Below are 56,299 nucleotides of genomic sequence, written 5' to 3' on the forward strand. Positions count from 1 at the left end.
CCGGGTCGGCGTCGAATGCCAGGACGGTCAGTTGCAGATGCAGCAGGCCGTGCAAGGCATCGGTGGTCTGGTCACCGGCATGCGTAGCTCGTCTATGGCCATCCAGTCGGTGGAAAGCGAAAGCCAAAACATCTCCAAGGTGCTCGGCCTGATCAACGCCGTGGCTGAGCAGACCAACTTGCTGGCGCTGAACGCATCCATCGAGGCGGCCCGCGCTGGCGAGCAAGGGCGAGGCTTCGCCGTAGTGGCCGACGAGGTGCGTAATCTCGCGCATCGATCCAAGGGCCTCACCCAAGACATCGAGGTCATGGTCCAACGTCTGCAGACCCAGGTGAGCTCGGCTGTCGCGGCCATCGCTGCCAATGAACAGGGAGTCACCCAGGCCCGCCAGCAGATCGAACTGACTGCCGACGTCTTCCAGAAAATCACTGTCGATGTCGACGAAATCGCCAGCCATGCCGCCCAGATCGCCTCCGCCACCGAACAGCAGGTATCCCTGGTGGCGGATGTGCAACGCAATGCCCAAGTCCTGCGCGAGCTGGGCCGCACCACTCTGCAGGATTCCCGCGAAGTGGCGGGCCTGACCCAGCAGATGGCCAGCGGTACCCGGGCGCTGCAGCAGACCCTGGCCGCTTTCCACGTCTAATGTGGGGTAGCGCGGGCCGTCAACGGTTCGATGAGGGCGTCAGGGCTCTTCCGGTGACGGCCGCACGTAGCTGGTCAGCACGTGGTCCCGCCAAACGCCATCGATCTGCAGATAGCGTCGGGCCAGGCCTTCGCGCTCGAAGCCAAGGCTGTCGAGCAGATGGGCACTGCGGGCGTTTTCTGGCAAATGGTTGGCCATGATGCGATTCAGGCCCAGTTCCTCGATGACGAAATCCCGCCCCAGCCGTACTGCGCTACGCATCAGCCCGAGCCCCTGCCAGGTCTCGTCCAGGCCATAGCCCAGGTAGCAGGCCTGGAAACCACCGCGAACGATCTGGCTGAAATTCACCGTCCCTATTACCAGCGGGCCCGCCTTGAGGATCAGACGCAGCTCCGTCAGTCCCGGCCCGCCAGCACGATAGGCCGCCACCTGCCCCTGCCACTGGGCGAGGGTGAAGAAGGCGTCGGAACGCCGCGGCATCGACAGTGCCAGGTGCTGGCGGTTGCGTCGGTAGTAATCGGCGACCGCGGCGGGATCGGCCAGAGTCAGGTCGATCAGCTCGACCGCCTCGGTCACGGCGAAGCGCGGGGGATACTGCAGGCGTACGCTCAGGCTGCTCATCGAGGGGTGTCCGGCGGAAGTTCATAGACCCAGGTCGCGCAACGCCCACCCTCGGGCCCTGCGCGATCGTTTTCCAGCACGCGGATACGGCGGAAGCCGACCCGTTCGGCAAGCCGCTGGCTGGGACCGTTGGCGGCCGAGGTGGTGAGATAGAGACCGGCCTTGCCGCGCTGCTCGACGAAATGGCGTAGCGCGGTGCTCATGAAGCCCTGCCCGGCATGCAGGCTATGCATCCAGTAGCCGATCTCGTAGCGCCGCCCGCCATCCAGCGGCGTGAGCCCCAGGCAGCCGAGCAACTCGTCACCCCGCACCAAAAAATAGCGCTTCTCGCCCAGCTCCAGGGTGAAGGCGCCACGCGCGGCGAGCAGGCTGTCGCGCGCCTGGGCGACCGTGGTGTGCTCCCGCGCCCAACCGAGGAAGCGCCGATGCTCGGCATAGCTCCAGTTGAGCGCCTCGGCGAAGGCCGCAGCCAGACGGGGTTGCGGCCAGACCAGCTCGAAGTCGGCCAGGGCGATGCGTGGCGGAAAATTCATGGCGCCGTCCCGACATCCAGCCGCGGCACGGCGGCCAGCAGGCGTTGGGTCATGGCGTGGCGGGGTGCGCGCAGCACCCTTTCGACGCTTTCGAGTTCGACGATGCGCCCGCCCTCCATCACCGCGATGCGGTCGGCCAGGTACTCGACCACGCCGAAGTTGTGGGTGATGAATAGATAGGCCAGGCCCTGCTCCGCCTGCAGCTCAAGCAGCAGGTCGAGGATCTGCGCCTGCACCGAGACGTCCAGCGCCGAGGTGGGTTCGTCGCAGACCAGCACCTGCGGTTCGACGATCAGCGCCCGGGCGATGGCGATGCGCTGGCGCTGGCCGCCGGAGAATTCATGGGGGAAGCGCTGCAGGGTGTCGCCGGGCAAGCCAACCCGCTCCACCAGGGCAGCGGCGCGTCTCTGGCGCTCCTGGGCAGCCAGCTCAGGGCGTAGGGCCAGCAATCCCTGCTCCAGGGTGGCACCGATGCGCATGCGTGGGTCCAGGGAGGCGAAGGGATCCTGGAAGACGATCTGGATCTGGCCGCGCAGTCGCTGCAGGGTACGTCTGTCGGTGCTGAGCAGGTCTTCACCGCCGAGGCGGGCACTACCCTGGATGCGCGGACCATCCAGCAGACGCAGCAGCGCCTTGCCGGTGGTGGTCTTGCCGCAACCGGATTCGCCCAGCAGTGCCAGGGTCTCGCCGGCGTGCAGGTCGAAGTCCACCCCGTCCACCGCCTTGACCCAGTCCCGGGTCCGGCCCCAGGCGCCCCGGCGGATCGGATAGTGCACGGCCAGGTCGCGTACCTCCAGCAACCGCTCGCCCGGCGTACGGGCGGGCAAGGCGCGGGGCTGGCCCGCCAGGGTCTGGCCGCGCTTGGCGAAGGTGGGGATGGCGGCGAACAGCTCGTGGGCATAGGGATGCCGGGGCGCGCTGAAGAACTCCGCCGCCGGGGCGCTCTCGACGATCTCGCCATGGCGCATCAGGGCGACGTGATGGGCCACCTGGCGTACCACCGCCAGGTCGTGGGTGATCAGCAGGATGGCCATGCCCAGCTCGCGCTGGATGTCGGCCAGCAGGGCCAGGATCTGCGCCTGGACGGTGACGTCCAGCGCCGTGGTGGGCTCGTCGGCGATCAGCAGATCGGGCTCGGCGGCCAGTGCCAGGGCGATCATGATGCGTTGCTTCTGGCCGCCGGAGAACTGGAAGGGATAGTCGTCGATCCGCCGCTCCGGCTCGGGGATACCGACCCGGTGCAGCCACTCCACTACCTTGGCGCGAGCGGCGGCGCCGCGCAACGGGGTGTGGGCACGCAGCGTCTCTTCGATCTGCTCGCCGACGCGCATCACCGGATTGAGGCTGGTCGCGGGCTCCTGGAAGATGGTGCCGATGCGCCCGCCTCGTAATTCGCGCAGGCGACGCTCCGGCAGCCGATGCAGATCGGTGCCGGCGAGCAGGGCCACGCCGCGGGCGATGCCCAGCGAAGGCGGCAGCAGGCGCAAGAGCGAGAGCGCGGTGACGCTCTTGCCGCTGCCGGATTCTCCGACCAGGGCGAAGGTCTCGCCGCGCGCCAGGGTCAGGGCCAGGTCCTTGACCGCCTGGCGGGTGCCCTCCTCGCCCTCGACCAGGATTTCCAGGTCACGAATGTCCAGCACGGTGCTCATGGCTGCACCTCGCCTTGGCCAGGGCGGCGTCTGAGCCAGGCGGATCTCAGGCGACGACTGCGTGGATCGAAGGCATCGCGTACGGCATCGGCGAAGAGGTTGGCCGCCAGCACCAGGGCCAGCATGAAGGCGAAGGCGCTCAGCAGATTCCACCAGATCATCGGGCTGCGCGACATCTCGGTACGGGCGTCGTTGATCATGGAGCCGAAGGAATTCATGGTCGGGTCCACGCCGATGCCCAGGTAGGACAGTACCGCCTCATAGAGCACCAGGCTGGAGAATTCCAGGGTCAGGGTGATGAGCACCAGATAGAAGACATTGGGCAACAGGTGTCGGCGAAGGATGGTGAAATGGGAAACGCCGAAGGCCCGCGCCGCCTGCACGTATTCCAGCTCGCGCAGCTTGAGCGCCTCGGCGCGCAACAGCCGGCACAGCCCGGCCCAGCCGGTGAGGCCGAGGATCAGGCAGAGCATGAACAGCCGTAGGTCGGCGCGCGCCGCACCGGTGTCGAAGAACTCGGGGTGGCGGTCGATGAACACCTGCATCATCAGCACGCAGGCCGCCACCAGCAGCACCCCAGGAATGGAGGTCAGGGTGGTGTAGAGATAGGTGATGATGTCATCCACCCGCCCCTTGAAGTAGCCGGCGGCCAGGCCGAAGCCGATGGCGGGCGGCAGCATGGCCAGGGTGGTCAGGCTGCCGATGACGAAGGCGGTGCGGATGCTCTTGAGCGACTGGTAGAGCACGTCGTTGCCAGTGCTGTCGGTACCCAGCACGTGGTAACCGCTGGCCAGGCCGATCACACTGCCGGCCACCAGGCAGACACCCAGCCAGGTCAGCAGGATGGCGCGCCAGGGCGTGGCGGTATGGCCACGGACGATGAGTCCGCAGCGCGCGGCGAAACCGCCTGGTTCGCGCACCCTTGCCGCCGCCAGCGCGGCGGTGGCCAGGGCCAACGCCAGGCCGCCGAGCAACCCGAGGGCCAGCCGCCCGAGCACGTCGCCGCGCCATTGCGTGGAGGGATCGCTCAGCGTCGTACCGGCGTGCTTGAGCCGCGGAAAGTCGCGCAGCGGCTTGCCATCGGGCGACGAGCCCAGGGTTTCCTTGGTGAATTGGTGGGTGGCGAGCGGCGCGGAATAGGTCTTTTCACGCTGGGTGAGCGGGGTATCGGCGAGCAGGCCATCGAGGGCCGAGAGCACCGTGGGCGCATAGATCGGCGCCTGGGCCCCGGGCGCGGCCGGCAGCTGCGGTCGGTAATGCACGGAATCCAGCAGGGCGATGGCGACGAAGCTGGCCAGCACCACGGCGGCGCTCATCGCCGGGGCGTCCTGCAGCACCCGGCGCCAGCTGGCGCGCAAGGCGGGCTGGCGCCGGGCACGCCAGGCATAGAACAGGGTACCGGCCACCAGTAGGTAGAGGGCGAGATCGGTCCAGAGCAAGACGAATTTCGGCATGGCGGCTACTCGAAGCGAACGCGCGGATCGGCGAGGGTGTAGGACAGGTCCGCCAGGATCAGCCCGACGATGTAGAGCACCGAGCCCAGGAACACCATGGTACGGACCACGGCGAAGTCCTGGCCGTTGATGGCGTCGATGGTATAGCTGCCCAGCCCAGGGATGCCGAAGAAGGACTCGGCGATCAGGCTGCCCATGATCAGCAGCGGAATGGCCGAGACCACCCCGGTAAGGATGGGCAGCGCCGCGTTGCGCAAGACATGGCGCAGCAGCACCTGACGCTCCGCCAGGCCCTTGGCCCGGGCGGTGCGCACATAGTCCTTGCCGATCTCCTCGAGGAACAGCGCGCGATAGAAGCGTGCCTGGCTACCGAGGCCGGAAATCACCGCCACCAGTACCGGCAACGCCAGGAAACGCAGCATATTCCAGCCCTCCTCGTAGCCCGAATAGGGCACCAGGCGCAGGATCTTCGCGAACAGCCACTGGCCGGCGATGATGTAGAACAGCGAGGAGATCGACAGCAGCAGCACGCAGAGCACCACGCCCCAGAAATCCAGCCGGGTGGCGCGGAAGAACACCAGCAGCAGGGCGAAGCCGACGCTGGCGACCAAGCCGAGGACGAAGGTCGGCAACGCCAGTGCCAGGCTCGGCCCGGCGCGCTCGACGATCTCCCGGCCGATGTCATGGCCGCTGTCGGAGGTGCCGAAATCGAACCTCAGCAGACTGACCGACCGATCGAAGAAAAGCGTATCGGTAAACCGCTCCGCCCCTTCACGGGTGGTATTAATGAGCAAGGGTTTGTCGTAGCCGTGCTCGGCCTTCCAATCCGCGATGGCTTCGGTGGTGACGTACTTGCCGCCGATGGCCAGACGCGCCATGTCGTCCGGGGTGTTGACGGTGAAGAACAGCACGAAGGTCAGCAGATTCACGCCGATCAGGATCAACACGCCATAGGCCAGGCGTCGCAGCAGATAGCCGATCATGGCCTTTCCTCCCTTGCCTGATCGCCAAAGGCGGTCTGGCGCTCCCGGTGCCGGAGGATGCGCCAGGCCGGCCACACCAGCAGCAGCGCCAGGCCCAAGAGCAGCCACAGCGGCCAGAGCACCGGCTGATTCCACTCCAGCACCTTGCGCTCGCGCAGGGCCGGGTCCAGGCGCAGGTAGCGCAGTTGATCGCGGACCATCTGGGTCGGCTTGGCGTTGTACACCCACTGCTGGTAGGCGCCCGCCGAAAGCGGATTCCAGCCGAACAGCCAGGGCGCGTCCTGTTGCACGAGGGCGACCATGCGCCTGATCAGCGCGAGCTTCTCCGGACCGTCGTCGAGACTCTTCATCTGCTCGAACAGCCGATCGAATTCGGGATTGCTGTAGTTGCTGACATTTTCGCCGCCATGCTTGGCCTTGCCCTGGGGCCCGTAAAAGAGGAAGAGGAAGTTCTCGGCATCGGGATAGTCGGCGTTCCAGCCCCAGAAAAAGATCTGCGCCGCGCCCTTGCGCATCTTGTCCTGGAATCTGTTGTAGTCGGAGCCGCGCAACTCCAGCTGGATGCCCAGCTTGGCGGTCTGCTGGCGCATCCAATCGAACATGGCGCTGTCGCCGCTGGTCTGGGCATCGTATTGCAGGATCAACGGCCGCCCGCTCTGGGCATCGCGACCATCGGGATAGCCGGCTTCGGCGAGCAGCCGCTTGGCTTCTTCGATGGGGCGCCGCTGGGGCTTGCCATCGACCAGGCGATAGACCACGGGATCCAGCCCCGCGGGGGGCGGCTCGTAGCCGAACACCCCGGGTGGCAGCGGCCCCTGGGCGACCAGGCCATTGCCGTTGAGGAAGACGGTGATGTAGCTCTCCCAGTCGAAGGCGATGGACAGCGCCTGGCGCAACTTGCGATTGCGCTCCTGCTGCTCGGGCGTGGCGCCCTGCCCCACCACCGGGTCCAGCCAATTGAAGCCCAGGTACCAGTTGGAGGCTTCCACCGCGGTCGGCAACTTGAGACCGCGCTCGCGATAGAGTTCGGCGGAGTCGGCCGAATCGCCGGCCTTGGTGCGCAGGGCCACGCCATATTCGCCCCGCTCGATCTGCGGGGTGTCGTAGTAGCCCTGGATGAACTTGCCCATCAGCGGCACGGCTTCCTTCTCCAGGCTGAACACCGCCCGGTCGATCAGCGGCATCGGCTTGCCGCAATCGTCCAGCCGGCCCTGCTCGCGATCACTGGGCTCGCCCGCGCAAGGATAGGGATCGGCATGGTAGTTGGGATTGCGCGCCAACACGTGACGCCGATTGGGGATGGATTCCACCAACTGGTAGGGCCCAGTACCCACCGGCCAGCTGTTGAAGGACAGGTCGTGGGCGGCCATGCCCGGCTGGCTGTAGAAACGATCCGCCTCCCAGGGGATGGGCGCGGCGAAGGTCATGGCCAGCCAGTAGTTGAATTGCGGGTACTTGCCGATCACCCGTAGGCGCAGGGTGTGGTCGTCCAGCACCTCGACCCCGGGGAGGTCACCCTGGCGCAGGTCCAGCCACGGCAGCGGCGCGCCCTTGGGCAGACTGGCGCGCAGGGCCTTGTCCTGGGCGCGCAGCTGGTCGCCGAAGGCCTGCATGCCGACCAGATGCTCGGCGAAGATGCCATAGCTGGGCGAGACCAGCCGTGGACTGGCCAGGCGACGCAGGCCATAGGCGTAGTCGGCGGCGGTCAGGGCGCGGGTGCCGGTCTCGGGAAAGTCGGGGATCTGGTAGCGGTCGGCCAGATCTTCGGGTTTGATCGGGAAGTAGCGGTAGTTGCCCTGAGCATCGCGGGCGAAGGCCGGATGGGGCGCGTAGCGGGCATCGCGCCGGATGGGAATGTCGTAGACGCTCTCGGCGATCTTCTCCGGCGGCGCATCGTCCGGCAGGCGCTGGCCCTGGGCGTCCAGGTAATAGGGCGTGACCACCCGCTCGGCGCCCCGCGGGATCAGTTCGTAGGGCCGCTTGAAATAGTGATAGCCATAGAGCGGTTCATAGATGTTGTAGGTGAAATTGGTCTCGTCGCCGGAGTAGGAACTGGCGGGATCGAGGTATTTCGGCGAGCGGGTGGTGAGGGCGGTATAGAGGGTATTCTGGCCCTCGGCCCCGGCGCGGTAGGGGCTGTTGATCGGCGTGTCATCGGGTGAACAGCCACCGAGCAGCGCCAGGGTGAGCAGCGCGAAGAGTTGTCTGGACAGTCTGGGCATCGCGTTCCTGCACCGAAAGAAACCTGGGGCGGTAAAGTAGTCCGCGTAAACGACCTAGTGTGGTGTTTCAGAAGTTCGCGCAAGAAGTGGCGAGTGATTTTTTGGCTTGGGCCAGGCGCCGCGACGAGTCATAGCAGGGCTATGGCGAGGAGTGGCAACGCTGCCCAGGACGAAAAAGCGCCGCCAAAATTGTGCAGTTAACTTTTGGAACACCACACTAGCTTGAGCTATTTTCCCGCGAGGTGCAGCACCCCATGCAATCCCGGAAAGATTTCGACAAGATCGCTCATTGGTCCAGCCTGCAGGCTCCCGACGGCCCCGGCTATCCGGACAATGACGAGCGCTTCTCCCTCGGCGCCGCCTTCGGCCGCCACTTCGGCTTCGCCCGCCTGGGCATCCACCATGAGCTGCTGCCTCCCGGCCGACGCACCTCGCGCCCCCATGCCGAATCCACCGAAGACGAGTTCATCTACGTGATCACGGGCCATCCCACCGCCTGGATCGACGGCCACGCCCATCGTCTCAAACCTGGCGACGGCGTCGGTTTCAAGGCAGGCGACGGCGTCACCCATACCTTCATCAACGAGACCGCGGAGCCGGTGGAATTGCTGGTGGTGGGTGATACGAGCCGCGCGGGCAACCGGTTGCACTATCCGCTGCATCCGGAATTCACCGCCAGCCTGGGCGACAAGCAGTGGCGGGATTATCCAGCGCGAGAGCTGGGGCCGCATCCGGGAGTGGCGACGTCACCTTCAGAGGACGCTGGATGCCCCTGAAGCCGCTGCAGCTCCCCGCGTCCATTCGCGCCAATGCCGGACTCCTCACCCAGCTGCAATTGGCACCCGATACCTGCCTGACCTATCAGGAGCGCTGGGTGGGGATTCGCACGCCAGACTGTCCCGACTACTACTTCGGTAACTACCTGCTGCTGGAGCAGCGTCCCACCGCCGATCAAATAGCCGCCTGGTCAGCCGATTTCGAGGACCTACTTGGCAGCCCGGAGCGCTTGGCCCACCGTGCGTTCGTCTGGCCAGAACCTCAGGCTGAAGGGCCACCAGCGGGCCTGCCTGGCGGCTACGACTATCAGCACCTGGTCTCGATGCGCCTGCCAGCCGATGCCGTACCGCAAGCTCCCGCGCTGCCTGAAGGATTGACGATGCGCCGCCTCGAACAGGCCACCGATTGGCAACAGTGGCGCGAGTTGCAAGCCGACGTCACCCCAGGCAGCGAACAACCCGAGGCCCACCGGCGCTATCTGGACTACCAGGCCCGGCGCTACCGCTCGCTGTGTGACAGCGGTCTGGGCGATTGGTGGGGTGTCTTCGCTGGCGAGGAGCTCCTGGCCTATCTCGGCCTCTATCGCCTCGGTCGACTGGGTCGCTTCCAGGCCGTCACCACCCGCCCGGACTGGCGCCGCCGCGGCCTCTGCCAGGCCCTGCTCGGCACGGTGCTCTGGCAACAGCGCCAGGCGTTGGAGGCCTTCGTGATCGTCGCCGAGGGTGAACATCACGCTCAGCGGCTCTATGCCAAGGCGGGTTTCGTCGTGGAGGGTGGGATAGGTACGTTGCTGCGGACGGGTGCGGGTGGTTAGGTTAGGCGGGTAACGCCTTCGCTCCAAGCGTTAGCGGGATCGCGGCCACGGGCCGCTCCTACAGGGCGTGATGCTCTTGTAGGAGCAACTGTCTTCTCACACCGGTTCTGATCGCCAAGGCGTGCCGTCCCTCAGCATGGCATTGAGCCGTATCAGCAGGACGCGCAAACAGGCGATCAGGGCGACCTTGGCGGGCTTTCCACGCTGAAGCAGCTCTTGGTAGCGGCGGTTGAAATCAGCCTGGTGCCGCACCACCGACCAGGCCGCCATGTACAGCACGCGCCTGATCGCAGAGCGACCGCCCGAGATGCGTCTTATGCCTTTCTTGGCGCCACTGTCGACATTGTAGGGCGCCACGCCCACCAGGGCGGCTATCTGGCGGCGGTCCAGGTGGCCCAACTCTGGTAGGTAAGCCAAGAGATTCGCCACGCTGACCGGACCGATCCCGCTCACACTGGCCAGACGCTGGGCACGGCTGCCGTCCAGTGCCTTGCAGGCCTGGGCGATGGCTTGGTTCAACGAAGCGATCTGTTGGTTGAGGAAGTCCAGGCATTGGCGAATATTGGCCTGTACGGCGGGAAGTGACGCTTTAGCGAGGCGACGCCGGTCGTCGTCACGTTGGGCGACCAAGTGGGTACGACGCTTGACCAGCTCCTGGAGCGCCAAGGCTTGTGCGCTCTGCGGCTGATACGCCGTCCCCTCGATCACCTGGGCCTGATGGGCCAACAGAGCCGCGTCGATCCGGTCGGTCTTGGCCTGGCGACCCATGGCCTGGGCAAAAGCCCGGGCCTGGCGCGGATTGATCCGCACCACGGGTAGGTTTACCGCCGCCAGGTAACGCAACACTCCAGCCTCGTAGCCCCCGGTGGCTTCGAGCAGCACCCGCTGGACCTCATACCCGCTGAGCTCATCGAGCAGCTCGGTCCAGCCTTCGAGGGTATTGGCATAGTCGCGTTGCCGTTTATCCGGCAATACACAAACGGCCAAGATGTCCTTGGACACATCGATTCCTACCTAGGCTGCCTTCATCGTCAGGTCCTCCTATACTGGTGAGGAGAGCGCCTCTGACGAAGGCCCACGCTTGTGCGGTTCGAGGTAGAAGCTCGATCAACTGTTCGGGCTAGGACGTCAGAGGTCAGCAGGGGGCGGGACCGGCTCCTACACGTGCTCGAACACTGCGGCCCTACAGCCTGCCCCCTGCTGCTCTCACCTTCATCCTAACGGCAAGCCAAGACACAAGCGGCCCATGGCCGCGATAGGCAAACGCCAGAGCTCCACAGGAGCGGCCACATCGGCGGACCGCGCTGAGCGACGAATAGAGACTTCACGTGGAAAACGCTGCGCGGTTTTCCACCCTACGCGGAGCGTGCAGGTAGCGCCCCCTCTCCCTTTGGGAGAGGGCCGGGGTGAGGGCCGCCTCCACAAAAAAGCCCCGGCATGGCCAGGGCCTCTTGGAAGCGGAACGCCAAGCGCCTCGCTACCGCCTGGCCTGGGCCGCGCTCACCGCCGCGCGCAGTGCCAGCAGGTAGCTGTCCACGCCGAAACCGGCGATCTGGCCCAGGACGATCTCGGCGAAGACCGAGTGATGGCGAAAGCTTTCCCGCGCATGGATGTTGGACATGTGCAGCTCCACCACCGGTACGGTAAGGATCGCCAAGGCGTCGCGGATGCCATAGCTGTAGTGGGTCCAGGCGCCGGCGTTGATGAGCACGGCGTCCACGCCTTCCTCAAAGCCGCGATGGATGCGCTCGACCATGTCCCCTTCGTGATTGGTCTGGAAGCTTTCCACCGCGACGCCGAGTTCCGCACCCAGGGCGGCCAGCCTGGCGTCGATCTCGGCGAGGGTCACGGTGCCGTACTGCACGGGATCGCGCTTGCCGAACATGTTGTGGTTGATACCGTGCAACATCAGGATCTTCATGGGGCCGCTCACTGCAGAGGAATGGTCAGTTGGTCGATGACTGGCCGGGTCTCGGGGCGCACGCCGCGCCACCAGGCGAAGGCTTCGGCGGCCTGTTCCACCAGCATGCCCACGCCGTCCGCCAGTTGCGCCACGCCCTGCTCCTGCGCCAGGCGCAGAAAGGGCGTTAGGCCCTTGCCATAGGCCAGCTCGTAGGCCAGCCCGGCCTGGGTGAAGACACCGGCCGGCACCGGTGGCAATTCGCCGACCAGGCTGGCCGAGGTGGCGTTGATCACCAAGTCGAAGCGCTCCTCTTCCAGCGCTTCGTAGCGGCTCACGCGCAGCAGTGGATGGCCGATCTCCTGGGCCAGTCCGGCGGCCTTCTGCTCATCGCGATTGACCATCACCAGCTCCGCCGGTCCGGCCGCGAGGAAGGGCAAGAGCGCACCGCGCACGGCACCACCGGCGCCCAGCAGCAGCACCCGCTTGCCGGCCAGGGGCTGGCCGAGGTTGACCTCGATGTCGCGCAGCAGGCCGATGCCGTCGAAGTTCTCCGCCAGCACCCGCTCACCCTCGAACTTCAGCGCATTGGCCGCCTTGGCCAGGCGCGCCCTTTCGCTGGGCTCGGTGGCCAGCTGGAAGGCCTGCAGCTTGAAGGGTGCCGTGACATTCATGCCCCGCCCGCCCTGGGCGCGAAAGCGCTGCACGTCGCCTGCGAAATCCTCCAGCGAGCCTTCGATGGCGCCGTACTCCAGATCCTGGCCGCTGGTCGCGGCGAACAGGCGATGGATCAGGGGCGACTTGGTGTGATTGATCGGGCGGCCGATCACCGCGTACTGGTCGGTCATGCCGGCATTTCCTGGGTGAAGAGCACAGGTGCTGTTTCCCCAGGACTGGGTCTGCCTGGTCAGCGCCGAGCATCCGCGCCTGCGGGACGGCCTCACGGCGGCGGCCTACGCCCGGGAAGGTCATGTGCTGGTCAGCGCGGGGACCGGCCAGAAGCTGCTGGGCGCGGTGGTCGGTAACTCCGACCTCATCGTCACCCTGCCACGCCACATAGGTACCACCCTGGCCACGACCTACGGATTAGAGCTCCACGAGTGTCCGGTGCCCATCGAGGCCTTCGCGGTCAAGCAGCACTGGCATGCCCGCTATCACCAGGACGCCGGCAACCGCTGGTTACGTAGCGTCTTCGTCGAGCTGTTCGGGCGTAGCCGCTGATCTTTTAGGCTTTCTCCAAGCTGAAACGAAGAAGCCCCAGCACGGGGCTGGGGCTTTTGGGCAGGACGCCTGGACGATCAGTTGTCCAGGGCCGGGCGCTGGCCGGCAATGGCGATGCGCTTGGGCTTGGCTTCTTCCGGGATCACCCGTACCAGCTCGATGCTCAGCAGGCCGTGCTTGAGATCGGCGCCCTTCACCTCGATATGGTCGGCGAGGCGGAAGGACAGCTTGAAGGCACGTTGGGCGATGCCCTGGTGCAGGAAGGTCACGCTCTCGGCGCTGTTTTCGCGCCGGCCACCCTTGACGGTGAGGACGCCACGCTCGACTTCGATTTCCAGGTCATCTTCCTGGAGACCGGCGGCGGCGATCACGATGCGATACTGGTCGTCACCGTGCTTCTCGACGTTGTAGGGCGGATAGGAGCTGCCAGCGTCGTTGCGCAGGGCGGATTCGAACAGGTCGTTGAACCGGTCGAAGCCGACGGAATGACGGAACAGCGGGGCCAGGGAAAGTACGTTGCTCATGGTGAATCTCCTGATAGGTTCAGCAAGTTTCGGTATTGCCTGCGGGACCCGACTTCGGCATCCCGCATGAACCTAGATAGGAACCCCCCACAAAATTTCAAGGGCAAATCCCGACGAACGGTAGTACCCCTATTTCTTCTTCGGCTTGCGCTTTTTCTTCTTGCCATTGGCCAGCGGCAACGCCTGCTCGAAGGCCGAGCGCACCTCTTGCAGGCGGCGCTCCTTGAGGTCGTGGATGCGCTTGCCGCGCTCGGTGGTGAAGTCGATGAGGTTGTTGCTGTCGTCGCTCATGGGGCTATCCAACGAAAGGTGAGATTCAGCCGCACCCCGCTGGCCTTGCGGGTCTTGGCGATCTGATGCTGCCAATGATGCTGGGTCGCGCCGGCCATGACCAGCAGGCTGCCATGACCCAGCTCCAGGGAATGGCCGATGCGGCTCGTGCCCTTGCGGCGAAAGTCGAAGCGCCGTGCGGCGCCCAGGTTGAGCGAGGCGATCAGCGGATTGCGGCCAAGACTGGCCTCGTCATCGCTGTGCCAACCCATGGAGTCCTGGCCGTCGCGATAGCGATTGAGCAGCACGCCATTGAACGCCTGGCCGCTGGCCGCCTCGACTTGGGCACGGATGAGCTGCAACAACGGCGTCCAGGGCAAGGCGGCATGATCCAGGCCGGCATAGCCGTAGACCACCCCGGGATCGGCATACCAGGCGACCTGCCGCGGCACCGGGTGCCAGCGGTTGAACACCCGCACCTGTGGCTGGCTCCAGGGCGTTTCGGCTTCTAGCTGCCCTAGCCAGGCGTCGGCGGTTTCCGGCGGCAGCCACTGCGGGTGGAAGTGCAGCTCGGCATCGGCCAGGTTCGGGACCTCGACCATGGGCTAGACCCGCAGATCCACCTGGGCGCCCACCTGCTCGGGCTCTTCCAGCACCTGGGCGCGCTCGGCACCGAGTCCCTGGCGCAGGGCTTCGCGCTGGCGCCGCCGTCGGCGCGCCTCGCGATCCAGGGTGGCTTCGTCTTCCAGCGGGGCATGGGCCGTCTCGGCCGCGGGCTGCACCGGCGCGATCGGGGCGACAGCAGGCCGTACCGGTGCCGGGTCCAGTTGGTTCGGCGGGGTCACGCCAGGGGGCGGAATGACAGGGATCATGACGGGCACCTCGAATTTAGCGGTCTGCGGCAAACAGCAGGTTGGGCTTATGACTCCGCTTTGGCTAAAATAGCCGGCTTTTTGATAGCTGGGGAGAAGCTTCTACATGGCGTCACATCAACCGGGACAACGCTGGATCAGTGACAGCGAGGCCGAACTGGGCCTGGGAACCATCCTGGCCCTGGACGGCCGCCTGCTCACGGTGCTCTATCCAGCCACCGGTGAGACGCGCCAGTATGCCCAGCGCAACGCCCCGCTGACCCGGGTACGCTTCGCGCCGGGCGACGAGGTGACCCATTTCGAGGGCTGGAAGCTCACCGTGCGCGAGGTCTCCGAAGAGGACGGCCTGCTGACCTACCACGGCTTCACCGCCGAGCGCGAGGCGCGCAGCGTGCCGGAGGCCCAGCTTTCGAACTTCATCCAGTTCCGCCTGGCCAGCGACCGCCTGTTCGCCGGGCAGATCGATCCCCTGCCCTGGTTCGGCCTGCGCTATCACACCCACGAGCACCGCAACCGTCTGCTGCAATCCAGCCTCTGGGGCCTGGGCGGCGCGCGTGCCCAGCCGATCCCGCACCAGCTGCACATCGCCCGCAGCGTGGCCGACCGGGTCGCGCCGCGCGTATTGCTGGCCGACGAAGTGGGCCTGGGCAAGACCATCGAAGCCGGCCTGGTGATCCATCGCCAACTGCTCAGCGGTCGTGCCAGCCGGGTGCTGATCCTGGTTCCGGAAAATCTCCAGCACCAGTGGCTGGTGGAGATGCGCCGCCGCTTCAATCTGGAAGTGGCGCTGTTCGACGCCGAGCGCTTCATGGCCAGCGAAGAGGGCAATCCCTTCGAGGACGCCCAGCTCGCCCTGGTCTCCCTGGACTGGCTGGTGCGCGACGAAAAGGCCCAGGATGCCGCCTTCGCCGCCGGCTGGGACCTGCTGGTGGTCGACGAAGCCCACCACCTGGTCTGGCACCCCGAGGGCGCCAGCCGCGAATACAGTCTGGTCGAGCAACTCGGCGAGGTCATCCCCGGCGTGCTGCTGTTGACCGCGACGCCCGAGCAACTGGGCCAGGACAGCCACTTCGCCCGCCTGCGCCTGCTCGATCCCAGCCGCTTCCACGACTTCGCCGCCTTCCAGCAGGAGTCCCAGCACTACCGCCCGGTGGCCGAAGCCGTGCAGGAACTGCTCGACGCCGGCGCCCTGAGCCCGGCCGCCCAGGACGCCATCGGTGGCTTCCTCGGCCAGGAAGGTGAGACCCTGCTAAGCGCGGCGGCCGCCGGTGATGCCGACGCCCGCGCCCGCCTGGTGCGCGAACTACTGGATCGCCACGGCACCGGCCGGGTGCTGTTCCGCAACACCCGCGCCGCGGTCAAGGGCTTCCCCGAGCGCGAGCTGCATGCCCATGCCCTGCCCTTCCCGGATGCCTACCTGGACGAGGGCGTGATGCCCGGCCAGTCGCTGCAGCCGGAAACCGAATTCGCCCCGGAAGACGACAACGACCGCTGGTGGCGCCACGACGGCCGCGTCGAGTGGCTGATCGACACCCTCAAGGCGCTCAAGCCGCACAAGGTGCTGGTCATCTGCGCGCGCATGGAAACCGCCCTGGACCTGGAAGACGCCCTGCGGCTGAAATCCGGCATCCCGGCCACGGTGTTCCACGAGGGCATGAGCATCCTCGAACGCGACCGCGCCGCCGCCTACTTCGCTGACGAGGAATTCGGCGCCCAGGTGCTGATCTGCTCCGAGATCGGCAGTGAAGGCCGCAACTTCCAGTTCGCCCATCACCTGGTGCTGTTCGACCTGCCGGCTCACCCGGACCTGCTGGAGCAGCGCATCGGCCGTCTCGACCGGATCGGCCAGCGCCACACCATCCAGCTGCACGTGCCCTACCTCGAAGGCAGCCGCCAGGAGCGGCAATTCCAGTGGTACCACCAGGCGCTGAACGCCTTCCTGGCCACCTCGCCGACCGGTAGCGCCCTGCAGGCGCGCTTCGCCCGCGAGCTGGAGGAGCAACTGGCCGGTGGCGACGAAGCCGCCTGGCAGGCCCTGCTGGAACAGGGTGCCCAGGCGCGTGCTGCCCTGGAAGCCGAGCTACACAACGGCCGAGACCGCCTGCTGGAACTCAACTCCTCGGGTGCTGGCGCCGGCGAGCAACTGGTCGAGGACATCCTCGAACAGGACGACCAATTCGCCCTGCCGATGTACATGGAAGAGCTGTTCAACGCCTTCGGCATCGACAGCGAAGACCACTCCGACAACGCCCTCATCCTCAAGCCCAGCGAGAAGATGCTCGACGCCGGTTTCCCGCTCGGCGACGACGAGGGCGTGACCATCACCTACGACCGCAACGTGGCCCTGGCCCGCGAAGACATGCAATTCCTGACCTGGGAGCATCCCATGGCCCAGGGCGGCATGGATTTGGTGCTGTCCGGTTCGATGGGCAACACCGCCGTGGCGTTGATCAAGAACAAGGCGCTCAAGCCGGGCACCGTGCTCCTAGAGCTGATCTACGTCAGCGAGGCGGTGGCCCCGCGCGCCCTGCAACTGGGTCGCTACCTGCCGCCGCTGGCGATCCGCTGCCTGCTGGACGCCAACGGCAACGACCTGGCCGCCCGGGTGGCCTTCGAGACGCTGAACGACCAGTTGGAAAGCGTGCCGCGCACCAGCGCCAATAAGTTCGTCCAGGCCCAGCGCGACTCCCTGGCCAAGCTGATCGGCGGTGGTGAAAGCAAGGCCCTGCCGCGCCACGAGGAACGCGTGTCCAAGGCGCGCCAGGCCTATGTCTCGGGCATGGACGAGGAAATCGCCCGCCTGGAAGCCCTGCGCGCGGTCAACTCCAGCGTCCGCCAGGACGAGATCGACCGCCTGCGCCAGCAGCGCGAAGAAGGCCTGACCTACCTGGACAAGGCCTCGCTGCGCCTGGAAGCGATTCGGGTGTTGGTGGCGGGCTAGGTCCGAATCGCGGCCATGGGCCGCTCCTACAAGAGCATCATTACCTGTAGGAGCGGCCCATGGCCACGATTGTTTTAACTGGGAATCACTGTCGGGCTTCGCTGACGCTCAGCCCAACCTACGCGGCTATCACGCCGCCAGGGTAGCGCCGCCGTCCACCACGATGTCCTGCATGGTGATATGGCTGGCCAGGTCCGAGGCCAGGAACAGCACGGTGTTGGCGATCTCGTCGGGCTGGGCGATCTTGCGCAGCGGGATGCCCAGCTTGAAGTCGTCCGGCAGACCGTCTACCAGCCGCTGGTAGCCCTCGGGCGAGCCGAGCATGCCGGCCAGCATCGGAGTCGCCGTGGAACCGGGCGAGACCACGTTGCAACGCACACCCGAGCCCGCCAGTTCCAGGGCCACGCAGTGGCTCAGGGACACCAGCGCTGCCTTGGAGGTGCAGTAGCCGGCCATCTGCAGGCGCGGGACATGGGCGGCGTTGGAGGCGATGTTGACGATGGCGCCCCGGCCCTGGGCCTTGAACAGCGGTACCAACTGGCGGAACAGGTAGAAGGGCCCGGAGACGTTGACGTCCAGCAGCGCCTGCCAATCGTCCAGGCTCAGGCTGTCGCTGGTGCCCAGGCGCAAGACGCCAGCGCCGTTGACCAGCACGTCCAGGCGGCGCTCTTCGGCCAGCAGGGCCTGGCAGACACTCTCCACCTGGGCCGCGTCGGCGACGTCCAGCAGCTGGGTGCGGAAGGGATAGTCGCTCTCGGCGAATTGCCGGTCGAGGCCGATCACCTCGGCGCCCGCTTCCTTGAAGCGCCGCGCCACCTGCAGACCGATGCCCTGCCCCGCGCCGGTTACCCAGACACGCTTGCCAGTGAAATCCAGTTGCGTCATCGGAGACTCCCTAGGCGCGAGCGCGCAGCAGAGCCAGCCAGCCCTGCAGGGTCGGCTGGGCGGCGAGATCGGCGAAGGTCACCGGTAGGCCACGTTTTTGCCATTCGCCCACCAGGGTCATGACCTGTACCGAATCGAGGCCGAAATCGGTGAGGTTGTCGTCCAGCGCCGGCTCCTCGTCGTCGGCGTCCAGCAGCGGCTGGACCTGGGCACGCAGCCAGGCTTCGTCCAAGGCTACCGCGCCGCCGGTGACCTGGGCGGTGCTGAGGGTGCTGCCGCAGCGGGTGGCCACGTAGCGCAGCGCCATGCGGTGCTCGTCTTCGCTGAAGTCGGCCACGGCGTCGCCGATCAGGAAGGCCTGGATGTCCCTCATGAAGGCGTCGGTGCAGGTGGTCAGGCAGCCGATGTGGGCGTAGACGCCGCAGACGAGCAACTGGTCGCGGCGCCACTCGGTCATCAGGTCCTGAAGGTTGGAACGGTGGAAGGCGCTGTAGCGCCATTTGGTCAGCACCACGTCGCCGTCCTTGGGCGCCAGCTCGTCCACCACCTGTTGCAGGGCGGGATCGGCCTGGGTCAGGCCCGGCCCCCACATGTCGTTGAGCAGCGCGCGATCGGCCGGTGGCTGGTCGGTGGGCTGGGCGGTGTAGACCACCGGCACGCCCTGGGCATCGGCCCAGGCGCGCAGGGCGGCGATGTTGGCCACCACCTGGGCGATCAGCGGGCTGCTATCGCCATAGAACTCGACGAAATAGCGCTGCATGTCGTGGATCAGCAGCACGGCGCGGTCGGCTGCGGGTTTCCAGGCGACCTTGTTGGCGGGAAAGCCCTCGGGCTGGGGCAAGGGATAGGAGGCGAGACGGGGGATAGCCATGGGAAACCTTAGGAGCGCTCGGTTGAGGGGGTCTGCAGCTGCTCGCGCAGGCGACGCTTGTCGATCTTGCCGACAGCGGTAAGCGGCAGCTGGTCGAGGAATTGGAAGCGGTCGGGCAGCTTGTAGTCGGCCACGCCCTGCTCGCGCAGATAGCGGCGCAGGGCCACCGGCTTGAGCGCCGGATCGCTGACCACCAGGCAGGCGCAGCTCTTCTCGCCCATCAGCTCATCGGCGATGGCCACCAGGGCCGCGTGGGTGATGCCGGGATGGCGCAGCAGCAAGCCTTCGATCTCCGCGGCAGCGATCTTCTCGCCACCCCGGTTGATCTGGTCCTTCACCCGGCCGACCACCTTGAGATAGCCGGCGGCGTCGCGCTGGACCACGTCGCCGGAGAAATAGAAACCCTCGGCATCGAACACCTGGGCGTTGTGCTCGGGGCTGCGGTAGTAGCCGCGGAAGGTGTAGGGGCCGCGGGTGGACAGCAGGCCGGGCTCGCCATCGGGGACCGGGTTGCCGTCCTCGTCGGTGATGCGCACCTCGTCATCCGGGCTCATGGGGCAGCCCTGGGTGGTGAAGAGTCGCTCGGGGTCGTCATTCAACCGGGTGTAGTTGACCAGCCCCTCGGCCATGCCGAACACCTGCTGCAACTGGCAACCCAGTTCACTGGGCACGCGGCGGGCCTGGGCCTCGGCGAAGCTGGCGCCGCCCACCTGCACCATCCGCAGGCTGGCGAGACGCGCGCGCTGCTCGGGTGCGGCCGCCGCCTGCAGCCAGAGCGCCACTGCCGGCGGCACCAGGGCCACCCAGTCCACCTGATGCCGCTCGATCAGCTCGAAGCAGCGCAGCGGTTCGGGGTCGCGCGCCATGACCACGCAGCCACCGGCGATGAAGACGCCCAGGGCACCGGGCGAGCTGAGGGTGTAGTTGTGCCCGGCCGGCAAGGCGCAGAGAAAGCGCGTGGCCGGACTCAACTGGCAGATTTCCACGCTGCGCCTGAGGCTGTAGTAGTAGTCGTTGTGGGTACGGGGGATCAGCTTGGGGGTACCGGTACTGCCGCCGGAGAGCTGGAAGAAGGCGACCTCGCCACCGGCGGTGGGCGTCAGTTGATAGCCTTCGCGCGGGGTATCCAGGCGCTGTTGCAGGCTGCGCGCGTCGGCACTGCCATCCAGCAGCACCTCGCTCAACCCCGGCGACACCTTGCGCAATTCGTCGAGGAAGGCATCGTCGCGGAACAGGTTGTGCTCGGTGGAGGCGATCAGCAGCCTGGGCTGGATCTGTTGCGCATAGGCCAGCAACTCCAGCTTCTGATGACTGAACAGCGCATTGACCGGGGCGATGCCGGCCTTGAGCAGGGCGAAGAAGACCACATAGAACTCAGCTACGTTGGGCAATTGCACCAGCGCCTTATCGTGGCGGCGCAGACCGGCGGCCTGCAGGTGGGCGGCCAGGCGGCTGGAGCGCTCGTCCAGCTCGGCATAACTCAGTTGCCGTTCGCCGCAGAGGATGGCCGGCGCCTCGGGCAGCGCGGCGCGGCTGCGGGCGAGGATCTCGGTCATCGGCAGATCGAGCCAGTAGCCAAGGGCGCGATAGCGAGCAGCCAGATCCTCCGGCCAGGGGGTGAATTCAACACTCACGACGGTTTCTCCTCGTCGAGCAAACCACAGGCGGCACGCATGGTGCCCAGTTTGGCAGTGACCTCGGCCCACTCCGCCGCCGGATCGGAGGCTTCGACGATGCCAGCACCGGCGAACAGCCGCAGCAGATCACCCTGCACCGTACCGCAGCGGATGGTCACCACCCACTCGCCGTTACCCTGGGCATCGCACCAGCCAACCATGCCGGTGAACAGGCCGCGGTCGAAGGGCTCGATACGCTGGATCAACTGGCGCGCCGCCGCCGTGGGATAGCCGCACACCGCCGGGGTGGGATGCAGGCGACAGGCGAGTTGCAGCGCCGAGGTACGGCTGTCGGCCAGTTCGCCGTCGATGGCGGTGGACAGGTGCCACATGGCGTTGGTGCTGAGCAGCGAGGGCCCCTCGGGTACGTCCAGCCGGCTGCACAGCGGCGCCAGTTGTTGGCGGATGTCCTCGATCACCAGACGGTGCTCGTAGTGATCCTTGCTGGAGTCCAGCAGCTCGCGAGCGACCCTTTCGTCGTCCTGGGGATCGGCGCGGCGCTTGGCCGAACCAGCCAGGGGATTGGTATGGACGCGGGCGCCCTGCTTGCGCACCAGCAACTCGGGACTGACCCCGATCAGCTCACCGCCTTCGGCGGTGGGGATGCGGAACTGGTAGCCGGTGGGATTCTGCCGCGCCAAATTGGCAAGGATGGTCTCCACGTCGGCGGGCTCGGCCAGGCGGATCTCCTGGATGCGCGACAGCACCGCCTTGCTCAGCTCGCCACGGCGGAAGGCGTCGATGGCCTCCTCGACCGCCAGGCAGAAACCCTCGGCGCTGGGCAGATTGCGTACCTCGCGCACCTGGGCGGGCGCGATGGGCGCAGCGGCGACCGGGGCGGGCCGGGCCGTCCAGGCATGTTCCAGCGGCACGTACAGGCAGGAGGCCCTGGTGGTATCGAAGGGAATGGCGCCCATGATCACCGGCTCGGCGATGCCCGCCTGACGGGCGCGAGCGAAGGCCTGCTCCACGACATTCAGGAACAGGCTATCGCTTTGGGCGCCACCACTGGCGGGTGTCTCGACGCGGGCACAGATGCCGCGTCCCTGCAGGACGCGATCACCCGACTGGAACAGGAAGGCTGCCTGTTCCTGACGATCGGCGTCCAACTGCTCGACCTCGCCTGCCCTTTTGCTCGTTATCACTGCCAACCTCTACACGAATGATAATGCTTATCAATAATTTCAAGCTAACTTTTGTGTCTGGAAAAGTCAATTCGTTAGGGACCGAACGGTATCCCTAGAACGCCTCCAACCCTTTGAAATAAAAGGTACATTTACGCCGGGTGGTCCACTCGCCCAGCCTGACTCGGCACCCATCCAGGCAGACGCGCGTCCTTGAGCGGTTGCCCGGAATCTCTTGCTGCGAAGTGAGGCTTCTTTGAAAATGAGAGTGATTATCTTACAACTGGAAGGCGTCCATGTTCAGCTTGTTGTTACCGTTTCGCATTCTCACAGCCTTGGCCCTGGCGACCCTGCTGGTGGGCGGCGTGGCTCAAGCGGCGGACTGGCCGCGCGAAATCACCGGTGACGGCGCAGCCGTGACCCTGCCGGCACCACCGCAGCGTATCGTCTCCACCAGCGTCACCCTCACCGGCTCCCTGCTCGCCATAGGGGCACCTGTGGTGGCCAGTGGCGCCACCTCGCCCAACAACAGATTCGCCGACGACCAGGGTTTCCTGCGCCAGTGGGGCGCGGTCGCCAAGCAGCGTGGCGTGAAGCGGCTATACATCGGCGAAGCCAATGCCGAGGCCGTGGCCGCCGAGGCGCCGGACCTGATTCTGGTCAGCGCCGCGGGTAACGACTCGGCACTGCGCCTGGTCGACCAGTTGAAGGCCATTGCCCCGGTGCTGGTGGTGGGCTACGACAATCGCAGCTGGCAGCAGGTGGTGGAATTGCTCGGCCAGGCCACCGGGCGCGAGGCCGCGGCGAAGAAAGTGGTCGACGACTTCGCCCAGCGTGTGGCCGATCTCAAGGGGCGGCTGCAGCTGCCGCCGCAACCGGTCTCCGCCTTCGTCTACAACCCCGCGACGCGCCAGGCCAATCTCTGGACCGCCGCCTCTTCCCAAGGCCAGCTACTGGAAAGCCTGGGCTTCCAGTTGGCGGAGCTACCGGCCGGGCTGAACACCAGCCACAGCCAAGGCCAGCGCCACGACATCCTCCAACTGGCCGGCGAGAACGTCGCCACCGGCCTCAACGGCCAGACCTTCCTGCTGTTCGCCGCGGACGCCAAGGAAGCCGAGGCGGTGCGCAGCAATCCGCTGCTGGCGCACCTGCCAGCGGTCAAGGACAACCGGGTAGAAGCCCTGGGCGCCGAGACCTTCCGCCTCGATCCCTACAGCGCCAACCTGCTGCTGGATCGTCTGGAAAAGCTGTACGCCAAGCCCTGATCAATCCGTAGCGTGGACAACGGCGAAGCCTTGTCCACCACCCATCACCCCGAGTCCAGTGGAAAACACTGCGCGGTTTTCCACGCTACGCAAAAACGGCACTACCTCATAGTCAAGCACCCAGCCGCTTCGCCCGGCGCAGACCGCTCGCCAGCGCCCAGCACAGCGCGGCCACCAGCATGGCGACCAGACCGAAGACCAACGCCGCCTGGGCCGGCAGCACCAGGCTGGCCAAGCCGCCGAACAGCGCAGCACCGATCGCCTCGCCACCGATGTTCTGCGCGGTCCAGAGCGCATTGATGCGTCCCAGCAGGCGATCCGGGGTTAGTCGCTGGATCAGCGCGTACTGCACCAGGGAATTCAGCGCCCCCAGGTAGCCGAACAGCACCAGGCAAGCCGCCGCCAGCCAGAAGCTCGGCAACAGGGCGAAGACCGCCACGGCCAGGAAGGTGGCCACCGCTGTCATCAACAAGGTTCGCCCCGGTCGCGCCGCCTGGTTCAGCCGACCACTGGTCAGGGCACCGAGCGCGGCACCCAGGGGCGCGGCGGCATAGAGCCAGCCCAGGTGCCCGGTATCCAGGCCCCAGCTGTCCCCCAGCGCCGGATAGAGCACCCGCACCGCATTGGCCATGGTCACCAGGGCACCGACCAGGGCCACGGCGCCGAGCAGCCGGTTCTCGAACAGGAAGGCGAAACCGCCACCGAGCGCCTGCCAGGGCGATTCGCGCGGCTGCTCCGGCGGCGGCAAGGGCGGCAGACGCAAGAGCACCAGCAAGGTGATGAGGGTGCCGAAGGCAGTCAGGCCATAGTTCCAGACCACGCTGCTCTGGGCGATCAGCAGCGTCCCCAGCGGTGGCGCGACGATGGCCGCCAGCCGCACGCTGAGCATATTGAGGGCGCCGGCCTGCACCATGGATTCCCGCCCGACCAGGATCGGCGTAACCGCCAGCAGCGCGGTCACACCCAGGGCACCGAAGAAGCCATCCCACAGCGCCAACAGGTAGATGGCCGTCAGCGACGGCTCGGGCAGGCTGGCATTGATGGCCAGACCGACGAAACCCAGGCCGCAGATGGCGCGCGCCGCCAGGATCAGCCGGCGGCGTTCCAGGCGGTCGGCCAGCACTCCGCCGGTGAGCAGACCGACGAACATGCCGATGCCGGCCATGCTGAGCGCCAGGCCCACCTTGAGGGGTGAGTCGGTCAGCAGTTGGACCTGGATGGGCACCGCCACGGCCAGCAGCCCGAGGGACAGCACGGAGACCAGGCGGGCGATGAACAGGGTGCGAAAGGCGGGATGAGACCTGAGCAGGCCGAAGTCGAGCAGGAAGGACGTCTTGGACATGAATCACCGGAAAAACACAGGAGACGCTATCGAGCCGCCGGGGCAAGGCTGTTAGCATGTAATACAGACTAGCATGTGTTAATACGCCTTGTTCTCATCTACTTCCTTCTCTGTTTGCTGTCACGGATGACCATGCGCCCGCTTTTTCTTCTCGGCTGCGCCGGGCTCTTGCTACTCGGGGTGATGGCCGCGAGCCTTGCCCTGGGCGCCACCGCTATCCCGCTGGCCGAGGTCTGGCAGGCGCTGGGCCACGGCTGCAGCGATCCCGCCTGCCTGATCGTGCGTGAGGCGCGGCTACCGCGGACCCTCGCCGGGCTGCTCGCCGGCGCGGCGCTGGGCGTAGCCGGCACCCTGATGCAGGCGCTGACGCGCAACCCCCTGGCCGATCCCGGCATCCTCGGCGTCAACGCCGGTGCCAGCTTCGCCGTAGTGCTGGGTATCGCCCTGTTCGGTGCCAGCGGTCCCGAGCAGTACCTGGGCTACGCCTTTGGCGGCGCCCTGCTAGCCAGCCTGGTGGTGCTGTTGGCCGGTGTCGCCGGCGGGGGCGGCTTCAATCCCATGCGTCTGGTGCTGGTCGGGGTGGCGCTGGGGGCCATGCTCGAAGGCGTCAGCTCCGGCATCGCCCTGCTCGATCCGCAGGTCTACGATCAACTGAGGTTCTGGCAATTCGGCTCCCTGGACGTGCGCCAGCTCGACCTGCTGCGCAGCGCCAGCCTGCCGGTGCTGGGTGGGGTGATCATCGCCCTGCTACTGGCCCCAGCCCTGAACGCCCTGAGCCTGGGCACCGACCTGGCCGTCGCCCTCGGCACCCGGGTGCGCCAGACCCAGTTGCTCGGCCTGCTGGCCATCACCCTGCTCTGCGGCGCCGCCGCGGCGGCGGTCGGCCCCATCGCCTTCGTCGGCCTCATGGTGCCGCATTTGGGTCGCAGGGCCATCGGCGAGGATCATCGCTGGCTCTTGCCCTTCGTCCTGCTGTTCACCCCCAGCCTGCTGCTGACCGCCGACATCGCCGGCCGGCTGCTGGTGACTGGCGAACTGCGTGTCTCGGTGGTCACCGCCTTCCTCGGCGCTCCCCTGCTGATCTGGCTGGCCCGCCGCCAACGCCAGGGAGCCCGCCCATGAAGCGGTCCGACAGCCTGCGCCTGCTCTGGGTGCTGCTCGCCTTGAGCGGCACAGCCCTGCTGCTGGCGGTGTTCGCCCTGGGTAGCGGCAGCCTGGCCCTGAGCCCGTCCCAGGTGCTGGCTGCCCTGCTGGGCGAGGCGCCGCGGGGTATCGAGCTGGTGGTAACCCAGTGGCGCCTGCCACGGGTGGCCCTCGCCTTGCTGATCGGCGCCGCCCTGGGCTTGAGCGGCGCGTTGTTCCAGTCACTGCTGCGCAATCCCCTCGGCAGTCCGGACATCATGGGCTTCAATACCGGCGCCTACAGCGGGGTGCTGGTGGCCCTGGTGCTGTTCCAGGCCAGCATCCTCTGGAGCACCACCGCCGCCCTGATCGGCGGCCTGGCCAGCGCCGCCCTGGTCTACGTTCTCACCTGGCGCGGCAGCGGTGTGGACACCCTGAGACTGATCATCGTCGGCATCGGCGTACGCGCCCTGCTGATGGCGCTCAACACCTGGCTGATCGTCCACGCCTCCCTGGAGGCCGCCTTCAGCGCCGGCCTGTGGAGCGCCGGCTCGCTCAATGGCCTGACCTGGGCCAAGGCCTGGCCGGCGGTGATCTTCATCCTGCTGGCAGGCGCGGCCAGCCTGGCGCTCAGTCGCCGGCTGTTCCTGCTGGAGATGGGCGACGACACTGCCTGCGCCCTGGGCGTGCAGGTGGAACGCACCCGGTTGTCACTGCTGGGCCTGGGCGTGGTGCTTACCGCTGCCGGCACCGCAGTCGCTGGCCCCATTTCCTTCATCGCCCTGGCCGCGCCACAGATCGCCCGCCGGCTGACCGGCACCCAGCGCCTGGCGCTGCCCGCCGCCGCCCTCACCGGCGCGGTCCTGCTGCTGGGCGCGGATCTCATCGCCCAACGCCTGTTCCTGCCCTATGTCTTGCCGGTAGGCCTGGTCACGGTGAGCCTCGGTGGGCTCTACCTGATCGGCCTGCTCATCTGGGAGTCCCGCCGCTCATGAACGACGCCCCCTCCTCGCGCCTGCGCGCCGAACGCCTGACCCTGGGCTATGGCCGCAAGCCCATCGCCGAGGACCTCTCGCTGACCATTCCCGATGGCGAGCTGACGGTCATCATCGGCCCCAACGGCTGCGGCAAGTCGACCCTGCTGCGCACCCTCAGCCGACTGCTGGCGCCCAGCAGCGGCCAGGTCTGGCTGGATGGCCAGGCGATCCAGAGCTATCGCACCAAGGAAGTCGCGCGCCGATTGGGGCTGCTGCCGCAAAGCTCCCAGGCGCCGGGCGATATCTGCGTCCGCGACCTGGTGGCGCGCGGACGCTATCCGCACCAGTCGCTGTTCGGCGGCGTGCGTGCCGATGACGAGCGCGCGGTGACCCAGGCCATGCAGGCCACCGGCGTCTTCGAACTGGCCGACCGCGCGGTGGACACCCTCTCCGGCGGCCAGCGCCAGCGGGTATGGATCGCCATGGCCCTGGCCCAGGAGACCCCGCTGCTGCTGCTCGACGAGCCCACCACCTGGCTCGACATCACCCACCAGATCGACCTGCTGGAATTGCTGCAAGACCTCAACCGCCAGCAGGGCCACACCCTGGTCATGGTGCTGCACGACCTCAACCACGCCTGCCGCTATGCCACTCACCTGGTGGCCATGCGCGGCGGCCAGGTGCTGGCCAGCGGCCGCCCGCGCGACGTGGTCACCCCTGCGCTGATCAAGGCGGTCTACGACCTCGACTGCCTGATCATCGACGACCCGGTGGCCGGGACACCCATGGTGGTGCCTCTGGCGCGGCGTTCAGGTAGCTAGAGCGCCTTTAGCGCCCGGTTTAGCACCGGCCCGATCTGCGCCAGCTGGGCCGGGGCGATGATGTCGACGTGGGCGCAATCCACCTCATGGGCCTGCAGCCGGGTGATCCAGGGCGCCCAGGTGGCCTTGACGTCCATCCCCGCCGGCAGGGTGCGCCGGGCGACGAACATCAGCGACTCGCCGTCGAAGCGGGCGCTGCGCGCCGTGGCCAGCAGCCGCACCGAGTCGGCGTAGTTGCCTTCGATGGTGGCGAACAGCTCCGCCCCCTCGCCCAGCGCCGGATCAGCCAGGCCCTGCTGAGCCGCCAGGAAGGCCTCGCGCTCGCGATTCACCTCGGCCAGCACCTCCGGGTCCAGCTCGCGCTGGCCCTCGCGCTCCTGCCAGTTCTGCGTCTCCGGCGGATAGGTGTCGAGCAGGCCGAGGAAGGCCACGCTTTCTCCCAGCGCCTGCAACCGCGCCGCCAGCCCCTGGGCCAGGGTGCCGCCCAGGGAATAGCCGAGCAGATGATAGGGTCCGCGAGGCTGCACCTCGCGCAGGGTGCGCAGATGGCGCTGGATGACGGCTTCCAGATCGGCGCCCTGGGCCAAAGGGCCGTCTGGACGCGGCGACTGGATGCCGAGCAGCGACCAGCGCGGATCGAGATGGCGCTGCAGCACGCTGAATTGCCAGGCGAAGCCCGAAGCCGGATGGAAGCAGAATAGCGTCGGTCCTTCGCCCTGGCGCAGGGGCAGCAGGGTCTCGAAACCGGCTCGGGTCTCGCGGGCGCCGTCCCGCTCCAGTTGCTGCGCCAGACGCGCCACGCTGGACGCCACCATAATCTGGCCAATGGATACCGGCCGCGCCAGGCGCCGGCGCAGGTTGGCCGCCAGGGTCATGGCCAGCAGCGAATGGCCGCCGAGGGCGAAGAAATCGTCGTCCGCGCCGACGATGGCGCAGCCGAGCACCTCGGAGAAGGCTGCCGCCAGTTCGCTTTCCAGCCCCGGTGCCAACGGCCGGCTCACCGCGCGAGTGATGCCCTGAGGTGCCGGCAGCGCCTTGCGATCCAGCTTGCCGGTGGCGCCCAGGGGGAATTCTTCCAGCTCCACCAGGGCCACCGGCACCAGATGCGGCGGCAGGCTTTCGCCCAGGCGGGCGCGCAGGCGTTCCAGGTCCAGGGCGGCACCCGGTTGGGCGATCAGATAGCCCACCAATTGGCGGGCATCGCCACCCGCCGTAGTGGCCGCCTCACCCAGCACCCGGGCGTGGGTGACCGCCTGGGCGACGCCCGGCAAGGCCAGCAGGGCGTGATCGATCTCCGCCAGTTCGATGCGCTGGCCGCGGATCTTCACCTGGTCGTCGCTGCGGCCCAGGTATTCGACGACGCCCTCGGGCAGCCAGCGCGCCACGTCGCCGGTGCGATACAGGCGCTCGCCCTGGCCGGCAGGCGCGGCGATGAAGCGCGCGGCGGTCAGCTCCGGGCGGCCCAGGTAACCGTCGGCGAGTTGCACCCCACTCAGATAGAGGTCGCCGGCCACGCCCGGCGGCACCGGCCGCAGGCGCTCGTCGAGGATGTGCAGCCCGGTGTTCCACACCGGCTTGCCGATGGGCACGCTGCTGCCGCTGACAGCCGCCAGGGCGGCGCCATGGGCCGGATGATAGGAGACGTCCACCGCGGCCTCGGTGGGGCCATAGAGATTGTGCAGCGGCGCGCCGACCCGGCGCTCCCAGGTGCGCGCCAGCTCGGTGGGCAAGGCCTCACCGCTGCAGAACACCTGGCGCAGGCTGGCGCAGCGGGCGACCGCTGCCGGCTCGTCCAGGCTGGCGACGAAGGCGGCCAGCATCGAGGGCACGAAATGCACCGTGGTCACCTGCTCACGGGCGAACAACTCTTGCAGGGCCTCGGGATCACGGTGGGCCTCGGGTGGCGCCAAATACAGCCGGGCCCCCACCAGCAGCGGCCAGAAGAATTCCCAGACCGAGACATCGAAGCTGCTCGGCGTCTTCTGCAGCACGGTATCGCCGGCGCCGATCGGATAGCTGTCCTGCATCCACAGCAGGCGATTGACGATGGCCGCGTGCCCCACCACCACGCCCTTGGGTCGACCGGTGGAACCGGAGGTATAGAGCACATAGGCCGGATCGCTGGGCCGCGGTCCCGCGAAGCTCGGCTCTTCCTCCAACCCCGCCAGGGGCGCATCGAGAATCAGCACCCGGTCATCGCCTAGCCCCGGGAAACGTCCGCGTTGGCTGGCATCGGTCACCAGCACCCGTGGGCGGGCATCGTCGAGCATCAGTTGCAGGCGCTCGTCGGGATAGCCGCTGTCCAGCGGCAGGTAGGCGGCGCCCAGCTCCACCGTGGCCAGCAAGGCCAGGGACAGGAACACCGAACGCGGTAGCGCCACCGCCACGATGTCGCCCCGCCCGACCCCTGCTGCGCTCAGGCGCTGGGCCAGGGCCAGGACCTGCTGGCGCATCTCCTGATAGGTAAAGGCGTGCTGCAGATCGGCCAGCGCCGGCGCCGCGGGCGTCCGCGCCGCCTGCTCGGCCAAGAGCGCGGCCAGGGTGGTGGCGGGCAGCGGGCGCTCGGTGGCATTGATGGCGGCCAGCCAGTGCTGGTCAGTGGGTGCCAGGAGATCGGCTTGGCCCAGGGTGAGTCCAGGCTGGGTGGCGAACTGCTGCGCCAGCAGGCCGAAGCGTTCGGCGTGCCCCTGCAGGAGATCGGCGGCGTAGCGCTCGGCATTGCCCAGCAGCTTGATGTCCAGGGCACCGCTCGCCTCTAGATAAAGAGCGATTTCCAGATCGCGCACCGGCCCCGAGGCAAGCTCGTGGGTGATACCGGGCACCCCGGCGAAATCCAGGGCGAAATCGAACAGCTTGAGATTGATCACCGGTCCGGTCAGGGGCTCGGCATCACCTGGCCGGCCCAGGTCGCGGGCGATCTGCTCGGCGTCGTAGCGCTGGTGGCGGCGGATCTTCTTGAGCTCGGCGGCCAGCTCGGCAGCCAGCTCCGGCAGGGTCTGATTCGTGGTGGTCCGTACCCCCAGGGGCAGGACGTTGAGCGTCGCCCCACCGGACTTGAGGGCCACCGAGCCCATGCGTCTCATGAAGATGAAACCGGCACTGAAAGCCGGCTGCCCGCTCAGCCGAGCGAACCAGGTGGCGGCCAGGGCCACGGCGAGATCGGCAGGCGTCACGCCCTGGGCCCTGCCCTGCTCGGCCAGCCGTGCGAAGACCTCGGCGGACACCCGGGTACGGGCTTCGACCACCCGTGGGGTGGGTACCTGTCCGGCAAGGCCGCCCGGTACCAGGGAGGCCGCCGGTGGTAGTGCCGCGCCCCGCTCGCGCCAAAAGATGGCGTCGCGCTCCCGCACCGCCGACTGCTGATAATCCTGGTATTCGCGCACCACCTCGGCGAAGGACACGAAGGGCGAGGCCTCAGCCGTCTCGCCCCGCACCCGGGCGCTGTAGAGCGCGGCAACCCGCTTGGCCAGGGCGGCAAAGCCGTAGCCATCGATCAGCAGATGGTGATAGCGCTGGTACCAGTAGAGGTGGTCATCGCCCAGCTGGTAGATCCGGTTGAGCCACAACGGGCCGCCGCTGGTGGCGCGCAGGTCGCCGTCGAGATCGGCGCGGATAGCCGCCCGCGCGGCGCTTGCCGGATCAGCCGCCGTGCGCAGGTCCAGCCACTCGGGCGCGGCGATCTTGGCGTCGGTATCGATCCACTGCACCAACTCGCCCTCGCGCTCGGCGAAGTTGAGTCTCAGGCTATCCAGCTCACCCAACCCCTGGACGATGGCCGACACCAGCGCCTCGGCCTGGACGGATCCGCGCAGCTCGACCAGGTGGGCCACGGCGAAGGCATTGGCATGGGGCGACAGTTGATCGGCCAGCCAGATGCCGGGCTGGGCAGCGACCAGGGGGAGTTCGACAGCGGCGGAACGGGCAGAGAAGGACACGATAACTCCTGTCAGGAATGCGGGGAGACGGCCGGGCGAATGTCACGCCAGTGGGTCGTCAGCCAGTCGTCGCAGGCGGCACGCGGCGCCGGGCCGAATACCGGTTGCCAACCGGCGGGACAGGCCATGGCTTCCGGCCAGAGGCTGCATTGGCCGCTGGCATTGCGCAGGATCAACAGCGTCTGCGCGGGATCGTCGAAGGGATTGAGAGCGTCCATCGGACCTCCTGACGGAAAGAATTAACGGTCGGGCGCGACCAGGGGTTGCCAGAGGCGGACCAGGCCATCGAGCAATCCGCCACGCCACCATAGGGCGTCATGGCCGCCGTCGATCTCGCGATAGTCGAGTGCATGACCCTGCTCACGCAGACGCTCGACCAGGGCGCGGGAGGCTTCGAGAATCGCCGGCTCGCGCAGCCCGGCCTCGATGAACAGCCGCAGCGGCTGCCCGGTACCCTTCCCGGCCTCCAACGCCTCGAACAGCCGCCCCGGGGTACCGCGTTGCGGCCACCAGAAGGAACCGGACTGGCTCAGGGCACAACCAAAGCGCTCAGGCCAGTGCAGCGCGGCGTAGAGCGCCGCCAGTCCGCCAAAGCTCTGCCCGGCCACGACGGTCGAGGCCGCTGTCAGGGCATGGGGCGCCCAGGCCCTGACCTGCGGCAGCAGCTCTTCCTGCACCGCCAGCCAGAAGTCGGGATTGCAGGGCAGCTCGCTGCCCCGCAAGGCGCGGTCGCTGTTATCGATCAGCAGATAGATCGCCTCCGGCAGCAGCCCCCGCTCGGTGAGCCGTTGCAGTGGCCCCGAGATAGGCATGGCCTGCGCCCAGAACTGCCCATCCAGCAAGATGGCCAAAGGTCGCTCTTCAGGGGTGGTATTACCTGTGGTCAGTACCCAGATGGGGCGACTATTGCCCAGCCGAGCGCTGTCCCAGCGGTATTGCCGAAGATCGCTCGCCCCGGCTTCACGCCCGTCGAGCCCCTCGTCGAATGCCGTCCAAGCCGCTTGCGCCGGCGCGTCCGGCAGATGCACCCCGGAGACCGCCAGGCCCCGTCCGCCCTGCCAGGACCGACGTGGATTGAGCCGGTCGGCCTGGGCCAGGGGAAAGACACTGCGCCACCATAGCCGGATACCCTGCGGATCGACCTTGGCCTCACCTTCGAAAGGCGCAGGCTCCCCGACGGGAATCAGGCAGTAGCTACCCCGCCAGCGACCCGCCAGCTCGGTCTCCCAGGTCCAGACATCGGTGCCCGGCACCCGCGCTAGACTCTGCGGCAGGCCCGGCTGATGGTGATCGGTGACCCCGGTGATATTGAGCCAGACCCGCTGGATGCCGGAGCTCGCCCCGGCGGGATCGCGCCAGAGAAAGGTCAGGCGGTAGCGCCCGGCGGTGGTCGGTTCGATCAGCGGCGTGCCCCGGCAGGCCACGGCCTGCCACCAGGGCTCGCTGCCCACATCGTCACGCTGGAAGAAGGAATCGTTCATCGCATTGCAGTACATCGTCTTGGCAGCTCGTCGGAAGTCACGGGCTCTGGGCTCTGAGACCGCTGTCCGGGCGGAACGCCAGCAGCGCCACCCGGACAGCGCGGCCGTCAGAAGTCGTAGCGCGCCCCGACCATCACACTGCGCGACGGTCCCTGGAAGTTGAAGGTGGAGACCGAACCTACGCGTGACCAATAATCCTTGTCGAGCAGGTTGTTCACGTCGAGGGTCGCGGTGAGCTGCTTGGTGACCGGATAGGCCAGTTTGGCATCGACCGTGGCATAGCCAGGGGCGGAGATGGTGACCCCGGACGTCTGGTTGGTCTGGGAGAAATCGCTCATCGCGGTCACCCCGCCGCCGATGCTCAGGCCGGTCAGCGGGCCGCCTGCCAGGGTGTACTTGGTCCACAGCGAGGCCATGTGCTTGGGCATGGCTTCGAACAGCGTATTACCGTCGCCACTGAGACTCTGGGTATCCATGTAGGTGTAGCCGGCGAGCATTTCCCACTGCTCGGTGAGCTTGCCGCTGACCTCGATCTCGGCGCCCTTCACCCGCGTCTTGCCGGAATCCACTGAATAGCCGGTGATCGCCACGCCATTGGCGGTGAACGGAGTGGACGCCCGATGTTCATCGGTCAACTGGAAGACCGACAGGCGCGCGTTCATATCGCCGTTGAAGTAGCTACCCTTGATGCCGACCTCGTACTGGTCGCCCTCGCGCGGATCGAGGGCCTTGCCCTGGGCATCCAGCTCGCTCTGCGGCTTGTAGACCTTGGAATAGCTGGCATACAGCGAATGGTAATCGTCCAGATCGTAGACGGTACCGGCATAGGGCGTGACGAAGGCATTGTGCTCCTGGCTCTCGCCCGCCTCGGCGCCGCTGGCCAGAGTGGTGGTGTAGGCCTCGCCCTTGTACCAGGAGACGCGCGCCCCGCCGATCAGCGCCAGGCGCTCGATGGGCCGGAAGGTCACCTTGGAGTAGAGGCCGAATTCACGATCCTGGCTGTCGAAGTCGGTCTGATAGACGCGCGCCGGCTTGGCGAAGCGGCTGGGCGAATAGGTGTTCACATTGACCGTGCCCAGCACGCTGTTGCCGTTGCTGTAGTCGGTGTCGTAGTGCTTGTAGTCGGTCCCCACGACGAATTCACTGACCTGCCCCAGCGCCTCGAAGGGCTGGCTGTAGCTGGCATCCAGCGAATAGGCATCCTGCTCGAAATCTCGGGTGGTAGTACGGATGCTGGTGTTGCCGTTGGCCTGCACCGCGCTACCCGTGAAGGCATAGAGATAATCCGCCTCGCGATGCGAAGCCCGTGCGGCGATACGGCCATAGCCGCCATTGTCGAACCTATGGGTCAACTCGAAGATGCCGTCGGTGGTCTGGCCATCGAAGTAGTTCCAGTCGGCGCCGAAGAAGCGCGAATGGCTGAAGTCCAGCAGTTGGCCCTTGGCATTGGTGGGGTAGCCATTGTTGGGCGTGATGTTCTTGACCTGATGGATCAGACCGAAGGAGACCTGGGTGGCATCGGACAGATCGATGTCGAGGTCACCGTAGTAGCTTTCGTTGGTACTGGCGTTGTAGTCCACCTCACCGTTGGTATCGGCACGAGAGGCGACGAAACGACCGCGGACGTTCTTGCTTTGGGTAAGCGGTCCGGCCAGGTCGAGTTCCTGGTAGTTGGTGTCCCAGGAGCCATAGCGCCCGGTGATGTGGCCCTGGAACTCCTCGGTGCCACGCTTGCGCACCATGTTGACGATACCGCCCAGCTCACTGGTGCTGTTGAACAGCCCTGAGGGGCCGCGCATGATCTCGACCCGGTCGAAGGGCGAGAGGATGGGCACGGTACCGAAGATGCTGGTCATGGGCGCCGGCAGGCCATCGATGTTGTACTCGTCGTACTCGTAGCCGCGCGAATAGATGGAGGAACGCCCGCTGTCGTTGGTCAACACCCGCAGCCCAGCGGTGGACTTGGCCAGGTCGTCCAGGGTGTTGAAGTTGCGATCCTTGATGTAGTCGTTGGTGTACGAAGTGATCGACTGGGGAATGTCGCGCAGCGCCGCCGGTGTCTTGGTGCCCACGGTCGCCGAATCCACGGTATAGCCGCCGGTCTGCTCCGAGGGCGCCATGTCATAGAGGCGATTGCCTTCGATGGTCAGAGTGTCCAGCTCCGTGGCGCTCTGCCCGGCTACCGAGGCGGCCAGGGCCGTCAAGGGAAAGGGAATCAGCGCTCCGAGCAGGAGCAGGTGACGAAGCGCCCCACGAGAGGTGCGGATGGGCTGGCAGAGGGTTCCTTGGGTGTTCATGGTGATCCTTGTTACCGAGGCGTTGCAGCCGACGCCATGCACAAGAAGGCTGCAGCTCGCGGCGGCATGCGCGAGGGATCGCACTTTAAATGATAAAAACTCTCATTATCAAATGTTACGTTAAACTTTTGACGGCCAGCCACGTACCCCAGCGGACAGCCAAAGCTGCTGCCTGCGCGAGTGGGAAGCAAATGGCAGGAACGGCGGACCGTCCCGAGCGACGGCGCGGAGTACCCGAGCGCACGGAAGGGTTTCGGTGGCTATTGCCTGAGCAGGCAGAAGGGCAAAGGATCGAGGCGGTTGGCCGTTGGACCGAGAACCGCTCAGAGACCGCTGACGGCGGGCGTCTTGTCCGTCACCTTACCCAGTACCGGGCTGGGCAGGCGGCAGACGATTTCGCCGATGGCGTTCATCCGTGCCAGGCCGCCATCGCCCTTGCAGGCGTGATAGTCGGCCAGGTGTTCGGCGGGCGAATTGCGCAGCGCCTGGTCGAGAACGACCACCAAGGCGATAACGCCCACACCCAGGGCCACGACTTCGAGCGTGGTGCGGGCACGATACCAGGGGATCGGTCGCGAGAGGCTCATGGCGGCTCCAGGGCTAGTGGAAGAAGATAACTTAAGGGTTTCTTACTCTAATCGCCCTGGCGTGAATGTAAACAGCCATTGCTCGGTGGACGAATGACGCCGCCGCCCTCCTCGCCCCAGCGAATAGCCCAGGCTAACGGAGGGCCTTGCGTGGCGGTTCTTCGCCCAGGGTCTTCCCTGCGAAAAAGGCCGGCGCGCGCCAGCGGAACAGCAACATGAGCGCCACCCCCAGCAGGAAGATCACCACCGCGATGACGAAGACCAGCCCGACCCCGCCGATATGGGAGCCGCTGCCGAACTCCGGGGACAGGCTGTCGATCGCCGTCTGCAGGAAGATGATGGCCAGGGCCGCGCCGCCGAGCAGCGGGCAGAGGCCCCGCAAGAGGAAGTGCCTCAAGCTGTCCAGCAGGCTGTGGCGGAAGAACCAGACGCAGGCGAAGGCCGTCAGCGCATAGTAGAAGCAGATCATCATGCCCAGCGCTGTGATGGTATCGGCCAGGACATTGTCGCTGAGCAGCCGCATGCTCACATAGAAGCCACCCGCCGCCAGCCCGGCGCACAGGGTGGCGAATCGCGGAATCTGCGCGGTGCTGACGCGGGCGAAACGCTTGGGCAGCGCCCGATAGTGCCCCATGGCGAACAGGGTGCGCGCCGGGGTGATGAAGGTCGACTGCAGCGACGCCGCCGTGCTGGCAAGCACCGCGACCGACATCAGGATCGCCAGCGGCCCCAATACCGGCCCGGCCAGATGGGCGAAGACATTCTCCTGGATCGCCGGATTACCCAGGCCCAGACCGCCCTCCTCAACCCCGGCGAAGGTCAGGGTCGCGATGGCGGTCAGCAGATACAGCAGCAGGATCAGCAACACCGTACAGGTGGCGGCGCGCCCGGGTACGGCGTGACTGCTGACCGCTTCCTCGGTCACCGTGAGGCAGACGTCCCAGCCCCAGTAGACGAAGATCGACAAGGCGAGGCCAGCCGCGAAGGCGGAGAAGGACTCGATCGCCAGCGGATTGAACCAGTGCCAGTCGAAGGCCGGCACCTGCGCCTGGGTTTCGGCGCTGAAGGCCGCCAGGCAAAAGCCGAGCAATACCAGGATCTGCAAGGCAACCAGCGCGTACTGCACCCCCAGCGTAGTGGTCAGGCCGCGGCAGCAGATCCAGACCGCGAGGGCGATGAACAGGCAGCAGGTCAGGAGGTTGATCCACAACACCGCGCTGAGCTCGGCCAGGTCCGGCTGCCCCAGCAATTGGGCCAGGAACAGATAGAAGAAATCCACCGCGACCCCGGCCAGGTTGGACAGCACTATGGTGGTCGCCGCCACCATGCCCCAACCGCCGATCCAGCCGATGGTGGGCCCGAAGGCCCTGGCCGACCAGGTGACGGAGGTGCCGCTGTCGGGATCGGCGGCGTTGAGTTCACGATAACCGAGGGCCACCAGCAGCATGGGCAGAAAGCCCACCAGGAACACCGCCGGCAACTGGGTACCTACTTCGCGCACGGTCGGCCCCAGGGCCCCGGTCAGGGTGTAGACCGGGGCGATGGTCGAGATCCCCAGGAGCACACAGGCCAGAAAGCCAAGACTGCCTTGGGCAAGCCCCTTGTTGCCTCCAGGCGCCCCGACCACAGTTGCCTGCTCCGTGAACTGCTCGCTCATGACCTGGGCTCCTGTCTTACGCTTTGTCACGGGGGATGGTGGAACAGCGCTTGGCACCGCTCAGCCTGGAACCCGCGGGCTCCTGACTGGCAGCAAGGTCCGGACCTCAGGGCGTGTTCTTGTCGGGCGCCTTGATGTAGCCGGGAACCGCGGAATCCGGCGCTGCCTGGCGCCCCTCACTGGCCGCGGCAGCATTGGCCTGGGAACGATCCTCCTGCGCCTTGGCCTGCTCTTGGGTAGCCCGCTGGACCTTGCCTTCGGCTGCGCTCTCCTGGGCGTTCTGCGAATGGGCCTGGGCGTCCCGCGCATGGTCTTCGGAGGTCTTGTTGCAGGCAGCGAGGGTCGTGGCGACCGCTATCAGGAGCGTAGGGAGGATGAATTTCGACATCGGGTATTCCTTGGACAATGGACAACCGAAAGACCCACGTGAATAGCGGTTGGTTTCGGTTGACTCGTGCGGGCTTTGCGACCCGAGATGTCTGGCACAGGGGCGACAACGTTCAGGCGCCGAGCCAATCAGTCCCCTGTCGCCTCTCCAGCCAGCCAACGACCGTTTGCCGCGTCGTCTTGCCACCCGCGTTCGACAACCCTACTTCAGCCCTCGCAGCAAAACTTTCTCACAACGCCGCATGATCGTTTTGTCGCCAAAGATATATTCACCCCTTCAATTTAATTTTTGAAAACAATGGAATTTCATGAGTCATAGCGTCTCTAGTTCTCATTCAAAACATAGAAACTCTTGATCGAATTATTGAATAGCACGACCAATTAATCAGACAAAAAAGCTACAACCCGCTAGCTAGAGGGATCCAGGCAGCAAAAGTCTTTGACGAAAAAAGTAATAGCAGGGATTCTTGCTAGTGAGTTACAAATCGAATCTTACAAACACGCGGATAGAGAGTGTCTGGTACGACAACTAGGAGACACCCTGCTGTCGAGGAATGATCCAATGCTGATGTCCCCCGATCAAGTCACCCACCATCCTTTGCTTCAATTGCTTTCTGATGACATAAGCGATCGCGAACTGCGTCAGTCGCTACGCGTGGTACGCCAGTACCTGGGGATGGACGTGGCCTTCCTGTCGCGCTTTCGGGACACGGATAGGGTGCTCGAACATGTGGACAGCCCACCGGATTGCCCGCTCCAGCAAGGGCAGATCATCCCGCTGGCGGAGGGTTATTGTCTGGGTGTCGTCAATGGCGAATTGCCGGAGCTGATCACCGACACCTCCCGACTTCCTGCCGCCCAGCGCATTCCGGCGACCACCTCCCTGCCAATCGGCTCGCATCTGAGCGTACCGGTCCAGGTCGAAGGCCGGGTCTATGGCACCCTGTGCTGCCTGGGTTTCGAGCCCAACGACCGGCTGGACGAGCGTGACATCAAGATGCTGCGCGCCTTCGCCGAGATCCTCGCGTTGCGCCTGCACGAGGTGGAGGCCAATCGCTCGGCACAGCGGAACATCATTGAGGAAATAGAAGGCGCCTTGGCCCAAGACGCGCCCCGCATCGTCTTCCAGCCGGTGTTCCGGTTACCCGACCTGACGCTCTACGGGTTCGAGTGCCTGTCACGCTTCGAAGTGACGCCCCAGCGGTCGCCGGATCAATGGTTTCACCGCGCCTCCACCGCCGGCATAGGTATCAAGCTCGAGGAGCACGTTTTGCGCAAGACGTTCGCCTACCAGCGAGACTTCGTCGCGCCCCTGATACTCAACGTCAACGTCTCACCGGAACTCGTCACTTCGGGCCAATTGGAACTGCTGCTCCAGGCCGCGCCGGACTTGTCACGAATAACCCTGGAAATCACCGAGCACGCCATCGTCAAGGACTATGCGGCTCTCGCCAATGCCCTGACTCCGTTACGCCTTCTAGGCGTAAAAGTGGCCGTGGACGATGCTGGCGCCGGCTACTCCAGCATGAGACACATCCTGCAATTGCAGCCGGACATCATCAAACTCGACATGAGCCTTACCCAACACATCCACGAGGATCGTAGTCGACGCGCCCTCGCCCGGGGCCTGGTCAATTTCGCTCACGAGATCGGCTCGCAAGTCGTCGCGGAGGGCGTGGAAGCCGCTGAGGAACTCGTGTGCCTGCGCGATTTGCAGGTGGACTTCGCTCAGGGTTATCACCTGGCGAGGCCCATGGCCGCTGCCGATGCTCTGGCGCTCATCCGCACGGCATAACGATCAGCTCGAGCACGGATCAGGTTAGGCTACCCCGAAGCGGCCCCTGACCTCTCAGCCTGACCAGCCATCTCCTGGGCAAGGGAGAGCGGCCGCGCCCGCCCTGAACAACGTCTCTCAGCAGGGCCCGTCATTGAAAACGGGCGATCAGAACGGCACTGCCCATCATCATGACCGCACTCAACCACCGCCATCCATTGATCACGTGCTGTTCCATCGCGAACAGCCAAAATGGTCGATGAGCAGACTGACGATAAGGTTTGCGATGATGGTGACGGCCTGACGGGTGCCGCCCCTGCGGCCTGCAAGCCCCCCAACTATGACGAAACTGTAAGCCTAGTTCGCTGCATTCATGGGCGTTATCTCGGCGCGGAGCCTTGGGTAAGAAAGCAGGAGCGGATCGCTGGCCCGATGGGGTGTGAGTGACGACTTGGGCACCTGCTCCAAGGCACCGCCGGTTCCCGCTTAGCGGTTCTGCATTGAGGGCCTTGGCACGCTCGAGATCAACACGCTGCGTGCGGATGGATGCCAAAGGCGCTGTACATAGCTTGACCGAGCGCTTGACCAAAGGCGCCTTTGGGCGATGCTGCCTCGCTGAAAGGAATCGAGGTCGTCCCCGAGCCAATGCCTATCTTGCTTGCCGCTTGGAAGGCGAGAGCTGCCACCGCCGGCTCGGCGATCCAGGTTGATCGCCGATTGCGAAAAGACGCGAAGAACTCCAGCGGCTGGCGTGGGACAGGGCGGCTCACGTGGAGCCGCCCGATGTTCGCCAGCGAAGCCAGTCACCTGGCCAGTCCAGGCCTAGAAGATAGCCAGACCGTCCATCACCAACGAATAGATTTCGGTACCGTAGGTGAGCACGCCGAGGGGTATTCCCACCGCCGCCCCTACGATCAAAGCGCAGCCCAGTATCGCCAGGATCGGTATGCCAAACAGACGCTGTGTCAAGACAGGGCCGCGACTTGCCTCCGAGGCAGCTTGCTGCCTGGGCTTTCCCGCAGGAGCGCCGGGGTCGTTCTGGGTCCGCGATGACAGGCCAGGCTGCCGGTGCGCTGGCTTACCCTTCCCCTCCATCTCGATCAGGTTGGCGATATCGGCAAGCGTGCCGCTGTTGCGGGTGATCTGCTCATGAGCAGCGCGGAGCGAATCGGGTTTGGCCGAGCGGCCCGTGGTGCGAGGGGGTCTTCTTGAGGCGGTCATAGATACAGGTAACAGCTGACAAGGCTCTGGAATGGTACAGCTTGCAAAGATACTTATGAATATTAGCTGTCTGGAAGAGCTGATTGCGATGAGCGCAGGCCCCATGGGACTCCTCTCTCGGTAGCACCCTGCGCCAGGGTGTCGAGGGAGAAGCAGAGTCCCCGACGGCAGGAGTGAACGGCCGATGACTTGGACTACCTTCACCTAATCTCGCAGCCGCTCAAGAAAAACCAAGAGCGCTCGGCCTTGATTTTCTGCGCCCTTACCGTCTCGTCGATCATCAATCTATTTGAGCCTGGACTGTGGGGATCCAACACCATTCAAAGCCTCCACCGATCAAGAATGTCATCTGCATTCAGCCCATTGAGACCCTTTCCTTCGCCAGCCAGCTTTAATGATCGATAGAAGATTTAGACGGCGGTAAGTTATCACACTCACCCGCCCCTACTCAGGTCTCTTTGAACCTGCTGCCTCGCCTATCCATACCCTTATGCCTGGAAGTTTTACCCAGCCCAAATCAGCATCATATAGTTTCAAGTGCCAGAATGAAAACTTTAAAACTATTGAGCAAACGCCTGAAACTGCCAGACCTAACAAAACATCTTCACCATCATGCGATACAAAAAAAGTATCACATCATAATGAATTTGGTATATTACAAAAAACAAGACCCTCCATAAAATCAGCGCTTTTAACTTTGCAGGGCAATTGGAATGAACAAGGGGTCTGAAGCAGGGGCAATGGAAGCTGAAACTCGTGCGCGTCAGCCGAACATGCTAATCGCGGCTGTAGCCGGCTTCGTCGGAGGTAACGTCTCCAGCTTTGTCAAATGGGGCACTGAAATTCCTTTTCCGCCGCGGACGCCCGATAGGGCCGTGCCGCCCGCCGAAATGCTTCAGAGCATAGGTATCAATCCCAATCTATTTACTTATCAATATTCCGAACATACGTTAAATTTTGCTGTATCCCTGGTTCACCAAGGCTTTTCGGTTTTCTTCGCCATGCTTTATTGCATGCTCGCCGAACGTTGCCCTCGAATTACCCTGTGGCAGGGTCTGGCATTTGGCCTGGCCATCACCGTGGCCTTCCACGGCATCCTGCTGCCAGCCTTCGATTGGGCACCGCCACTGTGGCGACTGCCCTTTACCGAAATCTTCTCGGAAACGTTCGGCCACCTCCTCTGGATGTGGGTGATCGAAGTTTTCCGAAGAGACTTGGTTAGTCGGTGGAAATAAAATCGATCTTCTCGACCCGGGCCTCAATCAGCGCTCGAAACTGAGACTCGCTATTCTAAGCGACCTCTATCTTGCCAGTGCCGCCTCAATACAAAGGCCTGGCGAGATAGAGTCGTCAACAAGATAAAACAAGCGCAGCAACGCTGCCACTGGAGCAGCCAGGCACGTGGGGGCTCTGCTCCTTATCGGCTACGGCCTCCTTGAAGCAAGTGCCCCCACCCACGACAACCAGATGGGCGTATCCAACAGCGATACGGGCCTTCTGCCCGCCTCCAAGTCGTATTCACGGCTCAAGGTGCCAAAGCACCGATCCGGGGGGCAACCGAGCCCGCAATCGCCACCGACGACTCCAAGGTTTTAGCTCTCAGACGTCCGTGGCCATCCCCCCCTGCGGATTGACGCATCGCTCTGGACTTCAACTACCGTCTGGAACGCGACTTTCAGGGAGCTTTCCAAACCCTGCCAAGGTCCTATCGATACGAATTAGCCAGCAGCAGAGATTGGCCTATGAAAAAAACCACTTCGGCAGGTGCCGCCTTGCTCAGCGCCCTGCTCGCAACCCAACAGGCTCAGGCGACCGCGGGTGTGCATGTCGTGCCCCATGATTCACCGGAACACACTTCCAGCAATGGAAAAACGCAGCCCCCTATCGGCTACGCCACGGTATGGGCCGACGAAACAGGCGCCACGCACATCAGCCATTGCCGCCTAGAGGGCTTGGAGTTCAAAAGCTATGCGCCGCCTGCTCCTCCGCAATGGATCGGCGTCTCGCCCGACCACATCGAAAGCATTGCCTACGCGGTATTGCCGCCCGGTTACGTCGGCCCTTGGCATCATGCACCAGGTCCTCAGTGGGTGATCACCTTGCAAGGACAATGGTCGGTGGAAACCACGGATGGCAGCGTCCTGGTTCAAGGCCCAGGGGAGATGCAATTCAATGCCGACAGTACCTCCAAGCCACGCCCTGGCGATGATCGCGTTGGCCATTTGACGCGCACCGTGGGTAACGAGCCTAACGTTCAGCTGATTATCAAGCTCAAGCCCGACGCAGATAAGCAACAGGTACAGGGCCCCTGTGCTCATTGACTCCTGAAGGTACTGCGATGGCCAAGCGTGCAACGTTTCGTCGTGAGGTTGTCCTTTTGACCGGGGCTCTCACCCTATCGACTGGGGTATCAAGCGCCGACGCCTCGGGACCGGTACGTGTCCAGGCCTTGTCTCCTGTCTTCACCCGCCTGGTGGATTCAGTGCCTACCGTCGACATCATCGAGACCCAGGCTCATTGGGCGGAAGGCCCTCTGTGCCTGCCTAATGGCGACCTGATCTGGAGCGACGTCGAAGGCAATAGCGTGATGCGCTGGGCCGCAGGTGGAACTCCACAGGTATGGCTGGAACCCTCCGATCACCAGAATGGGCATGCGCTCGACCTCCAGGGTCGGGTAGTGGCTGCCAGCCATGGCAAGCGAGCTATCGTACGCAGGGAAGACGACGGCAAGTGGAAGGTAGTGGTAGATAGCTATCAAGGCGAACCCTTGAACAGTCCCAATGACCTGGTGGTCGCCTCTGACGGCGCGATCTGGTTCAGCGATCCAGAATTTGGGATAAAGAATCCCAAGCAAGGCTACGGCGGCACGCCTCGCCAAGGCGGGGATTTCCTCTATAGGTACGACCCGGCAAGCCGGAACCTGAAACGCCTGGATGTCCCAGGGCTGAAATCTCCGAACGGCCTAGCCTTTTCCCCTGATGAAAAGTTTCTCTACGTTGCCGATTCGCAGCTCGCTCACGACTTTGACAATCCGCAGCTTGCTCATCAGATCCTGCGCTACACCGTCGAGGGTGACAGCCTCAGCGGTGAGCAGGTCTTCGCGAAAGTTACCCCAGGTATCCCGGATGGGCTCAAGGTAGATAGTCTGGGAAACGTCTGGAGTTCCAGTCGAGAAGGTGTTCAGGTGTTCTCCCCGAGTGGCTCGCTGTTGGGCAAACTACTGATTGATGCGAAGGACACGGGCAATCTCGCCTTCTGCACGCAGGGCAGTCATAACTGGCTCAATGTAACAGCGGCGAATTTGGTTTTACGGATTTCGGTCAAGGTGGGTGGAGCCGGCGTGGCTGTGGTGTCGAGCCCTAAGTAAAACCCATGGAGTTCTCGCGTTGTCATGATCTGAGATCCTGACGCAAGTTTTCATCCCGCCCCTATCCTGATACCAAATCCGGCGCGGTGAGACAGCGCCCTGTATTGCTCGATATCCGGAAAAGCAGACTGATAACGCCGCTGGGGGCGGAACCGGAGCGATAACGAGTTCGATGGGCATGGCAAGGCGAGCCGCCCCTGTCCGATAGCTTTCGTACCGTCACTAATTGGCGAGCTTCGCTGTCCATTGACTATCAGTCGTCATTGCCGATCGGAGCTTTCCATGTGTGGCCGCTTCGCCCAGTACCGTACCACGCTCGACTATCTTGAGGCCCTGCGTGCGGACGTTGCGGACTTCCAGACGGGTCTTGAGACCCGGCCTCTCGGCCGCTACAACGTCGCGCCAGGCAGCCGCGTCCTGCTGCTGAATCGTCAGGACGATGGCCTGCACCTGGACCCGGTCATGTGGGGCTACCTGCCCTTCTGGGCGCAGCAGGCCAAGCGGCCAGCCATGATCAACGCCCGCGTCGAGACGGCGGCGACGAGCAAGATGTTTCGGGGCATCTGGCGCAACGGACGCGCGCTGGTGATCGCGGACGGCTGGTACGAATGGAAGAAGGATCCGGAGAACCCGAAGCGCAAGCAGCCCTATTTCATCCGGTTGAAATCTGCGGAGCCTATGTTCTTCGCTGCCATCGGCCAGTTCCGGCCGGCGACCCAGGGGCCCCGCGAGGATGATGGCTTCGTCATCATCACCGCGGCCGCCGACGCCGGCATGATCGACATCCATGACCGTCGGCCCCTGGTTTTACCACCAGACGTCGCCCGCGAATGGATCGACCCAGAGCTTTCCGAAGATCGTGCCGCCCAAATCGGCCGCGAGGCAGCGACGCCCGTGGACGCTTTCGAGTGGTACCCCGTGAGCAAGGCCGTGGGCAGCGTGAAAAACGACGGGCCCGACCTTCTGACCCTGATCGACAATCCCCTACTGTGAGCACAATGTCCAACGTCACCCCAGAGCGCGACCTGTCCTACTGCACGCTAGCCCTTCTCCTGACCGCCCGTATTCACGGCACCAATGAAGCGGTACGCGCCACCGCGAGACGCTGCGTCAAGCAGCTGCCGAAGCGTCAGCGGGACTTCTTGCTCGACGTGATCCAAAGTCGCCAGCCCTTGCAGATGGTTCGTAGCATCGCCCGCAAGCTGGAATGACGGTCACGGCTCACGATCATCGTCAGATGACCCTGGGCCGCGCTACCTTGATCGGTGCCTCGGCGAATGGCGACCTGAGGCAATGAAGTACTTGGGCCGCGCTTGCCAGCTCCCTCGAGCATCGGCCGGGCGGTGCTTGATCGCTCAAACGCAGCCCTGCCTTCACGCATCGAGCCGCGAAGGCCTTCAGCGTGCCAAGTTTTCCTCAGGCCGGTCTGTCTTGTGGGCGACCGGCACGCGAAGCCAAGGCAGAGACGACGACGCCCAGAATGACCAGACCGAGTCCGGAGAGAAACAACGGGGAAACCGTCGCGCCAAAAGCCAGGCAGGAAAACAGGGTTCCTACGAGGGGTACCCCGAGGGTGAAGTTCGACATGCCGAACGTCGAGATCCTTCTTCCGTATTCCGCAGAGATCACGAAGCACGCCGAGGTCGCGATCGGGCCGATGAAGAACAGTTCTTCAGCGAGCTTCCTATCCAATACGATGGCTGCCGGCGAACCTTCGCTGACATAGGCGGCAATCGCCAAGGGGATGGTGGCCAACAGCATCTGCCAGGGCGCTAGTACCAGGGCAGGCGTCACCCAGCGGTGACGCTTCACATGGAGAATGACGATCGCCCAGCTCAACGCGGCGAGCAGCAGAAATCCCGCGCCCAACAGGGTGTCCTGCTGTGCCCAGTCGAGCTCGCCAGGCGCGCAGACCGCGGCCACCCCGGACATTCCCACCAAGAGCCCGGTGATCTGCAGCCGCGAGGGAATTTCCCGGAAGATCACCAGGGCGACGACCACACACCACAGCGGTGTGGTGTAGGCGAGGAGCACGGCCCTGCTGGTGTCGACATGTACCATCGCCACCATGCCCAAGCCCGTGAAGGCCATCATCTGCAACAAGCCCACGCTGGCGATGATAGGCAGGTCCTGCCGCGTCGGCAGCCTGAGTTGCCCTCGGGCAACCAGATAGGCGAACAGACATACCGCGGCACTGGCGAATCGAATGGTCGCCAACCAGAGCGGAGGCACGCTTTGCAGTGCCAGCTTGGTCACCGGCCAGCTACTTCCCCACAGCAGCACCATCACCCCCAGGCAAAGGTAGGTGGAAGACATCCCGAGATGCCTGGTGCGAACTTTAAACCCTTGCTGAATTGAAGCGCTCATGGTGCCACCCTGTTGCGATCGAATTACGCAGGGCCATGATATTTTCCGGCAAGCGGAAAAAAGCACCTATCTCTTCCCCTTAGAATTGAAATATCGGTAACCTCAACCGATAAAATCCAATCTTTAGGAAATTTTAACCATGGGTCGAACGAAGCTAGACGATGCCAGCCTGCGCATCCTCGATGCCCTCCAAGCCAATGCGGAGCTGAGCAATGCCGAGCTTGCCGACCTGGTAGGCCTTTCGGCTTCACCCTGTTGGCGACGCGTGGCGGACATGAAAGAGAACGGCGTGCTACGAGGCGCCGTGACCCTGGTCGATCCAGCCGCCCTCGGACTGGCCATCAACGTCTTCGTGCATGTGTCGCTCAAGCTGCAGGACAAGCAATCCCTGGAGGTTTTCACCAATGCCATCAAGGAGCGTCCAGAGGTGATGGAGTGCTACCTGATGAGTGGCGAGGCCGACTTCATGCTGCGGGTGGTGAGCGAGGATCTGACGAAATATCAGACGCTCTTGCTCGACTGCCTGACGACGATACCCGTCGTCGCCAGCATCAGGTCGAGCTTTGCGCTGAGCCAGGTGAAATACACGACCGCCCTGCCCACGAACCATCTGAGAAGACGCACGGCTGGCGGCAATAACTGAAAGTATCGATTCGTCTTCACCCGGTTGCTTAGGTGCAGTCCTTGCACCAGCAGGGGCTCGGTGTGCCTCTGCTAACGCACCTTAGCCAGATCGCACCACATATGTACCTTCGAGACGAAGGACTCCCTGACGGCAACTGCCAGGGGTTCTATGCCAAAGGTGATGAAACCCGCCTGCTCATACAGCGCCTGAGCGGCACGGTTGCCCTCGGTGACCGTTAGCTGAACGACCCTCAGCGCGGGATCCCCTTTCGCCTGCGCCAGCAGTTCGGCCACCAGCCTCCGGCCAATACCGAGACGCCTGTGACGATCAGGAACATACATGCCGAACAGGGTCGCTTTGTGGCGCGCTTTTTCGCGCGTTTCAAGGCTGAGGCCCGCAACGCCCAGCAGGGCCGTCCCGTCCGTAGCCCCCCAGACGAACTCCTTGGCTTGGGGATCTTCCGAAAGGCGCCTTTCCCACCAACTGAGCGGTAGCCCTTCCCTCTCCTGCCGACTGGACGTAAAGGCGTCCGGATGGACCTCATAGGCTTCCAGCATCAGCTGCCTATAGGCGCGAGCGAAACCAGCCCCTAACCGCTGAATGTCCATCAGTGTCCTCCCTTGAAGACGTGGTCGATCAAACTCGCTGCTCCGGCTCTGTACGAAAAATTGTCAAGCGAAGGTGGGATGAGGCGAAAGATGCAGATTACGCAGCAGTGCGGTGCCTTCTCAAGCCATCCACCCGAAACGGAAAGTGACGCCGGACGGATAGCTATGCCTTGGCACTTGCAGACTCCGGGCTCTGGTGATTTTATGTAGAGAGTCACTCAATTTTGACTATATCTCTACACATGAAATGGCTAGCCCTCATCCTTTCATTGCCCACTGAGAACGCCACTGCGCGACAACGGGTTTGGCGCGCCTTGAAAGCCTCGGGAGCGGCCGTTCTGCGGGATGGCGTCTATCTCATGCCACCGCGTGAGGAATGCCAGGCAACTCTGGATGGACTCGCAGCGGAGGTGTCCGGGGCTGGCGGTTCCGCCTATGTGCTACGCGTTGAAGACCCCGAGTCTGCCAATTTCAGGGCTATGTTTGATCGCGCCGAAGACTATGCGACGTTACTGGCGGATCTCAGCCGAGCACGGGCGGCGCTGAGCACCGACACCGTTCAGGAGGTCATCAAGCAAGCACGCAAACTGCGTAAAGCCTTCGCCACGCTGGCGGCAATCGATTTCTTTCCGGGTGAAGCCCAGCAGCAAATGGATCAGGGCCTGCAGGAGTTGGAACTCGCCTGCGCCCGCGCGCTTTCTCCTGACGAGCCCCATGCCAGGGAGAGCGTGATCAACCCGCTGTCCCCATCGGACTACCGCGGACGCACCTGGGCCACCCGCCAGCGCCCCTGGGTGGATCGGCTCGCCAGTGCCTGGCTGATACGTCGCTTCATCGACCCAGAGGCGAAGGTGCTGTGGCTGGCTACCCCTGCGGATTGCCCGGCCGAGGCCCTGGGCTTCGATTTCGACGGCGCCACGTTCAGCCATGTCGGCAGCCTGGTCACCTTCGAAGTTCTGGCGGCCAGCTTCGGGCTCACCCAGCCCGCCATCGTTCGCCTGGGGTCGCTAGTGCATTACCTGGACGTCGGCGGCATACGGCCGACGGAAGCAGCGGGCATCGAAAGCGTGTTAACCGGGCTGCGCGCAACCCTACTCGATGATGACCAACTACTCGCTGCCGCTTCCGCACTGTTCGACGGCTTACTGGCTAGTTTTGCCCAAGAGGTACTGTCGACATGACCCAGGCAGCCGCGCAGAAAACGGATGTCCCATTACAGGCACCCCAGCCCATTGGCTTCTGGGAAGCCTTCGTCTTCTGGCTGAAGCTGGGCTTCGTCAGCTTCGGCGGCCCGGCTGGCCAGATCGCCATCATGCACCAGGAGTTGGTGGAGCGACGGCGCTGGATCTCCGAGCGGCGTTTCCTGCATGCCTTGAATTACTGCATGTTGTTGCCCGGCCCGGAAGCTCAGCAACTGGCTACCTACATCGGTTGGTTGATGCACCGCACCTGGGGAGGCGTCATCGCTGGTGGACTGTTCGTCTTGCCGTCGCTATTCATCCTGATCGCCCTGTCCTGGGTCTATATCGCCTTCGGCGAAGTACCGGTGGTGGCCGGACTGTTCTACGGCATCAAGCCTGCGGTAACGGCAATCGTGGTACATGCGGCTCACCGGATAGGCTCGAGAGCTTTGAAGAACAATGGATTATGGGCAATCGCCGCTGCCGCCTTCGTCGCGATCTTCGCCCTGAATGTTCCCTTCCCCTTGATCGTCCTGGGAGCCGCCGTGATCGGCTATCTGGGCGGGCGCTTGGCACCGCAAACCTTCAGCGTCGGTGGAGGGCATGGGGTGGCCAAGGCCTCCTTCGGCCCCGCCTTGATCGACGACGACACCCCGCCGCCGGCGCATGCCCGCTTTCATTGGCCCCGCTTGCTCCTGCTGATAGCGGCGGGCGCGGTGCTGTGGACGTTACCCATGGGCCTTCTGACAGCCCTATTCGGCTGGAACGGTACCCTTACCCAAATGGGCTGGTTCTTCACCAAGGCGGCACTGCTGACCTTTGGCGGTGCCTATGCCGTATTGCCCTACGTGTACCAAGGCGCCGTCACCCACTATGGCTGGCTGACCCCGACGCAAATGATCGATGGCCTGGCGCTAGGTGAGACCACGCCTGGGCCGCTGATCATGGTCGTAGCCTTCGTCGGTTTCGTGGGTGGCTACGTACAGGCGATTTTCGGAGCCGACCAGGCCTTTCTGGCGGGCGCCGTGGCCGCCAGCTTGGTCACCTGGTTCACCTTCCTGCCCTCCTTCCTGTTCATCCTGGCGGGAGGCCCGCTCGTGGAATCCACCCACAACGCCTTGAAGTTCACCGCGCCCCTGACGGCCATCACGGCGGCCGTGGTCGGTGTCATCCTCAACCTGGCGCTGTTCTTTGGCTATCACGTGCTCTGGCCACAGGGCTTCGCCGGCTACTTCGACTGGCCATCGGCCCTGATCGCCCTGGCCGCAGCCATCGCCTTGTTTCGCTTCAAGCGGGGAGTCATCCAGGTAATGGCTGCCTGTGCGATCACCGGTCTAGTCATTCATCTGTTGAAGAACTAATCGGAAAAGCGTCGAAGCGAGCCCGGCAAGTACAGGCCCTTCCTGCCACAGCTCCCTACGCCTTGGACACCCAACCAAGACCGGCAATAGCGCATTACCAACCACCCGGTTAGCGCAAATTACTCGGGGCACGGGTAGCCGGGATCTGTGCCTTACAAGAGCTGGCATGGGCAAGATCACGCAGAGAAGCACGACAGATGAAGCCTAGGCTCGGTACGAAAAATGCCTTCGCTCGGCGCTTTTCGTACCGAACCTAGTGCAGGGAGAGGCGTCGTGCTATCGCCGTCACTTCACCGTGAAGCGATAGTGAAGCACCCGATCAGGACGCTTACTTCCCGGACCGACATAACCAAGCTCGAGCGACGCCGGTCCGGACTGACCTGGCATAACATGAATAACGGTAACTTCCGGTGCGCCAACGACGCCTGCGGGTGCCTTGGGATCAGGAACTGTATCTATGGGCTGCTGCACCTTGACGTTTCGTGCCCGCAATACTTCCCACTGATAGCCAGTGCTCGGATTGCTCGGCAATCTGATCGTCACGAGCCGATGGGCAAGCACTTGTCGAACATGACCGGCGTCACCCTCCGAGAAAACCCTTTCAGCGCTGTGCTCAGCCGTAGAATGACTTGCGGTGCCTTTCTGCTCCCCTCCTGCCACTGCGACTGTTGAAACAGAGCCAATTACGGTAATCAGCGCAACGCTAACAAGGGCTCTCAAGTTACTCATAATGTTCCCTCTAACTATCCGTTTCTTCATCAAAGCCTTAGGTTCTGTACGAAAAATGCCTACGCATCGGTGATGCTTCGTTGAAAAAGGCCTGGGTCGCCAGCCCGGTCGGAATGCTCATTTACCACTCGTAAACTCGAGCGCGAGTCCGATCCGCTTCCTCAGCCTTTTTCGCGGGGCCGCCTAGGCCTCGCCTGACCTTCGCTCGGCGACTTTTCGTACAGAACCTAAGCCAAGATCTACCTGCCAACTAGCGCTTGATGGGTAATCAATGTCTTCGTGAGCATCAAGTGGATACCTTCACGCACAAATTCAATTGGCCATGCAGATACTTTCTGCTACTAGCAATGATTGCTTTCTGCGTCGGCGCAGCTGCGTAGTCGCCGAAACTGTAACCGCCCAATGCTGAACAGATCATGACACTGGCGCAGTCGGAAAGCGCTATTTCCACCCTCCATCCCGACCGGCAATTGACTTCGCAACCAACCTTTCAAGCAAGTCTGGATTTAGCAACGCCTATAAAGTCTTGCTTTTGCACCCATAGATGGCGGTAGCAGCCCTGACTCCAATGAAGATGCCGCACCACTGGGACATACGTTCGCAACAGCGCTGACGCATCAAGCTGTTCGCACTATTCACGTTGCCAAAGTCCTTCTGAATTACTCCAGTAGAGTAACCATGATGGAGTACATCGAGACCAACCACCTTTCATGAGCAGTACTCTGGAAGAACGTGTCAACAAGGTTCAACAGTGAAACTCAGCCCGCTTCTTCACCGGCGAGACGTGGGTGTCCAAATGGATCAGGAAGTGGCGAGACTAGGTATGACAGCGGGCCTGAGAGGAACTAGATACAGTTTGGCTATCATCCGAGGGCGGGGCCGGATTCCGCCACAGACGGCTGCCTGAGCTGCGCTAAACGCAAAAACCCTCCTTTCGGAGGGTTTCTGGTGAAGATGGTGGGTCGTGTGGGATTCGAACCTACGACCAATTGGTTAAAAGCCAACTGCTCTACCACTGAGCTAACGACCCGTTAGTGGGCGCCATTCTAGCGATTTTTTCAGGAGAATCAACACCCTAGATAAAAAAATTACTGATAGCGGGTAGGGTCGGAGATTCCTGCTGCCTTGAAGCCTTCGGCGCGCAGGCGGCAGCTGTCACAACGACCGCAGGCTTCCCCTTCAGCGTTGGCCTGGTAGCAGGAGACAGTCAGGCCGTAGTCGACACCCAGCTGCGTACCGGTCTCGACGATCTGGGCCTTGGACATGAACTGCAACGGCGCCTCGATCTTGAAGGTGTCCCCTTCCACCCCGGCCTTGGTGGCCAGGTTCGCCAGGCGCTCGAAGGCCTCGACGAATTCCGGTCGGCAATCCGGGTAACCGGAGTAGTCCACCGCATTCACGCCGATGAACAGATGACGGGCACCCAAGACCTCAGCCCAGCCCAGGGCGAGGGACAGGAATACGGTATTGCGTGCCGGCACATAGGTAACCGGAATGCCCTCTCCCGGTGTTTCCGGTACGGCGATGTCCAGATCGGTGAGCGCCGAGCCACCGATGCCGTTGAGATCGAGGCCTATGACCTTGTGTTCGATGACCCCGAGTTGACGGGCGACCCGAACGGCGGCCTGCAACTCGGCTCTATGACGCTGACCGTAGTCGAAGCTCATGGTGTAGCAAGCGAAGCCCTGGGCCTTGGCCAGGGCGACGACGGTGGCGGAGTCTAGGCCGCCGGAAAGAAGGATGACCGCTTTAGGCTGACTCATGCTCAATGTCCCGGCTCGTCGTTCCACAGAATCTTGTGTAGTTGCAACTGGAAGCGTACCGGCAGATTGTCTGCCACGATCCATTCGGCGAGTTCTCGCGGGACGACCTGACCGTGGCTGGGCGAAAACAACACCTCGCCCGCACGCTGCTCCAGGCGGTACTCGATCAGCTTGGAAACCGCCCAGTCGTAATCCTCACGCGAGCAGATGACGAATTTGACCTGGTCGTTGGACGTCAGGTGGTCCAGGTTGGCGTACAGGTTGCGCCCCATCTCCCCCGAGCCCGGCGTCTTGAGATCGACGACCTTGCTGACCCGCGTGTCCACGCCACTGACATCCAGGGCGCCACTGGTTTCCAGCGACACCTCGTAGCCGGCGTCACACAGGCGTTCGAGCAGCGTGAGGCAATTGGGTTGAGCCAGCGGCTCCCCCCCGGTCACGCAGATATGGCGCGGACGATAGCTGGCAACCTGTTCCAGGATGGCATCGAGGTGATGGATCTCGCCACCGGTGAAGGCATAGGCGGTGTCGCAATACTGGCAACGCAAGGGGCAGCCGGTCAGACGAACGAAAACGGTAGGGAGACCGGCAGTGCGAGCTTCGCCCTGCAGCGAATAGAAGATTTCGGTAAGGCGTAAGGTATCTTTTTGCATAGAAGCCACGGGCGTGACGGCTAAACAGGCCATCCGCCTCCGTTGCGGTAGAGGAAAGAAAAAAAGCCTGCGCTAGGGCAGGCTTTTCAGATCCCGCTGCGCCAGCTGCGCAGCGGATGTTCCCGGGTATTGGCTGATGACCTGCTGGTACATGCCCTTGGCCCGATCGGTACGGCCGAGCTTCTGCTCGACCCCAGCCAGTTTATACAGCGAATCCGGCACCTTGTTGCTGGTGGGATAGGCTTGACTGACACGGGCAAAGGCTTGACCTGCTGCCTGCAGATCACCCTTGGCCAAATTCACTTCACCCAACCAATATTGGGCATTGCCCGCATACTGGCTGTTGGGATACTTGCGCAGGAAGGCGTTGAACGCCTGGCTGGCCTTGTCGAAGTCCTTGGACTTGATCAGGTCGAAGGCAGCTTCGTAGTAGAGCTTTTCCTTCGCCGGATCGGCCGGCTCGCTACTGGCGGCCGGTGCATTGGCGGCAGCAGGGGGCGTCGGCGTGCTGTTGGCGGCGATAGCACCACCCTGGGCCTGAGAGGAGCCACCAGCGGCCCCGGCACCTGCGTTGGCAGGCGCGGAAGAAAGCTGGGAAATGCGACCGTCCAGATCCTGGTAACGATCCAATCCTTCCTGCTTGAGCTGGCGGATTTCGTTTTCCTGAACCTCAAGCTGGCCCCGCAGGCGAGAGATATCGTCCTGCATCTGTTGCAACTGACTGAACAGTTGACCCATGCCGGAAACGGGGGCCCCGTTTCCGGCACCGGCCGCGCCTGCGCCACCATAGCCCTGCCCAGCGGACTGGGCAGCTCCATAGCTACTATCCTGGACGGGAACCTGAGCCCCGGCGACAACCGGTACACCGAGGGTCAGGGCGATCAAGAACTGCAAGCGCTTGGACATCTTTAATTACTTCACCAGCACGACGCGACGGTTCTGTGCCCAGCAGGATTCATCATGCTGTACGCAGACCGGGTTGGTCTTGCCGTAGGAAACGACTTCCAGCTGAGCCGGGGAGACGCCCTGCAGCACCAGGTAACGCTGAACGGCCTGAGCACGACGCTCACCCAGAGCCATGTTGTATTCGGCAGTGCCGCGCTCGTCGGTGTAGCCGTTCAGGACAACACGCTGGCCGCTGGACTTGAGATCCTTGGCATGGACGTCCAGGGCACGCATGGCTTCCGGCTTCAGGTCGGAGCTGTCGTAGTTGAAGTAGAAGGTGGTGATGGCGCGCAGAGCGGCTTCGTCACCCATGCTGCCGTCGACAGCACCAGCGTTGGCACCGTAACCAGCGTTCGGATCAACAGCACCGGCGCCAGCGCCAGCACCTTCACCAGAGGCGTCGCCGCCCTTGGAGGAACAACCAACGGCAACGGCCATGGCCAGAGCCAGCGCGGCAAACTTGCCGAATTTCAGCATTTCCATCATGTAACTCCTAAAAGAACCGCAATATGGTGTTTCTAAGGACTTTTCTAATTAGCCGTCAGTTCAGGTAAGAGGACCACGAAGGCTCACTTGCATCACCTTGGGCGGTAGGAATGGGGATCCGAACGCGGCCGTTGATGGAGACAAGCATAAGGACACCTCGGTCCTGCTGGCGGGTGGCGTAGATTATCATGGTGCCATTGGGCGCAATAGTGGGCGAATCATTGAGCGTGCCGCCGGACAGCACCCGAACCGAACCACGCTGCAGATCCTGGGCACCGATCTGGAAGTTGGTGAAACCTTCCTGGCGATGGACCATGACCAGGGTTTTCTCGTCGGCCGACAGTTTCGGGTTGGCGTTGTAGTTACCCACGAAGGTCACCCGCTCGGCGCCCCCCCCATTGACATTCATCTTGTAGATCTGCGGCTTGCCGGAGCGGTCGGAGGTGAAATAGATGGACTGCCCATCCTTGCCCCAGAACGGCTCGGTGTCGATGGCGGAGTCATTGGTAACTCGACGCAGCGCCCGGCTACCCAGATCCATGACATAGATCTCCGGGTTACCGTCCTTGGACAGCACCAGAGCCAGGCGGTTGCCGTCCGGCGAGAAGGCCGGCGCACCATTGAGGCCTTCGAAGTTGGTCAGCTGTTCGCGACGACCGGTATCGATGTATTGCAGGAAGATACGCGGACGCTTTTGCTCGAAGGACACGTAGGCGATGCGCTTGCCGTCCGGCGAGAAGCGCGGCGACAGGATCGGCTCACGGGATTGCAGCAGGGTCACGGCACGAGCGCCGTCATAGTCGGCCCGTTGCAGGGTATAGCGGGTGTTGTTCGGACCGAACCGCTCGGTGGTCACATAGAGGATGCGCGTGGAGAAAGCGCCCTTCACGCCGGTCAGCTTTTCATAGGCCTGATCGGAGATGAAGTGGGCCATGTCGCGCAACTGATCGGTGCTGCCGCCGACATTGCCGGTCATGACCTGCTGTTCGGTGGCAACGTTGAACAGGGCGTACTGAGCCTGCAGCTTGCCGCCGTTCGGGACGATGTTGCCGACCAGTACGTAACTGGCGCCCAGGGCTTTCCAGTCACGGAAGATGACTTCGCTGGCCTGGGTCGGCTGGCTCAACATGTTCTGCCGCGGAATGGGTGCGAATACCCCTGAGTTGCGCAGGTCATCGCCAACGATGCTGGCAATGTCGTCCGGCAGGGGCTGACCACCCTGCCATCCGAACGGCACGACGGCGATCGGTATGGCGCGATCGCTACCGCTGGAGATCACCAGCGGATCGGCCGCCTGGGCGGAGCCCACCACCAGGACGAGGCCCAGCAGGATGTAACGGATCAGGGTGTTCACAGACTCAGGTC

At 64.3% G+C, this 56,299-nt stretch carries 51 protein-coding genes, 1 tRNA gene and 1 pseudogene (2 of these 53 running past the window's edge); 18 read left to right on the forward strand and 35 right to left on the reverse strand.

Going from position 1 to position 56,299, the window contains the following annotated elements; all coding sequences use genetic code 11:
- Positions 1-646, forward strand: partial view of a methyl-accepting chemotaxis protein gene (locus tag CCZ28_RS25070; protein WP_437179211.1) — the 3' portion only. The gene continues 89 nt to the left of window position 1, outside the view; the window shows 646 of its 735 coding nt (coding positions 90-735); its start codon lies beyond the left edge, outside the window; it ends in the stop codon at positions 644-646.
- A gap of 39 nt (positions 647-685) precedes the next feature.
- Here the strand turns inward: CCZ28_RS25070 and CCZ28_RS07360 are convergent, their stop codons facing one another.
- Genes CCZ28_RS07360 through CCZ28_RS07385 form a run of 6 tightly spaced genes read right to left on the reverse strand, consistent with a single transcriptional unit; the run spans position 686 to position 8,108 of the window.
- Positions 686-1,267 (reverse strand): GNAT family N-acetyltransferase, encoded by a 582-nt coding sequence (locus CCZ28_RS07360; protein WP_140217230.1) that lies wholly within the window; start codon positions 1,265-1,267, stop codon positions 686-688.
- Positions 1,264-1,800, reverse strand: coding sequence for a GNAT family N-acetyltransferase (locus CCZ28_RS07365; RefSeq protein WP_140217233.1), 537 nt, complete (start codon positions 1,798-1,800; stop codon positions 1,264-1,266). Before CCZ28_RS07365 ends, CCZ28_RS07360 begins: the two co-directional genes overlap by 4 nt.
- Positions 1,797-3,449, reverse strand: coding sequence for an ABC transporter ATP-binding protein (locus CCZ28_RS07370; RefSeq protein WP_140217235.1), 1,653 nt, complete (start codon positions 3,447-3,449; stop codon positions 1,797-1,799). The genes CCZ28_RS07365 and CCZ28_RS07370 overlap by 4 nt, the downstream gene beginning before the upstream one ends.
- Positions 3,446-4,903 (reverse strand): ABC transporter permease, encoded by a 1,458-nt coding sequence (locus tag CCZ28_RS07375; RefSeq protein ID WP_140217237.1) that lies wholly within the window; start codon positions 4,901-4,903, stop codon positions 3,446-3,448. The genes CCZ28_RS07370 and CCZ28_RS07375 overlap by 4 nt, the downstream gene beginning before the upstream one ends.
- 5 nt (positions 4,904-4,908) lie before the next feature.
- On the reverse strand, positions 4,909-5,886 hold the full coding sequence (locus tag CCZ28_RS07380; protein ID WP_140217239.1) for an ABC transporter permease: 978 nt from the start codon (positions 5,884-5,886) through the stop codon (positions 4,909-4,911).
- Positions 5,883-8,108: an ABC transporter substrate-binding protein gene (locus tag CCZ28_RS07385; RefSeq protein ID WP_140217241.1), complete on the reverse strand. Its 2,226-nt coding sequence runs from the start codon at positions 8,106-8,108 to the stop codon at positions 5,883-5,885. The genes CCZ28_RS07380 and CCZ28_RS07385 overlap by 4 nt, the downstream gene beginning before the upstream one ends.
- Before the next feature lie 254 nt (positions 8,109-8,362).
- On the opposite strand from CCZ28_RS07385, the gene CCZ28_RS07390 reads away from it, so the two are divergent.
- Both CCZ28_RS07390 and CCZ28_RS07395 read left to right on the forward strand, forming a co-directional pair.
- Complete coding sequence (locus CCZ28_RS07390; RefSeq protein WP_140217243.1) at positions 8,363-8,884, forward strand: cupin domain-containing protein; 522 nt, start codon at positions 8,363-8,365, stop codon at positions 8,882-8,884.
- Positions 8,875-9,699 carry a GNAT family N-acetyltransferase gene (locus CCZ28_RS07395; protein WP_140217245.1) on the forward strand — a complete coding sequence of 275 codons (825 nt, stop codon included), beginning with the start codon at positions 8,875-8,877 and terminating at the stop codon, positions 9,697-9,699. Before CCZ28_RS07390 ends, CCZ28_RS07395 begins: the two co-directional genes overlap by 10 nt.
- Positions 9,700-9,795: 96 nt before the next feature.
- Here the strand turns inward: CCZ28_RS07395 and CCZ28_RS07400 are convergent, their stop codons facing one another.
- The 3 genes from CCZ28_RS07400 to aroE all read right to left on the reverse strand — a co-directional run bounded on the left by CCZ28_RS07400 (position 9,796) and on the right by aroE (position 12,447).
- Complete coding sequence (locus CCZ28_RS07400) at positions 9,796-10,701, reverse strand: IS110 family transposase (RefSeq protein WP_240795247.1); 906 nt, start codon at positions 10,699-10,701, stop codon at positions 9,796-9,798.
- A gap of 475 nt (positions 10,702-11,176) precedes the next feature.
- Positions 11,177-11,620 (reverse strand): type II 3-dehydroquinate dehydratase, encoded by a 444-nt coding sequence (gene aroQ, locus CCZ28_RS07405; protein ID WP_140217247.1) that lies wholly within the window; start codon positions 11,618-11,620, stop codon positions 11,177-11,179.
- A gap of 8 nt (positions 11,621-11,628) precedes the next feature.
- Positions 11,629-12,447 carry a shikimate dehydrogenase gene (aroE, locus tag CCZ28_RS07410; RefSeq protein WP_140217249.1) on the reverse strand — a complete coding sequence of 273 codons (819 nt, stop codon included), beginning with the start codon at positions 12,445-12,447 and terminating at the stop codon, positions 11,629-11,631.
- A gap of 25 nt (positions 12,448-12,472) precedes the next feature.
- On the opposite strand from aroE, the pseudogene CCZ28_RS07415 reads away from it, so the two are divergent.
- Positions 12,473-12,820 (forward strand): annotated as a pseudogene (locus tag CCZ28_RS07415) (LysR family transcriptional regulator); the annotation flags it as partial.
- 77 nt (positions 12,821-12,897) lie between these two features.
- Here CCZ28_RS07415 and CCZ28_RS07420 read toward each other — a convergent pair.
- From CCZ28_RS07420 to CCZ28_RS07430, 4 genes are all read right to left on the reverse strand, one after another.
- Entirely contained in the window at positions 12,898-13,344 is a 447-nt protein-coding gene (locus tag CCZ28_RS07420; protein WP_007160292.1) for an Hsp20 family protein, read from the reverse strand.
- Positions 13,345-13,473: 129 nt separating this feature from the next.
- The gene (locus CCZ28_RS24415; protein ID WP_167509221.1) at positions 13,474-13,635 is read right to left on the reverse strand and encodes a hypothetical protein; all 162 of its coding nucleotides are present in this window, start codon (positions 13,633-13,635) and stop codon (positions 13,474-13,476) included.
- The gene (locus tag CCZ28_RS07425; RefSeq protein WP_140217251.1) at positions 13,632-14,216 is read right to left on the reverse strand and encodes an alpha-ketoglutarate-dependent dioxygenase AlkB family protein; all 585 of its coding nucleotides are present in this window, start codon (positions 14,214-14,216) and stop codon (positions 13,632-13,634) included. The genes CCZ28_RS24415 and CCZ28_RS07425 overlap by 4 nt, the downstream gene beginning before the upstream one ends.
- 3 nt (positions 14,217-14,219) lie before the next feature.
- Positions 14,220-14,486, reverse strand: a complete 267-nt coding sequence (locus tag CCZ28_RS07430) for a hypothetical protein (RefSeq protein WP_140217253.1) — start codon at positions 14,484-14,486, stop codon at positions 14,220-14,222.
- Between the two features lie 106 nt (positions 14,487-14,592).
- Here CCZ28_RS07430 and rapA point away from each other — a divergent pair, with 106 nt between their 5' ends.
- Positions 14,593-17,427: an RNA polymerase-associated protein RapA gene (gene rapA, locus CCZ28_RS07435; protein WP_140217255.1), complete on the forward strand. Its 2,835-nt coding sequence runs from the start codon at positions 14,593-14,595 to the stop codon at positions 17,425-17,427.
- Between the two features lie 129 nt (positions 17,428-17,556).
- Here the strand turns inward: rapA and dhbA are convergent, their stop codons facing one another.
- The 4 genes from dhbA to CCZ28_RS07455 are packed head-to-tail and all read right to left on the reverse strand — an operon-like array spanning position 17,557 to position 21,968.
- A complete protein-coding gene (gene dhbA / locus CCZ28_RS07440; RefSeq protein WP_140217264.1) occupies positions 17,557-18,312 on the reverse strand; it encodes a 2,3-dihydro-2,3-dihydroxybenzoate dehydrogenase in 756 nt (251 codons plus the stop codon).
- 10 nt (positions 18,313-18,322) lie between these two features.
- Positions 18,323-19,183 carry an isochorismatase family protein gene (locus CCZ28_RS07445; RefSeq protein WP_140217265.1) on the reverse strand — a complete coding sequence of 287 codons (861 nt, stop codon included), beginning with the start codon at positions 19,181-19,183 and terminating at the stop codon, positions 18,323-18,325.
- 8 nt (positions 19,184-19,191) lie between these two features.
- Entirely contained in the window at positions 19,192-20,817 is a 1,626-nt protein-coding gene (locus CCZ28_RS07450; RefSeq protein ID WP_140217266.1) for a (2,3-dihydroxybenzoyl)adenylate synthase, read from the reverse strand.
- Complete coding sequence (locus CCZ28_RS07455) at positions 20,814-21,968, reverse strand: isochorismate synthase (RefSeq protein ID WP_140217267.1); 1,155 nt, start codon at positions 21,966-21,968, stop codon at positions 20,814-20,816. The genes CCZ28_RS07450 and CCZ28_RS07455 overlap by 4 nt, the downstream gene beginning before the upstream one ends.
- A 311-nt stretch (positions 21,969-22,279) precedes the next feature.
- On the opposite strand from CCZ28_RS07455, the gene fepB reads away from it, so the two are divergent.
- Positions 22,280-23,248, forward strand: coding sequence for a Fe2+-enterobactin ABC transporter substrate-binding protein (gene fepB, locus CCZ28_RS07460; protein WP_140217268.1), 969 nt, complete (start codon positions 22,280-22,282; stop codon positions 23,246-23,248).
- 112 nt (positions 23,249-23,360) lie between these two features.
- On the opposite strand, the gene entS is transcribed toward fepB, so the two are convergent.
- Positions 23,361-24,590, reverse strand: a complete 1,230-nt coding sequence (gene entS / locus CCZ28_RS07465) for an enterobactin transporter EntS (RefSeq protein WP_140217269.1) — start codon at positions 24,588-24,590, stop codon at positions 23,361-23,363.
- A 126-nt stretch (positions 24,591-24,716) separates the two neighbouring features.
- Here entS and fepD point away from each other — a divergent pair, with 126 nt between their 5' ends.
- From fepD to CCZ28_RS07480, 3 genes are read left to right on the forward strand one after another with little or no spacing between them, the layout of a single operon-like run.
- Positions 24,717-25,712: a Fe(3+)-siderophore ABC transporter permease gene (gene fepD / locus CCZ28_RS07470; protein WP_140217270.1), complete on the forward strand. Its 996-nt coding sequence runs from the start codon at positions 24,717-24,719 to the stop codon at positions 25,710-25,712.
- The gene (gene fepG, locus CCZ28_RS07475) at positions 25,709-26,707 is read left to right on the forward strand and encodes an iron-enterobactin ABC transporter permease (RefSeq protein WP_140217271.1); all 999 of its coding nucleotides are present in this window, start codon (positions 25,709-25,711) and stop codon (positions 26,705-26,707) included. Before fepD ends, fepG begins: the two co-directional genes overlap by 4 nt.
- Positions 26,704-27,510, forward strand: a complete 807-nt coding sequence (locus tag CCZ28_RS07480; protein WP_140217272.1) for an ATP-binding cassette domain-containing protein — start codon at positions 26,704-26,706, stop codon at positions 27,508-27,510. The genes fepG and CCZ28_RS07480 overlap by 4 nt, the downstream gene beginning before the upstream one ends.
- On the opposite strand, the gene CCZ28_RS07485 is transcribed toward CCZ28_RS07480, so the two are convergent.
- The 7 genes from CCZ28_RS07485 to CCZ28_RS07515 form a co-directional block, all read right to left on the reverse strand.
- Entirely contained in the window at positions 27,507-31,445 is a 3,939-nt protein-coding gene (locus CCZ28_RS07485; protein WP_140217273.1) for an enterobactin synthase subunit F, read from the reverse strand. The two genes, CCZ28_RS07480 and CCZ28_RS07485, sit on opposite strands and share 4 nt — an antisense overlap.
- Before the next feature lie 11 nt (positions 31,446-31,456).
- Positions 31,457-31,663 carry an MbtH family protein gene (locus CCZ28_RS07490; RefSeq protein ID WP_058793746.1) on the reverse strand — a complete coding sequence of 69 codons (207 nt, stop codon included), beginning with the start codon at positions 31,661-31,663 and terminating at the stop codon, positions 31,457-31,459.
- 21 nt (positions 31,664-31,684) lie between these two features.
- Entirely contained in the window at positions 31,685-32,926 is a 1,242-nt protein-coding gene (gene fes, locus CCZ28_RS07495; protein ID WP_140217274.1) for an enterochelin esterase, read from the reverse strand.
- 107 nt (positions 32,927-33,033) lie between these two features.
- Positions 33,034-35,223, reverse strand: a complete 2,190-nt coding sequence (locus CCZ28_RS07500) for a TonB-dependent siderophore receptor (protein WP_140217275.1) — start codon at positions 35,221-35,223, stop codon at positions 33,034-33,036.
- Between the two features lie 323 nt (positions 35,224-35,546).
- The gene (locus tag CCZ28_RS07505; protein WP_140217276.1) at positions 35,547-35,810 is read right to left on the reverse strand and encodes a hypothetical protein; all 264 of its coding nucleotides are present in this window, start codon (positions 35,808-35,810) and stop codon (positions 35,547-35,549) included.
- A 133-nt stretch (positions 35,811-35,943) separates the two neighbouring features.
- Complete coding sequence (locus CCZ28_RS07510) at positions 35,944-37,467, reverse strand: APC family permease (RefSeq protein WP_140217277.1); 1,524 nt, start codon at positions 37,465-37,467, stop codon at positions 35,944-35,946.
- A gap of 106 nt (positions 37,468-37,573) precedes the next feature.
- A complete protein-coding gene (locus CCZ28_RS07515) occupies positions 37,574-37,855 on the reverse strand; it encodes a hypothetical protein (RefSeq protein WP_140217278.1) in 282 nt (93 codons plus the stop codon).
- Positions 37,856-38,416: 561 nt separating this feature from the next.
- On the opposite strand from CCZ28_RS07515, the gene CCZ28_RS07520 reads away from it, so the two are divergent.
- From CCZ28_RS07520 to CCZ28_RS07550, 6 genes are all read left to right on the forward strand, one after another.
- Positions 38,417-39,649, forward strand: coding sequence for a sensor domain-containing phosphodiesterase (locus tag CCZ28_RS07520; protein ID WP_205894645.1), 1,233 nt, complete (start codon positions 38,417-38,419; stop codon positions 39,647-39,649).
- Positions 39,650-41,622: 1,973 nt separating this feature from the next.
- A complete protein-coding gene (locus CCZ28_RS07530; protein ID WP_140221301.1) occupies positions 41,623-42,084 on the forward strand; it encodes a YagU family protein in 462 nt (153 codons plus the stop codon).
- A 507-nt stretch (positions 42,085-42,591) separates the two neighbouring features.
- A complete protein-coding gene (locus CCZ28_RS07535; RefSeq protein WP_140217279.1) occupies positions 42,592-43,170 on the forward strand; it encodes a hypothetical protein in 579 nt (192 codons plus the stop codon).
- Positions 43,171-43,187: 17 nt separating this feature from the next.
- Positions 43,188-44,216: an SMP-30/gluconolactonase/LRE family protein gene (locus tag CCZ28_RS07540; RefSeq protein WP_140217280.1), complete on the forward strand. Its 1,029-nt coding sequence runs from the start codon at positions 43,188-43,190 to the stop codon at positions 44,214-44,216.
- A gap of 282 nt (positions 44,217-44,498) precedes the next feature.
- Positions 44,499-45,209 (forward strand): SOS response-associated peptidase family protein, encoded by a 711-nt coding sequence (locus tag CCZ28_RS07545; RefSeq protein WP_140217281.1) that lies wholly within the window; start codon positions 44,499-44,501, stop codon positions 45,207-45,209.
- Positions 45,210-45,214: 5 nt separating this feature from the next.
- A complete protein-coding gene (locus tag CCZ28_RS07550; protein ID WP_140217282.1) occupies positions 45,215-45,427 on the forward strand; it encodes a DUF7740 domain-containing protein in 213 nt (70 codons plus the stop codon).
- Between the two features lie 205 nt (positions 45,428-45,632).
- Here CCZ28_RS07550 and CCZ28_RS07555 read toward each other — a convergent pair whose 3' ends face one another.
- On the reverse strand, positions 45,633-46,532 hold the full coding sequence (locus CCZ28_RS07555) for a DMT family transporter (protein ID WP_240795249.1): 900 nt from the start codon (positions 46,530-46,532) through the stop codon (positions 45,633-45,635).
- 190 nt (positions 46,533-46,722) lie between these two features.
- Here CCZ28_RS07555 and CCZ28_RS07560 point away from each other — a divergent pair, with 190 nt between their 5' ends.
- A complete protein-coding gene (locus CCZ28_RS07560) occupies positions 46,723-47,226 on the forward strand; it encodes an Lrp/AsnC family transcriptional regulator (protein ID WP_140217284.1) in 504 nt (167 codons plus the stop codon).
- Between the two features lie 71 nt (positions 47,227-47,297).
- Here CCZ28_RS07560 and CCZ28_RS07565 read toward each other — a convergent pair whose 3' ends face one another.
- Positions 47,298-47,816 (reverse strand): GNAT family N-acetyltransferase, encoded by a 519-nt coding sequence (locus CCZ28_RS07565; RefSeq protein ID WP_140217285.1) that lies wholly within the window; start codon positions 47,814-47,816, stop codon positions 47,298-47,300.
- Between the two features lie 242 nt (positions 47,817-48,058).
- Here CCZ28_RS07565 and CCZ28_RS07570 point away from each other — a divergent pair, with 242 nt between their 5' ends.
- Positions 48,059-48,997, forward strand: coding sequence for a chromate resistance protein ChrB domain-containing protein (locus CCZ28_RS07570; RefSeq protein WP_140217286.1), 939 nt, complete (start codon positions 48,059-48,061; stop codon positions 48,995-48,997).
- The gene (chrA, locus tag CCZ28_RS07575) at positions 48,994-50,358 is read left to right on the forward strand and encodes a chromate efflux transporter (RefSeq protein ID WP_140217287.1); all 1,365 of its coding nucleotides are present in this window, start codon (positions 48,994-48,996) and stop codon (positions 50,356-50,358) included. The genes CCZ28_RS07570 and chrA overlap by 4 nt, the downstream gene beginning before the upstream one ends.
- A 285-nt stretch (positions 50,359-50,643) precedes the next feature.
- Here chrA and CCZ28_RS24915 read toward each other — a convergent pair whose 3' ends face one another.
- The 8 genes from CCZ28_RS24915 to tolA all read right to left on the reverse strand — a co-directional run.
- Positions 50,644-51,117 (reverse strand): protease inhibitor I42 family protein, encoded by a 474-nt coding sequence (locus tag CCZ28_RS24915; protein WP_140217288.1) that lies wholly within the window; start codon positions 51,115-51,117, stop codon positions 50,644-50,646.
- A 925-nt stretch (positions 51,118-52,042) separates the two neighbouring features.
- Positions 52,043-52,117, reverse strand: a tRNA-Lys gene (locus CCZ28_RS07585).
- Between the two features lie 58 nt (positions 52,118-52,175).
- Positions 52,176-52,850, reverse strand: coding sequence for a 7-cyano-7-deazaguanine synthase QueC (gene queC, locus CCZ28_RS07590; RefSeq protein ID WP_205894646.1), 675 nt, complete (start codon positions 52,848-52,850; stop codon positions 52,176-52,178).
- Positions 52,851-52,852: 2 nt separating this feature from the next.
- The gene (gene queE / locus CCZ28_RS07595) at positions 52,853-53,503 is read right to left on the reverse strand and encodes a 7-carboxy-7-deazaguanine synthase QueE (RefSeq protein WP_205894647.1); all 651 of its coding nucleotides are present in this window, start codon (positions 53,501-53,503) and stop codon (positions 52,853-52,855) included.
- A 72-nt stretch (positions 53,504-53,575) separates the two neighbouring features.
- Positions 53,576-54,409, reverse strand: a complete 834-nt coding sequence (gene ybgF / locus CCZ28_RS07600; RefSeq protein ID WP_140217291.1) for a tol-pal system protein YbgF — start codon at positions 54,407-54,409, stop codon at positions 53,576-53,578.
- Positions 54,410-54,415: 6 nt separating this feature from the next.
- On the reverse strand, positions 54,416-54,931 hold the full coding sequence (gene pal / locus CCZ28_RS07605) for a peptidoglycan-associated lipoprotein Pal (protein ID WP_140217292.1): 516 nt from the start codon (positions 54,929-54,931) through the stop codon (positions 54,416-54,418).
- A 58-nt stretch (positions 54,932-54,989) separates the two neighbouring features.
- Positions 54,990-56,288 (reverse strand): Tol-Pal system beta propeller repeat protein TolB, encoded by a 1,299-nt coding sequence (tolB, locus tag CCZ28_RS07610; RefSeq protein ID WP_140217293.1) that lies wholly within the window; start codon positions 56,286-56,288, stop codon positions 54,990-54,992.
- Positions 56,285-56,299: the end of a cell envelope integrity protein TolA gene (gene tolA / locus CCZ28_RS07615; protein ID WP_140217294.1), read on the reverse strand. Its footprint extends 1,089 nt past the window's final position; 15 of the gene's 1,104 nt are visible here — the last part of the coding sequence; its start codon lies beyond the right edge, outside the window — the gene reads right to left on this strand; the stop codon is at positions 56,285-56,287. Before tolA ends, tolB begins: the two co-directional genes overlap by 4 nt.

The organism is Pseudomonas oryzihabitans, assembly GCF_006384975.1.
In the GTDB taxonomy this organism is placed as follows: domain Bacteria; phylum Pseudomonadota; class Gammaproteobacteria; order Pseudomonadales; family Pseudomonadaceae; genus Chryseomonas; species Chryseomonas psychrotolerans_B.

Excerpts from the sequence above, each read along its gene's own strand:
- CCZ28_RS07565 (WP_140217285.1), bottom strand. The coding sequence starts at position 47,816 with ATGGACATTCAGCGGTTAGGGGCTGGTTTCGCTCGCGCCTATAGGCAG.
- CCZ28_RS07480 (WP_140217272.1), top strand. The coding sequence starts at position 26,704 with ATGAACGACGCCCCCTCCTCGCGCCTGCGCGCCGAACGCCTGACCCTG.
- chrA (WP_140217287.1), top strand. The coding sequence starts at position 48,994 with ATGACCCAGGCAGCCGCGCAGAAAACGGATGTCCCATTACAGGCACCC.
- CCZ28_RS07375 (WP_140217237.1), bottom strand. The coding sequence starts at position 4,903 with ATGCCGAAATTCGTCTTGCTCTGGACCGATCTCGCCCTCTACCTACTG.
- fepB (WP_140217268.1), top strand. The coding sequence starts at position 22,280 with ATGTTCAGCTTGTTGTTACCGTTTCGCATTCTCACAGCCTTGGCCCTG.
- CCZ28_RS07560 (WP_140217284.1), top strand. The coding sequence starts at position 46,723 with ATGGGTCGAACGAAGCTAGACGATGCCAGCCTGCGCATCCTCGATGCC.
- CCZ28_RS07555 (WP_240795249.1), bottom strand. The coding sequence starts at position 46,532 with ATGTCTTCCACCTACCTTTGCCTGGGGGTGATGGTGCTGCTGTGGGGA.
- CCZ28_RS07505 (WP_140217276.1), bottom strand. The coding sequence starts at position 35,810 with ATGAGCCTCTCGCGACCGATCCCCTGGTATCGTGCCCGCACCACGCTC.
- CCZ28_RS07540 (WP_140217280.1), top strand. The coding sequence starts at position 43,188 with ATGGCCAAGCGTGCAACGTTTCGTCGTGAGGTTGTCCTTTTGACCGGG.
- queE (WP_205894647.1), bottom strand. The coding sequence starts at position 53,503 with ATGCAAAAAGATACCTTACGCCTTACCGAAATCTTCTATTCGCTGCAG.
- aroQ (WP_140217247.1), bottom strand. The coding sequence starts at position 11,620 with ATGAAGATCCTGATGTTGCACGGTATCAACCACAACATGTTCGGCAAG.
- CCZ28_RS07425 (WP_140217251.1), bottom strand. The coding sequence starts at position 14,216 with ATGGTCGAGGTCCCGAACCTGGCCGATGCCGAGCTGCACTTCCACCCG.
- CCZ28_RS07380 (WP_140217239.1), bottom strand. The coding sequence starts at position 5,886 with ATGATCGGCTATCTGCTGCGACGCCTGGCCTATGGCGTGTTGATCCTG.
- CCZ28_RS07420 (WP_007160292.1), bottom strand. The coding sequence starts at position 13,344 with ATGAGCAACGTACTTTCCCTGGCCCCGCTGTTCCGTCATTCCGTCGGC.
- aroE (WP_140217249.1), bottom strand. The coding sequence starts at position 12,447 with ATGACCGACCAGTACGCGGTGATCGGCCGCCCGATCAATCACACCAAG.
- CCZ28_RS07445 (WP_140217265.1), bottom strand. The coding sequence starts at position 19,183 with ATGGCTATCCCCCGTCTCGCCTCCTATCCCTTGCCCCAGCCCGAGGGC.
- CCZ28_RS07365 (WP_140217233.1), bottom strand. The coding sequence starts at position 1,800 with ATGAATTTTCCGCCACGCATCGCCCTGGCCGACTTCGAGCTGGTCTGG.
- CCZ28_RS07390 (WP_140217243.1), top strand. The coding sequence starts at position 8,363 with ATGCAATCCCGGAAAGATTTCGACAAGATCGCTCATTGGTCCAGCCTG.
- fepD (WP_140217270.1), top strand. The coding sequence starts at position 24,717 with ATGACCATGCGCCCGCTTTTTCTTCTCGGCTGCGCCGGGCTCTTGCTA.
- CCZ28_RS07370 (WP_140217235.1), bottom strand. The coding sequence starts at position 3,449 with ATGAGCACCGTGCTGGACATTCGTGACCTGGAAATCCTGGTCGAGGGC.
- CCZ28_RS07490 (WP_058793746.1), bottom strand. The coding sequence starts at position 31,663 with ATGGACGCTCTCAATCCCTTCGACGATCCCGCGCAGACGCTGTTGATC.
- CCZ28_RS07520 (WP_205894645.1), top strand. The coding sequence starts at position 38,417 with ATGCTGATGTCCCCCGATCAAGTCACCCACCATCCTTTGCTTCAATTG.
- fepG (WP_140217271.1), top strand. The coding sequence starts at position 25,709 with ATGAAGCGGTCCGACAGCCTGCGCCTGCTCTGGGTGCTGCTCGCCTTG.
- CCZ28_RS07500 (WP_140217275.1), bottom strand. The coding sequence starts at position 35,223 with ATGAACACCCAAGGAACCCTCTGCCAGCCCATCCGCACCTCTCGTGGG.
- rapA (WP_140217255.1), top strand. The coding sequence starts at position 14,593 with ATGGCGTCACATCAACCGGGACAACGCTGGATCAGTGACAGCGAGGCC.
- CCZ28_RS07515 (WP_140217278.1), bottom strand. The coding sequence starts at position 37,855 with ATGTCGAAATTCATCCTCCCTACGCTCCTGATAGCGGTCGCCACGACC.
- CCZ28_RS07550 (WP_140217282.1), top strand. The coding sequence starts at position 45,215 with ATGTCCAACGTCACCCCAGAGCGCGACCTGTCCTACTGCACGCTAGCC.
- CCZ28_RS07530 (WP_140221301.1), top strand. The coding sequence starts at position 41,623 with ATGCTAATCGCGGCTGTAGCCGGCTTCGTCGGAGGTAACGTCTCCAGC.
- dhbA (WP_140217264.1), bottom strand. The coding sequence starts at position 18,312 with ATGACGCAACTGGATTTCACTGGCAAGCGTGTCTGGGTAACCGGCGCG.
- CCZ28_RS07570 (WP_140217286.1), top strand. The coding sequence starts at position 48,059 with ATGAAATGGCTAGCCCTCATCCTTTCATTGCCCACTGAGAACGCCACT.
- entS (WP_140217269.1), bottom strand. The coding sequence starts at position 24,590 with ATGTCCAAGACGTCCTTCCTGCTCGACTTCGGCCTGCTCAGGTCTCAT.
- ybgF (WP_140217291.1), bottom strand. The coding sequence starts at position 54,409 with ATGTCCAAGCGCTTGCAGTTCTTGATCGCCCTGACCCTCGGTGTACCG.
- CCZ28_RS07545 (WP_140217281.1), top strand. The coding sequence starts at position 44,499 with ATGTGTGGCCGCTTCGCCCAGTACCGTACCACGCTCGACTATCTTGAG.
- CCZ28_RS07510 (WP_140217277.1), bottom strand. The coding sequence starts at position 37,467 with ATGAGCGAGCAGTTCACGGAGCAGGCAACTGTGGTCGGGGCGCCTGGA.
- CCZ28_RS07385 (WP_140217241.1), bottom strand. The coding sequence starts at position 8,108 with ATGCCCAGACTGTCCAGACAACTCTTCGCGCTGCTCACCCTGGCGCTG.
- CCZ28_RS07395 (WP_140217245.1), top strand. The coding sequence starts at position 8,875 with ATGCCCCTGAAGCCGCTGCAGCTCCCCGCGTCCATTCGCGCCAATGCC.
- fes (WP_140217274.1), bottom strand. The coding sequence starts at position 32,926 with ATGAACGATTCCTTCTTCCAGCGTGACGATGTGGGCAGCGAGCCCTGG.
- CCZ28_RS07360 (WP_140217230.1), bottom strand. The coding sequence starts at position 1,267 with ATGAGCAGCCTGAGCGTACGCCTGCAGTATCCCCCGCGCTTCGCCGTG.
- queC (WP_205894646.1), bottom strand. The coding sequence starts at position 52,850 with ATGAGTCAGCCTAAAGCGGTCATCCTTCTTTCCGGCGGCCTAGACTCC.
- CCZ28_RS24415 (WP_167509221.1), bottom strand. The coding sequence starts at position 13,635 with ATGAGCGACGACAGCAACAACCTCATCGACTTCACCACCGAGCGCGGC.
- CCZ28_RS07430 (WP_140217253.1), bottom strand. The coding sequence starts at position 14,486 with ATGATCCCTGTCATTCCGCCCCCTGGCGTGACCCCGCCGAACCAACTG.
- CCZ28_RS24915 (WP_140217288.1), bottom strand. The coding sequence starts at position 51,117 with ATGAAGAAACGGATAGTTAGAGGGAACATTATGAGTAACTTGAGAGCC.
- pal (WP_140217292.1), bottom strand. The coding sequence starts at position 54,931 with ATGGAAATGCTGAAATTCGGCAAGTTTGCCGCGCTGGCTCTGGCCATG.
- CCZ28_RS07535 (WP_140217279.1), top strand. The coding sequence starts at position 42,592 with ATGAAAAAAACCACTTCGGCAGGTGCCGCCTTGCTCAGCGCCCTGCTC.